Annotated in this window: 58 protein-coding genes (2 of these 58 only partly in view); 33 read left to right on the top strand and 25 right to left on the bottom strand. The window is 68.4% G+C overall.

Annotation, left to right across the window (positions count from 1 at the left end; all coding sequences use genetic code 11):
- From E0L93_RS01585 to E0L93_RS01570, 4 genes are all read left to right on the top strand, one after another.
- Positions 1-484 carry the 3' portion of a protein-L-isoaspartate(D-aspartate) O-methyltransferase gene (locus E0L93_RS01585; protein WP_132687543.1) on the top strand. 155 nt of this gene lie to the left of the window's left edge, so 484 of the gene's 639 nt are visible here — the last part of the coding sequence; its start codon lies off the left edge, out of view; it ends in the stop codon at positions 482-484.
- A 73-nt stretch (positions 485-557) separates the two neighbouring features.
- Positions 558-1,520 carry an LLM class F420-dependent oxidoreductase gene (locus E0L93_RS01580; RefSeq protein WP_132687540.1) on the top strand — a complete coding sequence of 321 codons (963 nt, stop codon included), beginning with the start codon at positions 558-560 and terminating at the stop codon, positions 1,518-1,520.
- An 11-nt stretch (positions 1,521-1,531) separates the two neighbouring features.
- Positions 1,532-1,792 (top strand): hypothetical protein, encoded by a 261-nt coding sequence (locus E0L93_RS01575; RefSeq protein WP_132687538.1) that lies wholly within the window; start codon positions 1,532-1,534, stop codon positions 1,790-1,792.
- Between the two features lie 228 nt (positions 1,793-2,020).
- Complete coding sequence (locus E0L93_RS01570; protein ID WP_132687536.1) at positions 2,021-2,215, top strand: hypothetical protein; 195 nt, start codon at positions 2,021-2,023, stop codon at positions 2,213-2,215.
- A 6-nt stretch (positions 2,216-2,221) separates the two neighbouring features.
- Here E0L93_RS01570 and E0L93_RS01565 read toward each other — a convergent pair whose 3' ends face one another.
- Positions 2,222-3,712: a carboxypeptidase M32 gene (locus E0L93_RS01565; RefSeq protein ID WP_132687534.1), complete on the bottom strand. Its 1,491-nt coding sequence runs from the start codon at positions 3,710-3,712 to the stop codon at positions 2,222-2,224.
- 55 nt (positions 3,713-3,767) lie between these two features.
- Positions 3,768-4,130, bottom strand: coding sequence for a hypothetical protein (locus tag E0L93_RS01560; RefSeq protein ID WP_132687531.1), 363 nt, complete (start codon positions 4,128-4,130; stop codon positions 3,768-3,770).
- Positions 4,131-4,532: 402 nt separating this feature from the next.
- Between E0L93_RS01560 and E0L93_RS01555 the strand changes: the two genes are divergently transcribed.
- Positions 4,533-4,844 carry a DUF6788 family protein gene (locus E0L93_RS01555; RefSeq protein WP_132687529.1) on the top strand — a complete coding sequence of 104 codons (312 nt, stop codon included), beginning with the start codon at positions 4,533-4,535 and terminating at the stop codon, positions 4,842-4,844.
- Between the two features lie 38 nt (positions 4,845-4,882).
- The gene (locus E0L93_RS01550) at positions 4,883-5,449 is read left to right on the top strand and encodes a Uma2 family endonuclease (RefSeq protein ID WP_132687526.1); all 567 of its coding nucleotides are present in this window, start codon (positions 4,883-4,885) and stop codon (positions 5,447-5,449) included.
- 86 nt (positions 5,450-5,535) lie between these two features.
- Here the strand turns inward: E0L93_RS01550 and E0L93_RS01545 are convergent, their stop codons facing one another.
- Positions 5,536-6,042: a pyridoxamine 5'-phosphate oxidase family protein gene (locus tag E0L93_RS01545; RefSeq protein ID WP_132687524.1), complete on the bottom strand. Its 507-nt coding sequence runs from the start codon at positions 6,040-6,042 to the stop codon at positions 5,536-5,538.
- Complete coding sequence (locus E0L93_RS01540; RefSeq protein ID WP_243638060.1) at positions 6,039-6,524, bottom strand: YbaK/EbsC family protein; 486 nt, start codon at positions 6,522-6,524, stop codon at positions 6,039-6,041. Before E0L93_RS01540 ends, E0L93_RS01545 begins: the two co-directional genes overlap by 4 nt.
- Positions 6,525-6,672: 148 nt before the next feature.
- Here E0L93_RS01540 and E0L93_RS01535 point away from each other — a divergent pair, with 148 nt between their 5' ends.
- From E0L93_RS01535 to trxB, 3 genes are all read left to right on the top strand, one after another.
- On the top strand, positions 6,673-7,848 hold the full coding sequence (locus tag E0L93_RS01535) for a GNAT family N-acetyltransferase (RefSeq protein ID WP_132687519.1): 1,176 nt from the start codon (positions 6,673-6,675) through the stop codon (positions 7,846-7,848).
- Positions 7,849-7,917: 69 nt separating this feature from the next.
- The gene (locus E0L93_RS01530; protein ID WP_243638059.1) at positions 7,918-8,613 is read left to right on the top strand and encodes a TerC family protein; all 696 of its coding nucleotides are present in this window, start codon (positions 7,918-7,920) and stop codon (positions 8,611-8,613) included.
- A 61-nt stretch (positions 8,614-8,674) separates the two neighbouring features.
- Positions 8,675-9,691: a thioredoxin-disulfide reductase gene (trxB, locus tag E0L93_RS01525; protein ID WP_132687517.1), complete on the top strand. Its 1,017-nt coding sequence runs from the start codon at positions 8,675-8,677 to the stop codon at positions 9,689-9,691.
- A gap of 1 nt (position 9,692) precedes the next feature.
- Here trxB and polX read toward each other — a convergent pair whose 3' ends face one another.
- Complete coding sequence (polX, locus tag E0L93_RS01520; protein ID WP_132687514.1) at positions 9,693-11,402, bottom strand: DNA polymerase/3'-5' exonuclease PolX; 1,710 nt, start codon at positions 11,400-11,402, stop codon at positions 9,693-9,695.
- Between the two features lie 184 nt (positions 11,403-11,586).
- Between polX and E0L93_RS01515 the strand changes: the two genes are divergently transcribed.
- From E0L93_RS01515 to lepB, 5 genes are all read left to right on the top strand, one after another.
- Positions 11,587-12,378 (top strand): undecaprenyl-diphosphate phosphatase, encoded by a 792-nt coding sequence (locus E0L93_RS01515; protein ID WP_132687512.1) that lies wholly within the window; start codon positions 11,587-11,589, stop codon positions 12,376-12,378.
- 9 nt (positions 12,379-12,387) lie between these two features.
- Positions 12,388-12,549, top strand: a complete 162-nt coding sequence (locus E0L93_RS01510; protein ID WP_132687509.1) for a TSUP family transporter — start codon at positions 12,388-12,390, stop codon at positions 12,547-12,549.
- Positions 12,549-12,761, top strand: coding sequence for a hypothetical protein (locus E0L93_RS15650; RefSeq protein WP_165874095.1), 213 nt, complete (start codon positions 12,549-12,551; stop codon positions 12,759-12,761). The genes E0L93_RS01510 and E0L93_RS15650 overlap by 1 nt, the downstream gene beginning before the upstream one ends.
- Before the next feature lie 68 nt (positions 12,762-12,829).
- Entirely contained in the window at positions 12,830-13,714 is an 885-nt protein-coding gene (locus tag E0L93_RS01505) for a cation diffusion facilitator family transporter (RefSeq protein WP_165874094.1), read from the top strand.
- A 42-nt stretch (positions 13,715-13,756) separates the two neighbouring features.
- Positions 13,757-14,335: a signal peptidase I gene (lepB, locus tag E0L93_RS01500; RefSeq protein ID WP_132687504.1), complete on the top strand. Its 579-nt coding sequence runs from the start codon at positions 13,757-13,759 to the stop codon at positions 14,333-14,335.
- A 7-nt stretch (positions 14,336-14,342) separates the two neighbouring features.
- Here the strand turns inward: lepB and malQ are convergent, their stop codons facing one another.
- Positions 14,343-15,797 (bottom strand): 4-alpha-glucanotransferase, encoded by a 1,455-nt coding sequence (gene malQ, locus E0L93_RS01495; RefSeq protein ID WP_132687612.1) that lies wholly within the window; start codon positions 15,795-15,797, stop codon positions 14,343-14,345.
- Positions 15,798-15,971: 174 nt separating this feature from the next.
- Here malQ and hpt point away from each other — a divergent pair, with 174 nt between their 5' ends.
- Entirely contained in the window at positions 15,972-16,520 is a 549-nt protein-coding gene (hpt, locus tag E0L93_RS01490) for a hypoxanthine phosphoribosyltransferase (protein ID WP_132687502.1), read from the top strand.
- Positions 16,520-16,768: a hypothetical protein gene (locus tag E0L93_RS01485; RefSeq protein WP_132687499.1), complete on the top strand. Its 249-nt coding sequence runs from the start codon at positions 16,520-16,522 to the stop codon at positions 16,766-16,768. Before hpt ends, E0L93_RS01485 begins: the two co-directional genes overlap by 1 nt.
- A gap of 2 nt (positions 16,769-16,770) precedes the next feature.
- On the opposite strand, the gene E0L93_RS01480 is transcribed toward E0L93_RS01485, so the two are convergent.
- Together E0L93_RS01480 and E0L93_RS01475 are read right to left on the bottom strand one after the other, a co-directional pair.
- The gene (locus E0L93_RS01480) at positions 16,771-17,526 is read right to left on the bottom strand and encodes a CDP-alcohol phosphatidyltransferase family protein (RefSeq protein ID WP_132687497.1); all 756 of its coding nucleotides are present in this window, start codon (positions 17,524-17,526) and stop codon (positions 16,771-16,773) included.
- Between the two features lie 199 nt (positions 17,527-17,725).
- A complete protein-coding gene (locus tag E0L93_RS01475; RefSeq protein WP_132687494.1) occupies positions 17,726-19,411 on the bottom strand; it encodes an ABC-ATPase domain-containing protein in 1,686 nt (561 codons plus the stop codon).
- A gap of 132 nt (positions 19,412-19,543) precedes the next feature.
- On the opposite strand from E0L93_RS01475, the gene E0L93_RS01470 reads away from it, so the two are divergent.
- Positions 19,544-19,774: a ribbon-helix-helix protein, CopG family gene (locus E0L93_RS01470; RefSeq protein ID WP_207890261.1), complete on the top strand. Its 231-nt coding sequence runs from the start codon at positions 19,544-19,546 to the stop codon at positions 19,772-19,774.
- A gap of 99 nt (positions 19,775-19,873) precedes the next feature.
- On the opposite strand, the gene E0L93_RS01465 is transcribed toward E0L93_RS01470, so the two are convergent.
- The 4 genes from E0L93_RS01465 to purE form a co-directional block, all read right to left on the bottom strand.
- Positions 19,874-20,077, bottom strand: a complete 204-nt coding sequence (locus E0L93_RS01465; RefSeq protein WP_132687492.1) for a hypothetical protein — start codon at positions 20,075-20,077, stop codon at positions 19,874-19,876.
- Between the two features lies 1 nt (position 20,078).
- Positions 20,079-21,074 carry a tryptophan--tRNA ligase gene (trpS, locus tag E0L93_RS01460; protein ID WP_132687491.1) on the bottom strand — a complete coding sequence of 332 codons (996 nt, stop codon included), beginning with the start codon at positions 21,072-21,074 and terminating at the stop codon, positions 20,079-20,081.
- A 298-nt stretch (positions 21,075-21,372) separates the two neighbouring features.
- Positions 21,373-22,539 (bottom strand): 5-(carboxyamino)imidazole ribonucleotide synthase, encoded by a 1,167-nt coding sequence (gene purK, locus E0L93_RS01455; RefSeq protein WP_132687489.1) that lies wholly within the window; start codon positions 22,537-22,539, stop codon positions 21,373-21,375.
- Entirely contained in the window at positions 22,536-23,021 is a 486-nt protein-coding gene (gene purE, locus E0L93_RS01450; protein WP_132687487.1) for a 5-(carboxyamino)imidazole ribonucleotide mutase, read from the bottom strand. Before purE ends, purK begins: the two co-directional genes overlap by 4 nt.
- A gap of 134 nt (positions 23,022-23,155) precedes the next feature.
- On the opposite strand from purE, the gene E0L93_RS01445 reads away from it, so the two are divergent.
- Positions 23,156-23,884, top strand: coding sequence for a heparan-alpha-glucosaminide N-acetyltransferase (locus E0L93_RS01445; protein ID WP_132687485.1), 729 nt, complete (start codon positions 23,156-23,158; stop codon positions 23,882-23,884).
- Here E0L93_RS01445 and E0L93_RS01440 read toward each other — a convergent pair.
- Entirely contained in the window at positions 23,881-24,609 is a 729-nt protein-coding gene (locus E0L93_RS01440) for an IclR family transcriptional regulator (protein WP_132687484.1), read from the bottom strand. The two genes, E0L93_RS01445 and E0L93_RS01440, sit on opposite strands and share 4 nt — an antisense overlap.
- Positions 24,610-24,670: 61 nt before the next feature.
- Between E0L93_RS01440 and E0L93_RS01435 the strand changes: the two genes are divergently transcribed.
- From E0L93_RS01435 to E0L93_RS01420, 4 genes are all read left to right on the top strand, one after another.
- Positions 24,671-25,486: a class I SAM-dependent methyltransferase gene (locus tag E0L93_RS01435; protein WP_132687482.1), complete on the top strand. Its 816-nt coding sequence runs from the start codon at positions 24,671-24,673 to the stop codon at positions 25,484-25,486.
- A 1-nt stretch (position 25,487) separates the two neighbouring features.
- Complete coding sequence (leuC, locus tag E0L93_RS01430) at positions 25,488-26,891, top strand: 3-isopropylmalate dehydratase large subunit (RefSeq protein WP_132687480.1); 1,404 nt, start codon at positions 25,488-25,490, stop codon at positions 26,889-26,891.
- Entirely contained in the window at positions 26,892-27,479 is a 588-nt protein-coding gene (gene leuD / locus E0L93_RS01425) for a 3-isopropylmalate dehydratase small subunit (protein ID WP_132687478.1), read from the top strand. It abuts the gene before it with no gap.
- A 66-nt stretch (positions 27,480-27,545) separates the two neighbouring features.
- The gene (locus E0L93_RS01420) at positions 27,546-28,706 is read left to right on the top strand and encodes a GNAT family N-acetyltransferase (protein WP_132687476.1); all 1,161 of its coding nucleotides are present in this window, start codon (positions 27,546-27,548) and stop codon (positions 28,704-28,706) included.
- Between the two features lie 13 nt (positions 28,707-28,719).
- On the opposite strand, the gene E0L93_RS01415 is transcribed toward E0L93_RS01420, so the two are convergent.
- The 3 genes from E0L93_RS01415 to E0L93_RS16520 form a co-directional block, all read right to left on the bottom strand.
- Positions 28,720-29,589: an RNA polymerase sigma-70 factor gene (locus E0L93_RS01415; protein ID WP_132687475.1), complete on the bottom strand. Its 870-nt coding sequence runs from the start codon at positions 29,587-29,589 to the stop codon at positions 28,720-28,722.
- A complete protein-coding gene (locus E0L93_RS01410) occupies positions 29,586-30,185 on the bottom strand; it encodes a carboxymuconolactone decarboxylase family protein (protein WP_132687473.1) in 600 nt (199 codons plus the stop codon). The genes E0L93_RS01415 and E0L93_RS01410 overlap by 4 nt, the downstream gene beginning before the upstream one ends.
- 194 nt (positions 30,186-30,379) lie before the next feature.
- Positions 30,380-30,643, bottom strand: coding sequence for a winged helix-turn-helix domain-containing protein (locus tag E0L93_RS16520; protein ID WP_424511415.1), 264 nt, complete (start codon positions 30,641-30,643; stop codon positions 30,380-30,382).
- A 104-nt stretch (positions 30,644-30,747) separates the two neighbouring features.
- On the opposite strand from E0L93_RS16520, the gene E0L93_RS01400 reads away from it, so the two are divergent.
- Complete coding sequence (locus E0L93_RS01400; RefSeq protein WP_132687469.1) at positions 30,748-31,653, top strand: TIGR03560 family F420-dependent LLM class oxidoreductase; 906 nt, start codon at positions 30,748-30,750, stop codon at positions 31,651-31,653.
- Positions 31,654-31,662: 9 nt separating this feature from the next.
- On the opposite strand, the gene E0L93_RS01395 is transcribed toward E0L93_RS01400, so the two are convergent.
- From E0L93_RS01395 to E0L93_RS01385, 3 genes are read right to left on the bottom strand one after another with little or no spacing between them, the layout of a single operon-like run.
- On the bottom strand, positions 31,663-32,490 hold the full coding sequence (locus E0L93_RS01395) for a DUF427 domain-containing protein (RefSeq protein WP_132687467.1): 828 nt from the start codon (positions 32,488-32,490) through the stop codon (positions 31,663-31,665).
- A 58-nt stretch (positions 32,491-32,548) separates the two neighbouring features.
- Positions 32,549-33,955, bottom strand: coding sequence for an ABC1 kinase family protein (locus E0L93_RS01390; RefSeq protein ID WP_132687466.1), 1,407 nt, complete (start codon positions 33,953-33,955; stop codon positions 32,549-32,551).
- Between the two features lie 60 nt (positions 33,956-34,015).
- A complete protein-coding gene (locus tag E0L93_RS01385; RefSeq protein WP_132687464.1) occupies positions 34,016-34,882 on the bottom strand; it encodes a class I SAM-dependent methyltransferase in 867 nt (288 codons plus the stop codon).
- Positions 34,883-35,003: 121 nt separating this feature from the next.
- Here E0L93_RS01385 and E0L93_RS01380 point away from each other — a divergent pair, with 121 nt between their 5' ends.
- Both E0L93_RS01380 and mutS read left to right on the top strand, forming a co-directional pair.
- The gene (locus E0L93_RS01380) at positions 35,004-35,528 is read left to right on the top strand and encodes a hypothetical protein (protein WP_132687462.1); all 525 of its coding nucleotides are present in this window, start codon (positions 35,004-35,006) and stop codon (positions 35,526-35,528) included.
- A gap of 88 nt (positions 35,529-35,616) precedes the next feature.
- Positions 35,617-37,971, top strand: a complete 2,355-nt coding sequence (mutS, locus tag E0L93_RS01375) for a DNA mismatch repair protein MutS (protein ID WP_132687461.1) — start codon at positions 35,617-35,619, stop codon at positions 37,969-37,971.
- An 11-nt stretch (positions 37,972-37,982) separates the two neighbouring features.
- Here mutS and E0L93_RS16675 read toward each other — a convergent pair whose 3' ends face one another.
- Positions 37,983-38,249 carry a hypothetical protein gene (locus tag E0L93_RS16675; protein WP_481404381.1) on the bottom strand — a complete coding sequence of 89 codons (267 nt, stop codon included), beginning with the start codon at positions 38,247-38,249 and terminating at the stop codon, positions 37,983-37,985.
- A gap of 310 nt (positions 38,250-38,559) precedes the next feature.
- Here E0L93_RS16675 and mutL point away from each other — a divergent pair, with 310 nt between their 5' ends.
- Positions 38,560-40,101: a DNA mismatch repair endonuclease MutL gene (mutL, locus tag E0L93_RS01365; RefSeq protein ID WP_165874092.1), complete on the top strand. Its 1,542-nt coding sequence runs from the start codon at positions 38,560-38,562 to the stop codon at positions 40,099-40,101.
- 20 nt (positions 40,102-40,121) lie between these two features.
- On the opposite strand, the gene E0L93_RS15640 is transcribed toward mutL, so the two are convergent.
- The gene (locus E0L93_RS15640) at positions 40,122-40,274 is read right to left on the bottom strand and encodes a hypothetical protein (RefSeq protein ID WP_165874091.1); all 153 of its coding nucleotides are present in this window, start codon (positions 40,272-40,274) and stop codon (positions 40,122-40,124) included.
- Between the two features lie 120 nt (positions 40,275-40,394).
- On the opposite strand from E0L93_RS15640, the gene ggt reads away from it, so the two are divergent.
- On the top strand, positions 40,395-41,993 hold the full coding sequence (ggt, locus tag E0L93_RS01360) for a gamma-glutamyltransferase (protein ID WP_207890259.1): 1,599 nt from the start codon (positions 40,395-40,397) through the stop codon (positions 41,991-41,993).
- Positions 41,994-41,995: 2 nt separating this feature from the next.
- Here ggt and E0L93_RS01355 read toward each other — a convergent pair whose 3' ends face one another.
- Together E0L93_RS01355 and E0L93_RS01350 are read right to left on the bottom strand one after the other, a co-directional pair.
- Entirely contained in the window at positions 41,996-42,895 is a 900-nt protein-coding gene (locus E0L93_RS01355; protein ID WP_132687456.1) for a PhzF family phenazine biosynthesis protein, read from the bottom strand.
- Between the two features lie 9 nt (positions 42,896-42,904).
- Positions 42,905-43,558 carry a PRC-barrel domain-containing protein gene (locus E0L93_RS01350; RefSeq protein ID WP_132687454.1) on the bottom strand — a complete coding sequence of 218 codons (654 nt, stop codon included), beginning with the start codon at positions 43,556-43,558 and terminating at the stop codon, positions 42,905-42,907.
- Positions 43,559-43,705: 147 nt separating this feature from the next.
- Here E0L93_RS01350 and E0L93_RS01345 point away from each other — a divergent pair, with 147 nt between their 5' ends.
- Together E0L93_RS01345 and E0L93_RS15635 are read left to right on the top strand one after the other, a co-directional pair.
- Complete coding sequence (locus E0L93_RS01345) at positions 43,706-46,381, top strand: ATP-dependent Clp protease ATP-binding subunit (protein WP_243638057.1); 2,676 nt, start codon at positions 43,706-43,708, stop codon at positions 46,379-46,381.
- Between the two features lie 65 nt (positions 46,382-46,446).
- Entirely contained in the window at positions 46,447-46,584 is a 138-nt protein-coding gene (locus E0L93_RS15635) for a hypothetical protein (protein WP_165874090.1), read from the top strand.
- A 3-nt stretch (positions 46,585-46,587) separates the two neighbouring features.
- On the opposite strand, the gene glgP is transcribed toward E0L93_RS15635, so the two are convergent.
- Positions 46,588-48,690, bottom strand: coding sequence for an alpha-glucan family phosphorylase (gene glgP, locus E0L93_RS01340; RefSeq protein ID WP_165874089.1), 2,103 nt, complete (start codon positions 48,688-48,690; stop codon positions 46,588-46,590).
- Positions 48,691-48,871: 181 nt separating this feature from the next.
- Between glgP and E0L93_RS01335 the strand changes: the two genes are divergently transcribed.
- Both E0L93_RS01335 and E0L93_RS01330 read left to right on the top strand, forming a co-directional pair.
- On the top strand, positions 48,872-49,795 hold the full coding sequence (locus E0L93_RS01335) for a sugar phosphate isomerase/epimerase family protein (protein WP_132687451.1): 924 nt from the start codon (positions 48,872-48,874) through the stop codon (positions 49,793-49,795).
- A gap of 88 nt (positions 49,796-49,883) precedes the next feature.
- Positions 49,884-51,308: a DHA2 family efflux MFS transporter permease subunit gene (locus E0L93_RS01330; RefSeq protein ID WP_132687449.1), complete on the top strand. Its 1,425-nt coding sequence runs from the start codon at positions 49,884-49,886 to the stop codon at positions 51,306-51,308.
- On the opposite strand, the gene E0L93_RS01325 is transcribed toward E0L93_RS01330, so the two are convergent.
- A complete protein-coding gene (locus E0L93_RS01325) occupies positions 51,301-52,263 on the bottom strand; it encodes an alpha/beta fold hydrolase (protein WP_165874088.1) in 963 nt (320 codons plus the stop codon). The two genes, E0L93_RS01330 and E0L93_RS01325, sit on opposite strands and share 8 nt — an antisense overlap.
- Positions 52,264-52,412: 149 nt before the next feature.
- Here E0L93_RS01325 and E0L93_RS01320 point away from each other — a divergent pair, with 149 nt between their 5' ends.
- Both E0L93_RS01320 and E0L93_RS01315 read left to right on the top strand, forming a co-directional pair.
- On the top strand, positions 52,413-52,868 hold the full coding sequence (locus E0L93_RS01320) for a MarR family winged helix-turn-helix transcriptional regulator (RefSeq protein ID WP_132687445.1): 456 nt from the start codon (positions 52,413-52,415) through the stop codon (positions 52,866-52,868).
- Positions 52,869-52,875: 7 nt separating this feature from the next.
- On the top strand, positions 52,876-54,316 hold the start of the coding sequence (locus E0L93_RS01315) for an efflux RND transporter permease subunit (protein ID WP_132687444.1). 1,847 nt of this gene lie beyond the right edge of the window; only the first 1,441 of its 3,288 coding nucleotides appear in the window; its start codon is at positions 52,876-52,878; its stop codon lies off the right edge, out of view.

Raw genomic sequence — 54,316 nt, 5'->3', positions numbered from 1 at the left:
CGACCAGGTGACCACCCAGCCCTCGCTCTCGGCGAAGATGGTCGAGGCCCTCGGGTTGCGCGGTTCCGAGCGCGTCCTGGAGGTCGGGGCGGGCTACGGATTCCAGACGGCGCTGCTCGCCCGCCTCGCCGGTTTTGTCTGGAGCGTGGAGCGCTGGCCGGACATCGCCGCTGCGGCCCGGGAGAACCTGGAGCGGTACGGCGTCGAGAACGCCCGGGTGGTGGTCGGCGACGGCACGGAGGGGCTGCCCGAGCACGCCCCCTACGACGCGATCCTGGTAGCGGCGGCGTTCCCCGAGGTCCCGCCGCCGCTCGTAGAGCAGCTGGCTCCCGGCGGGCGGCTCGTCCAGCCGGTAGGTCCGGGCGGGAACGAGGTGGTGACCCTCTTCGAGAAGGAGACCGGCGGAAGCCTGGTGCGCCGCCGCAACATTACCGGAGCCTACTTCGTCCGGCTCTACGGCCGGCACGGGTACGCTGAGGAGTAGAGGGCCGGGGTTAAGGAGGCGGCCCGGCGGGTAGCATCTCCGTGATGTGCCGGCGGACTCTGGAGGTGTGTGGATGGTTGAGATCGGATACACGATGATGTGCGAGCAGCGCTCGCCGGGAGACCTGGTCCGGGATGCGGTCCACGCCGAGCGGGCCGGCTTCGACTTCGCCGTGATAAGCGACCACTACCACCCCTGGCTGGAGGCTCAGGGGCACTCTCCCTACGCCTGGTCGGTGCTCGGGGCGGTCGCCCAGGCGACGGAGCGCATCCCGTTGATGACCTACGTAACCTGTCCGACGATCCGCTACCACCCGGCGGTCGTGGCCCAGAAAGCCGCCACCGTCTCGCTGCTCTCCGGCGGGCGCTTCTCTCTAGGACTTGGGGCCGGAGAGAACCTGAACGAGCACGTGGTAGGCGCGGGCTGGCCGCCCGTGGACGTGCGGCACGAGATGCTGGCCGAGGCGGTCGAGATCATCCGGGACCTCTTCGGCGGGGGGTACGTCACCTACCGCGGCGCCCACTACGCCGTGGAGGACGCCCGGCTGTTCGACCCACCGGAGGAGCCGCTCGAAGTGGGGATAGCCGCGAGCGGCCGGGAGTCCTGCAACCTGGCCGGAGAGTACGGGGATTTCCTGATCGCGGTCGAGCCCGAGAGGGAGCTCGTGCAGATGTACCGCGAGGCCGGAGGGGATGGCGGGAAGGCCGTGGCCCAGCTGCCCGTCAGCTGGGGTCCGGACGAGGCCGAGCGCCGCAGGATAGCTCACGAGCAGTTCTCCTGGCTGGCTGCCGGCTGGAAGGTGATGGCCGAGCTGCCTAACCCCGTAAACTTCGAGGCCTACACGCAGTTCGTGCGGGAAGACGATGTCGCAGAGCTCGTCCCGTGCGGTCCGGAGGTCGAGGGGATCGTGGAGGGCGTCAAACGGTTCGCAGACGCCGGCTTTACTCACGTCGCGCTCGTGCAGATCGGCGACGCCCAGCAGGAGTTCTGCGAGTTTTACCGGAGCAAGCTCGGGCCGGCTCTGAAGGAACTCTAAGAGAGGTGCCTGTGGAGGAGCAGCAGGTAGAGGCCGGGGGCAGGATCAAGCGGCGGGAGGAGCCGGAGTTTCTGCGGCAGTTTGGTACGCCCTTCGCCCTGGTGGACGAGATCGGGGGGGAGGTCTCATACGCGCTCAAGAGCGACACCGAGGAGCTGGAGGAGTACGCCGGGCGGTCCGTCCGGGTGCGCGGCTTCCTGGTGGAGGGCTTCCCGGTCGAGCCGGGAGCACCCGGCTACATCAGCGTCACGGAGGTCGTTGGGGAGGGGTGAGCCTGGAGTGCGAGGTGGAGATCCCGGCCGGGGAGCGACCCTGAGGGGGAACCTGGCAGTGCCGGAGAGGTAGCGGGCTTGGCCGGCGGGCCCCGGTCGAGCTCGGCGCGGAAGAGAAGGAGCTTGAGGTAGTCCCCGGGGCCTCGCACCTCTTCGAGGAGCCCGGCGGGCGGCCGGTTTAGCTCCCTTCCCGCACCGGGTATCCCCTTTAGGGAGGAGGTGGATAGCATGAGCAGCCGTTCGAGGAAGAGATCCAGAGAACCCCTGAGCCCGGAGCCGGAGGCGACGCCGCACGTGCCCGGGGAGGGCAAAGGGAGCCCTTCCTCCCGCCAGGAAGAGTCCCGCGAACCCTCCGAGGACGAGGAGAAGCGCCGGGTGGCCCGCAGGCTCAGAGATCGGGAGGCCGGCGATCAGGAATCGTAGCCGGCCTCAGCCGGAGAGGTAGCGCGCCTTGAGGTGGCGCTTGAAGACCTCCGAGTCGAGCGGACGGCCGGTAGCTTCGGAGATCAGCTCGTCCGGGCTCCGGAGCGCACCCTTCTCGTGCACGTTCTTCCGCAGCCAGTCCAGCAGCGGCGCGAAGTCTCCCCGCTCGATGCCGGACATGATCTCCGGTTCCTCCCGCCGGGCGGCGTCGAAGAGTTGTGCGGCGCTCATCGCTCCCAGAGTGTAGGTCGGGAAGTAGGCGAAGAGCCCCTCGTACCAGTGGATGTCCTGAAGGCATCCGTCGCGGTCGTCCGGCGGGACGACCCCGATGAGCTCCCGCATCCCCTCGTTCCAGGCCCCGGGCAGGTCTTTTACCTCCAGGCCGCCCTCGACCATGGCCTTCTCCAGCCGGTAGCGCAGGATGACGTGCGCCGGGTAGGTCACCTCGTCGGCGTCTATGCGGATCAGGCTCCGCTCCACGCGCGTGCAGCGGCGGTAGAGGTTCTCCGGCTCCCACGCCGCTCCGCTGCTGCCGAAGATCTCGCGCATCACCGGAGCCGCGAACCGGAAGAACTCCGGACTGTGTCCGGCCTGCTTCTCCACCAGCAGCGACTGGCTCTCGTGCAGGCTCGTACTGCACGACTGGCCGACCGGCTGCAGACGCCACCTCCGCGGGAGCCCCTGCTCGTAGAGAGCGTGTCCGGTCTCGTGCAGCACGGTCAGAAGCGACTTCATGGGGTCGTTCTCGTCGTAGCGGGTGGTGACGCGCACGTCCTGCGGCATCCCCATGCAGAAGGCGTGGAGGCTGGTATCGAGCCGGCCGTGGTCGAAGTCGAAGCCGAGGGTCTCCATCATCTTGAGGGCTATCTGCCGCTGGCTGCTCTCGTCGAACGGCCCTCCGAGCGGCGGTATCTCCGGCTCCCGCTCCTGCCTGGCGAGCACCTCTTCCAGGAAGTCCGGCAGGAAGGCGGCGAAGTCGTCGAAGAGGCGGTCTATCTTCTCCGAACTGCCCCCCGGCTCGTACTCGTCGAGCAGCGCGTCATACGGCGGGATGCCCAGCTTCTCCGCTTTGGCCCGGCCCGCTTCCCGCACGAGCTCCAGCACGCGCTCCAGACCGGGCCGCACGGCGGCGAAGTCGTTCGCGGGGCGCGCCTCGCGCCAGACCATCTCGCATGCGGATCTCGCCCGCGAGAACTCGGAGATGAGCTCTGCATCCAGGGCGCCCGCGTGGACCCAGGACCGCCGCATCTCCCGCAGGTTGGCGGCCTGCCACTCATTGAGGCCGCCCTCGCGCTCCGCCTCATCCAGCAGCTTCTCTACTTCTGGGTCGGTGAGCAGCTCATGGCAGACCACGCTGAGCGCCGCCAGCTGCTCCCCGCGCGCTCCGGCGCCCCCCCGCGGCATCATGGTCTGTGTGTCCCAGTGCAGCAGGCTCAGGGCACCGTACAGGTTCCCCAGCCGCTCGAAACGCTTCTCCAGCCGCTCGTAAGCTCGCATTCGCACCTCTCTAGCAAGAAATCCGGGCCACGGGCGACTATATCACGTTCCCGGCCTACCCGAAGAGGCCGACCAGGGCGCAGGGAGCGCCGAGCAGGAAAGAGAGCGCGAAGGCGAGGGTGAAGAAGACGTTCTCCTCCGAGACGTAAGTGTAGAGGCGGCTGTAGTGGAGGACGAACAGGATGGAGGTTGCCGAGATCCCGCCCATCAGGACCGCCGTCACGCGCAGGGTCTCCAGCAGCCCCAGGTACCCTACTACGGTGTCGGCGTGTAGGAGCAGCAGCCCGAACCACGTGAGCGCGCCGAGCGTGCTGAAGGCGAAGACCGCGCCCAGACCGCAGAGCACCGGCCGGGAGAAGAGCGGCCCCCGGACGTAGGCATGCAGCTCATCTTCCCTCTTGGCGGGCCTGGGAATCACCGCCCTTAATATATCCCGTCTCGCGCCAGACCTCCAAGCGGCCGCGCAGGTCCCCGGTGTGCAACTCCAACTCCGTGCCATCCGGGTCGAGGAAGTTGACCGTCATGCCGCCACCGCGCTCGACTGGGTTGCGGACCCGGAGCGGTGGCCTCGGGACCCGGTCCAAAAGGGCTCCTCTTCGTACCCACATACGGCTTCAGCCTATGGTATATTTCGTGTACGCGCACACATACACAACATTTGCGACAGTCCGGCGTTTGCGGCGCGGCCCAAAGAGGGCAATCATTTTGAGAGTATCGGATATACCGCTTCTCGAAGTCGGCTGGCTTTGCGGGGGAGGGGGCTGACGCTCGAGAGCTACCGGGTTTTAGGGGGATAGAGGGTAGTATAGAAAGGAGCAAAGTGGAACTCAGGGCGATTCTCGAGGCTCTGCCGGGGTTGGAGGATGACGAGCTGCAGAGGCTGGATCGAGCTCTGCACCAGAGGATGGAGGCTCAGACGGGGCGTCCGGCCTCCGAGGTGGTGGAGTACCGGCCTTACAGCGACGGCGTTCTCCAGTCGGAGATCCGTTACTACACCCGGAGAGACGGGAGCCGACGTCCTCGGGGGCCGTACTGGTACTTCCGCTACCATGAGGGCGGCAAGCAGAAGAAGCTCTACCTCGGGAAGACCGACGACCCGGAGGGGGCGCTGGTGGAGAAGCGAGGGGGCTGATATGGAGAATATGGAGATCAGCGAGGGAGGAGCGTGAGATGCTACCGGCGGAGGTCACCAAGCACCGTTTCACGGTCGAGGAGTACCACAAGATGGGCGAGGCCGGCGTCTTCGGCGAGGACGACCGGGTCGAACTCGTCGACGGGGAGATCGTGGAGATGACCCCCATAGGCTGGCGCCACGTCGAGGCTGTGGACCGGATCGCGCGCTTGCTGTGGGGCTGGGGCGAGGATCGCCACCGCGTGAGCGTGCAGAACCCCCTGGTGCTTCACGAGTACGGTGAGCATCAGCCGGACCTGATGCTGTTTTCGGAGGGATTCTCCCGCCTTTCTCGCTTGCCCGAGGCCTCCGACGTGCTCCTGGTGGTCGAGGTAGCCGACAGTTCACTCTCCTACGACCGGGCCGTCAAGCTGCCACGCTACGCCGCAGCGGGGATCCCGGAGGTGTGGATCGTGGACCTCACGGGCTCCGAAGGCGCGCTGGAGCTCTACGCACACCCCCAGGCCGGACGCTACCTCGTCTCTCGCCGGTACGGACCCGGCGATCCGGTCGTCTCCGTGACCGTGGAAGGTCTGTCGCTCCCCGTGGACGAGGTCCTGCCGTGAGGGGACGCCGGGAGGTCTACGGGTGAGCCGCCCCGGGAGACTCGTGTGTGTTTCGGGCCTTTCGAAGCCCTTGCACTAGCACACCTTCATCCCGGAAATCGATCCGGATACAGAGCAAAGGTATAGAGCACGTCCGGGTCTATTCGCAGGTATACGGCCTCGCCCCACGCGCGGATGTCCTGGCCGCCGCTAGATATGTACAGCTCGTTCAGCGCCTCGAACTCCGGCTCGCCGGCCGGGATCAGGGCTGCCCGGCCGTGGGCGATGATCGCAAGCGCGCTCCCCTCGTAGTACGTGAGGCTGACGGCCGGACGCCGGGCGACGTGCCGGGCGCGGGCAGCCGCTGCCACCGTCGGGATGTGGAAGGCCCCCCGGTAGAAGAGGGCGCCCGTGGGCGCGACGCGCGGCTCGCCCCGCTGCGTGACCGTCGCCAGGGCCACGTTTCTTATCCCCCGCAGGTGGTTGGCGAGTTGCTCCGCCGAGAGCGAGTGCTCCGGCATCCGGAACGAGCTGCGCAAAAACTCCCCGGCCCGCCCGATGCTGCGCTCCAGCAGCTCCTGCAGCCGCCGCAGGTCCTCCGGAGTCTCTCTCACTTCGTGACCGCCACCTTGCCGCCGGTCATATCCGCAAGCTCGTTTGGGGCGAGCCGGAAGACGTGGTTCGGCGTCCCGCCCGCGGCCCAGACCTCGCCGTACCGCATCAGGTCCTCGTCTATGTAGGTCTGCAGCCGCTCCGGGTGGCCGACCGGCGGCACACCCCCGATGGCGAAGCCCGTGTGCTCCCGGACGAATTTCGCGTCGGGCTTCTCGACGGGTTCACCGGCGAGCTTGCCGATCTTCGCCACGTCCACCCGGTTCGCGCCGCTGGCGAGGATAAGGATCGGCCGCCCGGAGTCCCGGCCCCGGAAGACGAGGGATTTTACGATCTGGCCCACCCCGCACCCGACGGCTCGCGCTGCTTCTTCGGCGCTGCGGGTGGTCTCTTCGGTCTCCACAACGCGGTGCGGATAGCCGCGGCTCTTGAGCTCTTCCTGCACCCTCTGCGCGCTCGGGGGCAGCCTCTCGGGTATGCGCAACGCTTCCTCACCTGCCTTCACTAGCCGGCCGCAAACCTGCGCCAGCAACCCTACCACAATTCCCTGGGCGGGTGGACGCGCCGCGTTCCGCCGGTTACGCTGCCGTTGTGCGGCGCTGAAGCGCCGCGGAAGATAGAGAGGGAGCTCCTTGAGAGTACGCACTTTCGAAGAGAGAGACATAAAACCGCTCGGGAAGCTCTTGTCGCTGGCCTTCGGCGGCGCTCCCGGCGAGAGCGAGGAGTACTACGACCCGGAGAGGAACCCCCGGCTGGACCCGGATCTGGTCTACGTCGCGGAGCTGGATGGCGGGGTCCGGGCGACCGCCACGGTGCTGCCGCTGGAGGTGTTCGTGGACGGCGGGCCCGCTCCGATGGGCGGCGTCGCGGCGGTCGCGACCCACCCGGCCTACCGCCGGCGCAGGCTCGCCGGGGAGCTCATGCGGGCGGTCCTCGGCGGGATGCGGGAGCGGGGGCTGCATCTCTCCATGCTGGACCCCTTCGAGCACTCCTTCTACCGGGCCTACGGTTGGGAGCTCGCGGGCGACGCCGTGCTGTACACGCTCGAGCCCGGCCGGCTCGCCCGCAGCCCGGAGCAGAAGCACCTCCGGGCGTACCGGGGCGGGGATCTTGCGCGCATGAGAGAGCTCTATGAGCGGCAGGGGCAGCGGCACCAGCTCTGCGTGCGGCGGGGGGAGGGGAGCTGGAGGAAGATCCTCTCCGGCGAGGAGCTGGAGGCGGCCGTCTATGCGCCCGGCGGTGAGGTGGAGGGGTACATCATCTACCGGCACAAGAGGTGGCCGGAAGGCAGGAGGCCCGCGCGCACGCTCGTGGCGGAGGAGCTGGTCTGGGGCACGCCGCGGTCCCTGAGCGCGCTGCTCTCCTTTCTCGGTTCCTACGACTCCAAGGAATTCGACATCCGGCACTACACCTCTCCCGCGGAGCGCCTGCACCCTCATCTGGAGAGCGCGCACGTAAAGATGGAGCTGGAGCCGGACAACATGCTCCGGCTGGTGAGCGTGGAGGGAGCGCTGCGGCTGCTGGAGCGGTCCGCTGCGGAGCCGCTGGTGCTGGAGGTCTCAGACGAGGTGCTGGCGGAGAACGCCGGGGAGTACACGCTCGGGGGCGGGGAGGCTGTCCGCGGAGCGGAGGTGGCGGAGAGGGTCGCGCTGGACGTACGGCGGCTGGCGCAGCTCTACGCCGGGTATCTCTCCGGGGAGCAGCTCGTCCGGCACGGGCTTGTGCGGGGGACGGAGCGGGGGCTTGAGCTGCTGCAAGAGCTCTTCCCGGACGCCGACCCCTGGCTGTTTCCGCTCGATCACTTCTAGATCGGGGCGATCGGGGGTACAATTAGCGGATTCCTGCAGGAAAAGGGGACATAACGGGAGGCAGCGGTCTTGCTGGAGTTCATAAACCTGGACACGCTTTGGCGCTTCGCCGGCATCCTCCTCATCGACCTCATCCTCTCCGGGGACAACGCGGTCGTCATCGCGCTCGCCGTGCGCAGCCTGCAGGGGCCTGCGCGGCGGCGGGCGATCCTGCTCGGCGTTGCGGGCGCCATCCTCCTGCGCATCTTCTTCGCGCTCATCATCAGCTACCTGCTGGCCATCCCCTTCCTGCAGGTAGCCGGCGGCCTGCTCCTGCTCTGGATAGCCTGGAGGCTCGTGTTCCAGGAGCACGACGGACACGAAGAGGTGCGGGAGGCGCGGAGCCTCTGGGACGCGGTCAAGATCATCATCCTGGCCGACGTGGTCATGTCGCTGGACAACGTCGTGGCGCTAGTCGGCGTGGCCGGCGGCAACGTGTGGCTCGTCGCCATCGGCATCGCGCTCACCATCCCGCTCGTAATCTTCGGGAGCACCATCCTGGCGGCCCTCATGGACCGGTTCCCGTGGATCGCCTACGCCGGGGCCGCTCTGCTCGTCTGGGTCTCGGTGGAGATGATCTTCCACGACCGCGCCACGAAGGACATTGCCGAGTTCATGGGCGTCTTCGCCGTCCGCGCGGTGGGGGTTGTGGCCGTACTCGCCTTCCTGGCCCTCGTCCTCCATTTCCGGCGGGTGCGGCGGAAGAAGAGCGAGGGGGCGGCTTGACGGTGATGGTAAAGTCTTGCAGAGAGAGGCTGTAGAGCTGGCATAGCGAGAGGAGCGCAGATTGTCGGATAGCAAGGTCCGCGACGTGGTTATCATCGGTTCCGGTCCGGCCGGATACACGGCCGCCCTGTACGCCGCGCGTGCCAACCTGGACACCGTTGTCTACCAGGGGATCGAGGTGGGCGGACAGCTCATGCTCACCACCGAGGTGGAGAACTACCCCGGCTACCCGGAGGGGGTTACGGGGCCGGAGATGATGGAGGATTTCGAGAAGCAGGCGGCGCGTTTCGGGGCCGAGATGCGCCCGGACAACATAGCGCGGGTGGACTTCTCCGGGCGGCCGTTCGGGCTGTGGCCCGAGGGGACGGAGGAGCCGGTACTGGCGCGGGCCGTGATCATCGCCACGGGCGCGAAGGCCAAGTGGCTCGGCCTCCCGGGCGAGCAGCGCCTGATGGGCCGGGGCGTGAGCAGCTGCGCCACCTGCGACGGCTTCTTCTTCCGGGACAAGCGCGTGGCGGTCGTCGGCGGCGGCGACACCGCGATGGAGGAGGCCCTCTTCCTCACCAACCACGCCGAGAAGGTCACCATCATCCACCGGCGCGACGAGTTCCGGGCTTCCAAGATCATGCTTGAGCGCGCCCGCCGGAACGAGAAGATCGACTTCATCGTCAACACCGTGGTCGAGGACGTGCTCGGCGAGGAGAAGGTGGAGGGGCTCCGGCTCCGCAATGTCAGGACCGGTGAGGAGAGCGAGCTTGCGGTGGACGGCTTCTTCGTCGCCATCGGTCACAAGCCCGCGACGGAGATCTTCCAGGGGCAGGTGGAGATGGACAAGGGCGGCTACATCCTCCAGAAGGAGCACACGATGACCAGCGTGCCCGGCGTCTTCGCCGCCGGAGACGTCTCGGACAGGCGCTACCGGCAGGCCGTGACCGCCGCCGGAGACGGCTGCCGGGCGGCCATAGACGCCGAGCGCTGGCTGGAGGAGCAGGGCGAGGCCGAAGACGCCGAGGACCCCGCCAGATGGGGTCTCGACAAGGAGCCCGGGAAGGCTCCGGCCAGACCCCGCAGCAGGTAGCCTACTTACCGGCCGCCAGCCACCGCTCGAACTCCGGGAGCGGCAGGCAGTTTATTACACTCTCCCTGCTGACCCAGGCCCGGCGGGCCTGCGAGACGCCGAACTTCATGTACCCCAGCGCCCGCTCGTCGTGGGCGTCGGTGTCTATGGTTATCCGGACGCCGGCCTCCACGGCCTCGCGGACGTAGGGAACGGCGAGGTCCAGGCGGTCCGGATAGGCGTTCAGCTCCAGCGCGGTGTTCGTCTCCCGGGCCTCCCGGATCAGGCGCGATACGTCCACCGCGTAGGGGTCGCGGTGGTTCAGGATGCGCCCGGTCGGGTGCCCGATGGTACGCACATAGGGGTTGTGCATGGCGCGCACGATGCGCTCCGTCATCTCCTCTTCGGGCATCCCGAACGCCGTGTGCACGCTGGCGACCACGAAGTCCAGCTCGGCGAGCAGCGCGTCCTCGTAGTCCAGCGTGCCGTCCCGGAGGATATCCACCTCGGCACCGCAGAGGAGCCTTATCTCGCCGTAGCGCTCGTCCGCCCGGCGGACGGCCGCCAGCTTCTCGAGCAGCCGCTCCGGAGGCAGGCCCCTGGCGACGCGCAGGCTCTGGGAGTGGTCGCAGAAGGCCAGGTACTCGTAGCCGAGCCCGATCGCGGCTTCGGCCATGCTCTCTAGGGTGCCCTGGCCGTCGGAATAGTTGGTGTGGACGTGCAGATCGCCCCGGATGTCTGAGAGCTGGATCAGCTCGGGCAGTTCGCCCCTCTCGGCGGCCTCTATCTCGCCCCGGTCCTCGCGCAGCTCCGGCGGGATGTACGGCAGGCCAAGCCGCTCGTAGATCTCCTCCTCGGTCGCTGCGGGCTCGTACTCGCCGTCCTCCCCGATGCGCCGCAGGCCGTACTCGGAGATGTTGAAGCCCATCTTCACCGCCCGCTCGCGCAGGGCCACGTTATGGGCCTTGCCGCCGGTGAAGTGGTGCAGCAGCGAGCCGAAGGCCTCGGGCCGCACTATGCGCAGGTCTATCTCCACCCCGGCGCACTTCACGAAGACCTTCGCCGGGCCGTGCGCCAGCACCTCCCCCACGAACGGCGCGCCGGCGAACGCGTCGGCGAGCGCCTGCGGGTCCCGGCTTGAGGCTACGAGGTCCAGATCGCCGATCGTCTCCTTCTGCCGCCGCAGGGACCCGGCCACCTCGGCCCTGTCTGTGGCCGGGTGCCCGCGCAGAAACTCCAGCATGCGATCCGCGAGCACGGTAGCCTCATCCAGCAGCATCCGCCGCTCCTGCGCGTCGTACTTGCGGGCGGCCTGAAGGATCTTCTCCTCGCTCTTCCTGCCGAAGCCCTTGAGCCCGGCGATGCTGCCCTCTTTCAGCGCCGCCAGCTCCTCCACGCTCGTTATGCCCAGCTCGCGCCAGAGCCGCCCGGCGGTGCGCGGCCCGACGCCGGGCAGGCGCGTCACCTCGACCAGACCGGGCGGTATCCGCTCCTGGAGCTCGGCCAGAATCTGCGGGGTGCGGTCTTCGGCCAGCTCCCGGATCGCCTCCGCCGTCGTCGGCCCGACGTGGGGCAGCTCCCGCAGATCCCCCACCTCGCTCACCGGATGCCCCAGAGCGCTCACCGCTTCGGCTGCCCGCTGGTAGGCCAGCACCCGGTAGTGCTCCTCGCCGTCGATCTCCATCAGGGTGGCGATGGTCTCCAGCGCCCGGCGGATCTCCTCGTTCTGCACGCGGCGGCCTCCGTTTCAGCTTCTCGGCGGTCTGTGACGTCTCAGACCGGATTATACGGGGAGGCGCTGGAAATTCCCGGTGCGGGCGTGTATGGTTCGTGCGGCAACGTAGTCTCGGGAAACCGCAGAGCGATGAGGGGGAATCTGATCTCTCGGGCCTCATCCCCGGAGTGGTAGCTGCCGGATGAACGTTCTGGAAGCCTTCGTGCTGGGGGCTCTGCAGGGGCTGACCGACGTGCTGCCGGTCAGCGCTTCCGGACACCGGGCGTTCGTGGGGCAGGCCTTCTTCGGAGAGGAGAGCTACAGCCCGGACCTCCTCGGCGCGCTGAACCTGGCGACCGCTCTGGCCGTGCTGCTGGCCCTGCGGGGCGAGGTGGTAGAGATCCTCCGCTCGCTGCGCTCCGGCCGGGGACCGGGGCGCCGGGTGAGCTTGCTGGTCGCGGCGGCGGTGACGCCCGCGGCCGTGATCCTCTACACCTTCCGCGAGGCCGCCTCCGGGGTCTACGACAACCTCTTCGCCGTCGGGGTGCTGCTGCTGGTCTCGGGACTGCTCCTGTACATCGGGGAGGAGCTCGGCAAGCGCACCCGGCCGCTGGAGTCCCTGAGCCCGCCGGGCGCGATACTCGTCGGGCTCCTGCAGACGCTGGCCGTGCTGCCGGGTATCAGCCGCCCGGGGGCCGCCATCTGCGGCGCGATGCTGGCCGGGATCACGCGCGAGGGTGCCGCCCGCTTCGCGCTCCTGCTCTCGGTGCCCCTCCTGAGCGCCACCGGGCTGTGGCGCCTCTTCTATCTGGAGTCGGTCGAATCCCCGGATGCCAAGGCCCTCATCCTGAGCTGCCTTACCGCCCTTGTCTGCGGGTATGCAGCCGCCCGGCTGCTGCTCGTCCTGGCCCGCGAGTTCTCGATGATGATCTATGCCTACTACTTGTGGACCGCCGGGGTCGCAGTGATCCTCTACGCCGCGATGTTCGGCTAGAATACCTCCGTGGACGCACTGCAGCTCCTGATACTCGCCCTTCTGGGCTTCTTCGGAGGAGCCCTCTCGGGTCTGGCCGGTGTGGGCGGCGGCGTGCTGATGGTCCCCCTGATGGTGCTCGGCCTCGGACTGCGCCCGAAGGTGGCCATAGAGCTACCAGCCTCGCCGTAGTGCTCTTCGTCGGCGTCGTAGGCGCCGCCGGATACTTCGCCACCGGCTTCGACCGCTTCGCAGCACTCGTGCCCCTGGTCGCCGGATGCGTCGCCGGAGCGTGGCTCGGAGTACGCGACCTCACCCCGGATGCCTACCTGCGCGGCGGATTCGCCCTCTTCATGGTCGCGGTCGCCATCCGGCTCTTCGCCGACGCTGCGAACATCGTTTAGCATGCTCTAAACATTTTCTTTTCATTTGCAGGAATTTTATGCTTCCGGAACGTGGTATAGTTGCGATTATGGGGCGCAAGGTCCGCACGGAGCTCATAGCCATTTTCTCGAACGCTGCGATCCTGACCTTCAAGCTACTGGCCGGGATCGTAACGGGTTCGGTAAGCATCGTTTCGGAGGCGGTGCATTCGGCTTCGGATCTGGTGACCTCTTGTGTGGCGCTCATTGCCGTCTGGAGGTCTGAGGAGCCGCCGGACAGGAATCACCACTACGGGCACGGGCGGATCGAGAACCTGGGCGGGGTAGTTGTGGGGTTCATGCTCTTCGGGGCCGGGGTGTGGGTGATCTCCGCTGCCGTCCGGCGGATTCTGCATGGGGGGGAGATAGCGTACGTGGGGGCCGGCATCGGGGTCATGGCTGCTTCTGCGGTCATAAACCTCTTCGTGGCGCGGTGGTTGTTGAAGGTGGGTCGGGAGACCGACTCGCGGGCCATAGAGGCGGACGGGTACCATCTGCTCACCGACGTGTGGTCGGCTGCGGGTGTGGCGCTGGGGTTAGTTGCGGTATGGCTTACGGGCTGGACCGTGCTCGACCCGATAATCGCGGCGGCCATAGGGCTTCTGATCCTGTGGACGGCGCTCCGGCTGATGAGTCAGGGGTTCAGGGTGCTCCTGGACGAGAGCTTGCCGGAGCGGGAGATGGACCTGCTGGGACGGATCATCGAGGAGCAGAGCCGGTTGGAGCCGCGCATCCGGGGCTTCCACAAGCTGCGGGCCCGCAAGAGCGGTCCGCACCGCCACATAGACTTCCACCTGCAGCTGGAGCCGGAGACGCCGGTGCGGGAGGCGCATCTCATCTCCGATACGCTGGAGGAGAAGATCCGGGAGAACCTCCCCAACTCGGACGTGCTCATACATCTGGAGGACGACCGGAGTCTGAGGCGGACCCGGTGACGGTGAAGCATCCGGGGCCCGGGTGCGGTATGCTTACCCCTCATGGAGCGCTTCAAGGACACCTCAAGCCAGCCCAGCCGCCGCGAGATTCGGGAGGCCCGGCGCCGCAAGGGTGGCGGGGCGCTGGAGTTCCTGCTCATACTTGCCATCTCGTTCGCGCTGGTCTTCGGGGTTGTGCGTCCGTTCATCGTGGAGGCCTTCTACATCCCCTCGGAGAGCATGGAGCCCACCCTGCAGGTGAACGACCGGGTGCTGGCGGCGAAGTTCGTCTACTACTTCACCACGCCCGAGCGGGGGGATATCGTGGTCTTCCGGAGCGTCGAGAATCCGGATGAGGATCTGATCAAGCGCGTCATCGGGCTGCCGGGAGATACGGTGGCGATCCAGGGCGGCACGCTCTTCGTCAACGGTCAGCCCCGGCAGGAGCCCTACGTGGCCCGCGGCGTTGGCGGCTTTGCGACCTTCGGCCCGGTAACCGTGCCTGAGGGGCACTACTTCATGATGGGGGACAACCGCTCCAACTCCCAGGACTCCCGGGTCTTTGGACCGGTGCCGGAGGAGAACCTGATCGGGGACGCCTTCCTGCGTTTCTGGCCGCCGGGCCGAATAGGACTCATCTAGAGAACCGCTACCTGTTGTAGAGGCGGGACAGCTCGCGCAGCCGCTGCGCCAGCTGCGGAGCAGCTGCGTCCGGCCGCATCCGCCACTGCCAGTTACCGGCCGGGGTGCCGGGCGTGTTCATGCGGGCCTCGCTTCCGAGCTCCAGGAGGTCTTGCATGGGGATGACGGCCACGTCCGCCACGGACGAGAGCGCGAGTCGCACGAAGTCCCAGACGGAGGGCTCCTCGCGGCCGAGGTAGCGCCGGGCGAAGCTCCGTTCCTCCTCCGTAGCCGAGGCCCACCAGCCCGGGGTGGTGTCGTTGTCGTGGGTGCCGGTGTAGACGACGAAGTTGGGGTCGGTGTAGTTGTGCGGCAGGTATTCGTTCTCCGGGTCCGTGAAGGCGAACTGGAGCACCTTCATACCCGGCAGTTCGTAGCGCCGCCGCAGCCTCTCGACCTCCGGAGTGATGGTCCCCAGGTTCTCCGCAACCACCGGGAGCTCCCCCAGTTCGGCCCGCAGGGTCTCGAAGAGCCTCGCCCCCGGTCCCTCTACCCACCGGCCGTTCCTGGCCGTGGGCTCCCCGGCCGGGATCTCCCAGTATGCCTCGAAGCCCCGGAAGTGGTCTACGCGCACGATATCGCAGAGGGAGAGCGCCATGCGCAGGCGGCTCTTCCACCAGCCGTAACCCTCGCGTTCCATCGCGCTCCAGTCGTACAGCGGGTTGCCCCAGAGCTGGCCGGTCTCCGAGAAGTAGTCCGGGGGCACCCCGGCGACCACGCTCGGGTCTCCTCCGGAGTCCAGGTGGAAGAGGTGCTGGTTGGCCCAGACATCGGCGCTGTCGTGGGCGACAAAGATGGGGATGTCGCCGAAGATCCTCACCCCGCGCCCGTTCGCTGCCCGCCGCAGATCCCAGAAGTGCCGGAAGAACAGGTACTGCGCGAAGCGCTGGAATTCGAGCTCGTCCGCGAGCTCGCGCCGGGCCTCCTCCAGCGCTGCCGGATCGCGCGTCCGCAGCTCCCGGCCCCACTCGTTCCAGGCCCGTCCCCCGTGCGCGCGCTTGAGCGCCGTGAAGAGGGCGTAGTCCTCCAGCCACCAGCCGTTGGCCCGGCAGAACTTCCGGAACCCCGGCGGGGGAACGAAGCGTAAGTGAGCCCGCCGCAGGAGCTCCCGCTTGAGCTTTCCGGCGGTCGTGTGGTCCACTGCGTCCCCCGGCGCATCCGGTGGCGCCTCGTCCAGCAGCCCGTCCCGCACCAGCCGCTCGGTGCTTATGAGCAGCGGGTTTCCGGCGAAGGCCGAGTAGGACCGGTAGGGGGAGCCGTCGGGCCCGACCGGCCCCAGGGGGAGCATCTGCCAGATCCGCTGCCCGCCTGCGTGCAGGAAGTCCAGAAACCGGTACGCCTCCGGACCCAGCTCGCCGATCCCGCACCCTCCCGGCAGGGAGGTCGGGTGCAGCAAGACACCGCCCGAGCGTGCGAACCTCATCTGGCGGTTGTCAGGCCACTTGCGTACACGGAGCCTCATTATAGAGAAGGACGACTCTCCGGCGGGAGACGGGCCGCTGCGACTCCAATCCTCTCCGAACCTCGAGGGTGGGGGCACGCTACAATATCCGCTGCAAGGGCGTGTGAAGGCTGCACCGGGGGTTTTGCGGACCGGATGTCGGAACCGAAGCTCGATGTCAGGGAAGTGCTGCTCTCCGCGGAGGAGATCCGGGAGAAGGTGGACGAGCTGGCGGGAAGGATAACGCGGGACTACCGGGGAGAGAAGCCGCTCCTGGTCGGCATCCTGCGCAGCGCGTTCGTCTTCCTGGCCGATCTGATGCGCCGGATGGACCTGCAGTGCGAGGTGGACTTCATGGAGGTGAGCTCCTACGGCACCGGGACCGCCTCAAGCGGCGTGGTGCGCATCCTCAAGGACCTGCAAGAGGACATAACCGGCCGCCACGTCATCCTGGTTGAGGACATAGTGGACTCGGGGCTCACCCTCTCGTACATCCTGCGCACGCTGCGGCAGCGGGACCCGGCCAGCCTGGAGGTCTGCGCCCTGCTGACCAAGCCCTCCCGCCGGGAGATAGAGGTTCCCGTCAGGTATCTGGGATTTGAGGTGCCGGACGAGTTCGTGGTCGGCTACGGCATAGACTACGCCGGCTCCTACCGCAACCTGCCCGAGATCTGCGTCCTCAAGCCCGAAGCCTACGGAGGGTGATGCCGGACGGGGAAAGAGAGCGCTTCGGCCCCGTGCCGCCCGCCACAGGCTTCGAGCTCTACCGGTACCGGAGCGCCGGACGCATGCGGACCCGCGGCTGGAGCGGGCTCTACTGGGCCCGGAGGACCCCGGCCGGAGACTACGAGCTGATGAGCGTCGCCACGAACGAGGGCGAGCGCCCGGTGCGGGTCGGCACCTTCCCCAGGGAGAGCTTCGAGCGGCTCTACGAGAGGGTCGAGTGGGACTGACCCTACTCCCCGGCCGGAACGGGCTCGGTCTCCGGCTCCGGGCGGCGGACGGTGAGGTAGAGGCTCAGGGCCACGTAGTAGACGAGGTAGAGCAGGGAGAGCAGGACCGGCAGCGGGGCGGGTTCGGGCATCTGGAGCAGGATCGCAGCATAGCAGAGCACCCACAGCCCGGTCAGGCTCAGCGTCAGCCTGCGGAACGCGCGGGTGCGCGAGGGGTAGACGTAGCGGATCGGGATGAAGACCAAGAGCGAGCAGACGAGCAGGATGAACCCCACGGTGTTGGGAGCGAGGTCGAGAACGATGGCGTAGAAGGCCACCACGTTCCAGTAGCTCGGGAAGCCCAGGAAGAAGTGGTCTTCGGTCTTGGCGTCCACCCGGCAGAACTGGTAGCTGGAGGCCAGGAGCGGCAGCGCCGCCAGCGCGACCCCGAACATCCCTGCCGGCAGGTACCCGCTCATCCACAGCAGTACCACCGGGGCCAGCACGTAGGTCATGTAGTCCACGATGTCGTCCAGGCGCCGGCCGTCGAAGCCGGGCAGGGCTTCGCTCACCCGCAGACGGCGCGCCAGCGTGCCGTCGGTGCTGTCTATGAGGAGCGCGATAAGAAGCAGCCACAGCGCCTGCGTTACGTTGCCGTCGAAGGCCGCAAGCAAGATTAGCATGGCAAGCACGGCACCGCTCGCCGTGTACAGATGCACGGCGTACGCCCCGGCCCGGCGCTTCCGGGAGGGTTTGTGATGCGCACCCGGATCCTCCATTCCCACTATCATAGCAGGCGGAGAGAGATCGCATATCAGGAGGCTGAGCTTGGAGCAACGGTTCAGACCGGCGGACGAGGAGTTCGAGGCCAGGGTGCGCGCTGGCCGGCGGGGAGGAGAAGCCGGTCGCCGCGATGCTCGCAACCATGATGTGCCTGCACGGACGGCCCGACGAGGCGGCGTTCTCTAAGCCGGGCTCTCAGCCCGTGGTCGCCTGGAGCGACCGGATGCGGTTGATGGCGCCCGCGATCTCCTGCGGGCGCGGCAGGCTAAGCTCTCCGGGATGTCCCCGGAAGTTCCCGAGCGAGTCCAGCCCGTTCTTCTCTATGGAACGCACCGCCGAGTCCACCACCTCCGCGACCGCCCGGCTTCTGCCCCCAGCGGCGAACTCCCCGATGATGCGGCCGATGGCCTCCGTCTGGCCCGGTTCGGCGAGCTGCTCCAGGTAGGTGAGATCCACGCGCTCCCGGCCCAGCTCGACCGTAGCGAGACCTTTGCCGCGGGCCACCTCCTTGCGCCCGCGCGAGAGGTCTATGGAGGCCGCCCGCACCCTCCGGTTCATGGGCGGCCGCACCTCCCCCTCCTCGTGCGAGGTGCGGCTCGGGTAACGCTCGCGCACCTCGCGGGCGCGGCGCGTCGCGTCGCAGGGCCGGTAGTTCTCCAGTAGGATCACGCGGTCCGCCACGTCCAGGTAGTCCCCGACGCCGCCCACGACCACGATGGTCGAGACCCCCAGGTCCCGGTGCAGCGGCCGCACCGCGTCTATGAACGGCGAGATCGGCTCCAGCTGCACCAGCTCGCGCATGCGCTCGTCCCGGATCATGAAGTTCGTCGCGCTGGTGTCCTCATCCACCAGCAAGAGCGAGGTCCCGATCTCCAGCGCCTCGGCTATGTTCGCCGCCTGCGAGGTGGAGCCCGAGGCGTTCGGGGTCGAGAAGTCCGCCGTGGACTGCCCGCCGGGCAGGTCCCGGATGAAGCTGGAGATGTCCACTCCCGCCACGCTCCGGCCGTCTTCGGCCCTTATCTTCACCGCGTCCTCCCTCGTGACGACCAGCTCCCGGCCGTCGCCCGGCACGTGGTCGTAGACGCTCCAGGCCAGGGCGGAGAGCAGCGTGCTCTTGCCGTGGAAGCCGCCCCCGGCGATGAGCGTCACGCCCTCCGGGATACCCATGCCGGAGATCTCGCCCCGGTTCGGCAGCTCCACCGCGACGCGGAACTCCTCCGGGCTCTCGAACGGCACGGCGCCCTTCCCGAGCGGCCGGTCGCTAGCTCCGCTCTCGCGCGGCAGGATGGCCCCGTCGGCCACGAACGCCACAAGCCCGAGCTCGGGGAGCCGGTTCCGCAGGTGGCTTGCGTCCTCGACCGTCTCTACGTGCTCCCGCGCCGCTCCTTCATCTACTCCGGCGGGAGTGAGCGCGGTCTGCACAACCTCCGGCAGCTCGTCCAGGAGCATCGCCCGGGCGGCCCGGGCGTCCACCGTTCGGCCCCGGGCCGGGAGGCCGACCGCCATGCGGGCCTCGACATAGCCGCTTTCGACCACGATCGAGGAGCGGGGGAGGACGACCTGGGAGGTGCGCTGGATCTCGACCCGTCCGCTCTTGCCCGAGCCTCGGTTGCCTCTGACCGTCCGGCGCACCGCCTGCTCAACCGCCCGGTTCAGGAAGTCCTCGAAGGCGGTGCGGCGCACGGGGTTGCGGAAGAGCTCCGGGGCGAAGCGGTTCTCTTTCGTCCGCACCCGCACCAGAGAGGGCGGCGCGAACGGGTCGCGCTGCACCTTATCTACGAACAGGGTGAACTGCCCGAAGTCGTAGGAGCCCTGCAGGTCCTTGTACGCCCCGTAGCCCTTGCGGTCTATGCGGCTGAGAATCGCTTTCAGGCGGTTCATTCTCGCTCTCCTCCGTCTGTGAGCTTCCCGTTCTGGCTTGCACACCCACACTCTAGGCCCTGCCGAACCGGATGACCACCCCGGCCGTTGAAGTCGGCAAACACATGTAATATATGGTGCGTTTTAGCTGCGATGATGGAGAAGACCACGCTCTACCTGCCTGCGGAGCTGCACCGGTCCCTCAGGGAGGTCGCCCGCCGGGAGAAGAGATCTCAATCGGAGATCATAAGGGCTGCCATTGAGGAGTATCTGGCCGGGAAGCGGCGTCCGGTGCTCAGATCCATCGGGATAGGGGAGGATGGGGAGCTGGCCGCCCGGGATTCCGAGGACTGGCTCCGTGCAGAGTGGGGGCGGCGTCTCTGATCTCCCTGGACACCTCCGGCATACTCGCTTTGCTGAACCGCCGTGATCCGGACCATGAGTCGGTGAGGGGTGCGCTGCTGGCGGACTCTGGGCGGATCTCTATTCTTCCCTGAGCCGGTAGAGCGGCTTGTCGGGGCGGCCGCTCTTTTGGATCTCTATCCGGCCCTCGTCTTCCAGCTCCCTGAGTGCGTTGCGGATCTTTCGCTTGTCCTCTTTCAGGATGCGGTGCCAGTCGGTGGTGGAGTAGAGCACGCCCTTCGGCACCGTCCGCAGGATCTTCAGGATCCTCTCCTTAACCTCCACGCTAGTCCAGCCCCATTCTGGCCCACGCAGTGTGCAGGTTCGGCCTCGCCGCCTCCCGGGCCCGCCCGGCCCCGCTCTCCAGCAGCTCGTCCAGCTCGGCCGGGTTCTCCAGCAGCTCCAGCGCCCGCTCCCGGACCGGAGCGAGGCCCTCGACCACGATCTCGGCCAGATCCTTCTTGAAGTCCCCGTAGCCTCTGCCTGCGTACTCCGCCTCGATATCCGGGATCTTACGCTCCGTCATGGCGGCGTAGATCTGGAGCAGGTTAGTTATGGCGGGCTTCTCCGGCGCGGCCACGATCTCGGTGCCGGAGTCGGTCACGGCGCGCCGGATCTTCCTCCGGATCACATCCGGCTCATCCAGGATGGCGACGTAGCTCGCGGGGCGCGGCGAGCTCTTGCTCATCTTCTCCTCCGGTTCGTCCAGCGCCATCACGCGCGCGCCGGTCTCCAGGATCATGATCTCCGGCACCACGAAGGTCTCGCCGTAGAGGTGGTTGAACCTGCGGGCCAGCGTGCGGGTGAGCTCCAGGTGCTGGCGCTGGTCCTCGCCGACCGGCACCAGGTGCGCGTTGTAGAGCAGGATATCCGCCGCCTGCAGCACCGGGTAGTCAAAGAGCCCGACGCTCGCCGACTCCGCGCCCTCCTTGCGGGACTTGTCCTTAAACTGCGTCATGCGCGAGAGCTCGCCGAAGCGGGCTATGCAGTTCAGCAGCCACGCCAGCTCGGTGTGCTCCGAGACCCGGCTCTGGCGGAAGATGGTGCAGTGTTCCGGGTCGAGCCCCACGGCCAGGTAGATGGCGGCGACCTCCCGGATCTTCTCCCGCAGCACCTTCGGGTCCTGCGGGACGGTGAGGGCGTGCAGGTCCACGATGCAGAAGTAGTTCTCGTAGTCCTCCTGAATGGCCACCCAGTTCTTCAGAGCCCCCAGGTAGTTGCCCAGATGCAGATTGCCGCTCGGCTGAATGCCGGAAAAGACACGCTTTCTCTCGTCTGCCATAAGCTCCTCTTCGACTTCCTCGGCGGAACAAGCCGCTCTAGTCTTGCCTGACTCCGGAATTATCGTACGGTGGGGTGCGGGGCCGCTACGGGAGCGGCCACCACCGGCGGGCGGTGCGGAACGGGATCGTGTGACCTTGATCCATCATCTAAACCTCAGTATAGCGCCGATCGTGCGGGCTGTCATATGTAGGTCGGGCAACCTGCCGGAACTGCGGGAAACGGGGCTTGAAGCGCGTCCAAGCGTCATTGAGCGGGGTCCTTCAGTCGCATCGAACATCCGGCAGAAACCGCCGCCCTTACGTCTGGGCGGCTTCTCTCTGAGAGGCCCAGAGCCCGGTCCTCTCGACCCACCGGAGGGCCGCTTCGGTGTCGGGGGCGAGGAGGGTTATGTGGCCCATCTTGCGTTTGGGCTTCGCGCTGGCCTTGCCGTAGATGTGGACCTTCGGCACCACGCTGCCGCCGGGGGCTATCTTCCCCTGGGAGAGAAGCCGGATCACCGGCTCCAGGTGCTCGCCGAGTATGTTGACCATGACCGCCGGGGTGAGGAGGGTGGTCGGGGCGAGCGGGAGGTTGCATACGGCCCGGAGGTGCTGCTCGAACTGCGAGGTGAGGCAGGCTTCTATGGTGTAGTGGCCGGAGTTGTGGGGCCGGGGGGCGAGCTCGTTGACGTAGATCTCGTCCCCGCCGGCCCAGAACATCTCCACCACGACGAGGCCCACCACGCCGAGCGCCTCGGCGATGCGCACCGCGATCCGGCGGGCCTGATCCTGCACCTCCTGCGGGATGCGGGCGGGGACGATGGAGAGATGGAGGATGTTGTCGGCATGGACGTTCTCGGCAGGGGGGAAGGTCTCTACCTCCCCCTGCGGGGTGCGGGCCGCGATGACAGAGAGCTCTTTCCGGAAGGGGATAAACCGCTCAAGCACCAGCTCGGTCCCGGAGAGCTCGGAGAAGGCCTCCGGGGCCTCCGCCTCCGAGCGGATGACGCGCTGGCCCTTGCCGTCGTAGCCGCCTGTTGCGGTCTTGAGCACGCAGGGGGTGCCAAGCCGCCCGAGAGCTTTCCGGAGGTCCTCCTCGCTGCGCACCGGCTCGTAGGGGGCGACCGGGGCCCCTGCCTCCTCCACGGCCCGCTTCTCGCGCAGCCGGTGCTGGGTGGTGTGGAGCAGAGCGCTCCCCTGCGGGACGTAGGCCTCCTGCTCCAGCATCCGCGCCACCCCGGCGTCCACGTTCTCGAACTCGTAGGTGATCACGTCCGAGGCTGTAGCCAGCTTGCTTGCGGCCTCGCGGTCGCTGTAGGGGGCCACGATCTGGCCGCTTGAGACCTGCCCGGCCGGGGCGTCGGGGGCCGGGTCGAGCACCAGAAACCGGTAGCCCATGTGCCCCCCGGCGAGCGCCAGCATGCGCCCGAGCTGGCCCCCGCCCAGCACGCCTACCGTGCTCCCGGGGAGGATGGTGCGGTTCACGAGAGATCACCCCCCTCCAGCACCTCCCGGCGCACCCGCTCCCGGCGCTCCTCGAGGCTGTGCCGGATCTCCGGGTCTCGGACGGCGAGGATCTGGGCTGCCAGCAGGCCGGCGTTGGTAGCCCCCGCCCGGCCGATGGCCACGGTGGCCACCGGGACCCCGCCCGGCATCTGGACGATGGAGAGCAGCGAGTCCAGCCCGTTCAGGCTCGAAGACCTGACCGGCACCCCGATCACCGGCAGCACCGTCTTGGAGGCGACCATCCCGGGAAGGTGCGCCGCCCCTCCGGCCCCGGCGATGATCACCTCGAGCCCCCGCCGGGCGGCGCCGGCGGCGTACTCGAACATGAGGTCCGGCGTCCGGTGGGCCGAGACCACGCGCTTCTCGTATGGGATGCCGAGCTCCTCCAGCACCTCGCAGGCGTGCCTCATCGTCTCCCAGTCCGATGCGCTGCCCATGATCACGCCTACCCTGGCGGCCACGACACCTCCTCCCGCACTCTCCATCGCCGGAAAAGCAGTGTAGCAGACCGCCGGTGGCGGCGGGAGTTCCGGCGTTAAGACCCGCAACTTCACACCGGTTGGGCGGGTCTTAACGCCGGGTGTAAGATAGCTTCATGCACCGCCGGTTGTGGGAGGTAGACGCTCTGCGCGGGGTGGCCCTGATCGCGATGGTCCTCTACCACCTCTCGTACGACATCGCCATGTTCGGGCACTTCGACCCGGACTTCTTCCGGTCGGGGATCGGGTTGTGGACCGGCCGTACGATAGGGAGCACCTTCATCTTCCTGGCCGGGGTCTCGCTCACGCTCAGCTACCGGCGGGCGAGCGCTGCCGGGGAGGCGGGCTGGCGGAAGTACGCGCTGCGGGGCCTCAGAATCTTCTGCTACGGGATGCTCATAACGCTCGTCACCCTGCTCGTGATCCCCGACGAGCCGATAATCTTCGGCATCTTGCACCTGATCGGAGCCTCGATCCTGCTCTCTTATCCTCTCCTGCGCTTCAAATTGCTGAACGTGGCGCTCGCCCTGGCGTTCGTCACAGCGGGGGTCGCGGTCTACGGAACGCCCGGAGACTCCGTCTGGCTCGCGCCTTTGGGCCTCCCGCCGTTCTCGATGGTGGACTACTGGCCGCTCTTTCCCTGGTTCGGGATCGCACTGCTGGGCATCGCGGCCGGAAACGCCTTCTACGGTGAACGACACCCGGAGGCCGCAAAACCCGCCCCCCCGCTCGCGGGTGGCCTGGCCTTCCTGGGCCGCCACTCGCTCTTTATCTACCTCGTCCACCAGCCGCTCCTGATCGCGGCCCTGATCCTGCTCGGCGCCGGCAGCCTGGAAGCGTTCTAAGATCCGCGGCCCATAAGAAGGCCCTCGATCTTGCGCGCCGCCGCCACGACCGGACCCGCTAGCCGCCCGCCGGGCCGCTCCCCGAGCCGGGCGATGGGACCACTGACACTCACGACCGCAACCACGCCCCCCACAGCACCGAAGACCGGCGCGCTCACACTGGCGACCCCCTCCTCCCGCTCGGCGACGCTCTCGGCCCAGCCCCGCTCCCGGATCTCCGCCAGGTCCGCCTCGTCCAAACCATGCCGCCCCCGGTCCCCGGCCCAGGCCAGGATCACCTTCCCCGCCGATCCCCGCTCTAGCGGCAGCACCGCCCCCACCGGAACCGTGTCCCGCAACCCGCTGACCCGCTCGACCGCCGCCACACAGACCCGCGTGTCTCTCTCGCGCACATATAGCTGCGTACTCTCCCCCGTGACGTCCCGCAGCTCCTCCAGTACCGGCCGCGCCGCAGAGATCACGCCCGCACCCCCCAAAGCTCGCTCGCCCCACCCCAGAAGCCGCAGCCCGAGCGAGTACCGCCCATCCTCCCTTACCACCAGCCGGTGCGCCTCCAACGCCGAGAGCAGCCGGTAGACCGTCGCCCGCGAGTACCCCGTCCCCCCGACCACCTCCGCTAAAGTAGCCGGCCCAGACGCAGCAAGAAACGCCAGAATCGCCACCGCCTTGTCCAGCACCCCGACACCGCTCTTGCTTCCCGCCGCCCCTTGTTCTAAACTGCTCATATATTGGACAAGATATCTCAGAATATGAGACGAATCAACGGCTGGGAGGGGGTCTCCGGCGTTGGCGCTTGAGTGGGATGCCGTCTCTTATGAGGCGCTGGCGGACCCAATGACCCGCTGGGGTGCGGCCTTTCTGGAGCGTCTGGAGCTGCGGGGGGATGAGTGTGTGCTGGACGCCGGGTGCGGCACCGGGCGCGTCACGGAGTTGCTTCTGGAGCGTCTGCCGGGCGGGAGGGTACTGGCGGTGGACGCTTCGGAGGCGATGGTGAGGGCGGCGCGGGAGCGGTTCGCCGGTGAGGGGCGGGTGCGGGTGGAGCGTCGCGACCTGCTGGAGCTGGAGGTTGGGGAGCCGGTGGACGTGGTCTTCTCGACCGCTACTTTTCACTGGATCCCGGACCACGCGAGGCTCTTCCGGCGGCTCGCCGCGGCTCTGAGGCCCGGCGGGCTGCTCGCTGCGCAGTGCGGGGGTGAGGGGAACATACTGCGGGTGCGCGAGGCGACGGAGAGGGTGATGCGCGGCGAGAGGTTCCGGGGCTTCTTTGAGGGCTGGGAGGAGAACAAGGAATATGCGGGTGTGGAGGTGACGAAGGCCCGGCTGGAGGCGGCGGGCTTCGAGCGCGTGCGGTGCTGGCTGCACGAGGAGCCGACGCGGTTCGATTCGGTCGGTAAGCTGGCCGGTTATCTGAGAACGATAATTCTGAGGGGGCATGTGGAAGCGCTGCCGGAGGAGGAGAGAGATCCCTTCGCGGTCGCTGTGGCGAGAGAGATGGCGGCGATGGATGGTCCGCTGCTAGCCGATTACGTGCGGCTGAACATGCTGGCGCGGAAGCCGGAGAGGGAGACTGCCACTACAGGCGTTTCGGTACAGGAGGGATGAGATGAGCAGGCCCAGAACGCTCGCGGAGAAGATATGGGAGCGGCACGTGGTGCGGCGGGCCGAAGGGGAGCCCGATCTGCTCTACGTGGACCTGCACATGGTGCACGAGGTGACGAGCCCGCAGGCCTTCGAGGCCTTGCGGCTCGCCGGGCGGAAGGTGCGCCGCCCCGACCTCACCGTGGCCACGATGGACCACAACGTGCCGACCACCGACGTGGGGCTTGGGGTCAGGGATAAGGTCTCCGCCAGGCAGATGGAGGCGCTGCGCCGCAACTGCGAGGAGTTCGGGATACAGCTGCACGAGTGGGGATCGCTTGGGCAGGGGATCGTGCACGTTATCGGCCCTGAGATGGGGCTCACCCAGCCCGGGATGGTCATCGTCTGCGGCGACAGCCACACCTCCACCCACGGGGCATTCGGGGCTCTGGCCTTCGGCATCGGCACGAGCGAGGTCGAGCACGTGCTCGCCACCCAGACCATACCGCAGAGGCGGCCCAAGACGATGGCCATAACCGTTGAGGGTGAGGCGCCGCCGGACGTGACCGCCAAGGACATCATGCTCGGCATCCTGAACAGGATCGGCACCGGCGGCGGGGTGGGGCACGTCATCGAGTACCGGGGCGAGGCGATCCGCAACCTCTCCATGGAGGGGCGGATGACGATCTGCAACATGACCATCGAGGGCGGCGGGCGCGCCGGGATGGTCGCCCCCGACGAGAAGACCTACTCGTACATCGAGGGCCGGCCGCACGCCCCCAAGGGCCGGGCCTGGGAGGAGGCGCTCGAGTACTGGCGGACGCTGCCCACCGACGAGGGGGCCACCTTCGATAAGGAGGTCTTCATAGACGCGCGGGAGCTCGTCCCCTACGTCTCCTGGGGCACCACCCCGGCCCAGACCGTCCCGCTCGACGGGGAGGTCCCCGAGCCCGAGAACGAGGGGCACGAGCGGGCCCTCAGGTACATGGGCCTCAAGCCCGGCACCCCCATAAGAGAGATAGAGGTGGACACCGTGTTCATCGGGTCGTGCACCAACGCCCGCATAGAGGATCTGCGGGCGGCGGCCCGCGTGCTGGAGGGCCACAAGGTCAAGGAGGGCATCCGGGCGATGGTCGTCCCCGGCTCGATGCGCGTGAAGAGGCAGGCCGAGGAGGAGGGGCTCGACAGGATCTTTATCGAGGCGGGCTTCGAGTGGCGCAACGCCGGCTGCTCGATGTGCCTCGGGATGAACCCGGATATCCTCTCCCCCGGCGAGCGCTGCGCCTCCACCTCCAACCGCAACTTCGAGGGGCGGCAGGGCAAGGGCGGCAGGACGCACCTCGTGAGCCCGGTCGTCGCGGCGGCGACGGCGGTGATGGGCCGCTTCGCCTCTCCCAGCGAGCTCGGCGTCCCCGTGGAGGTGAGCTAGATGGAGCCCGTAAAGAAGGTCGAGGGCAAGGCGCTGCCGCTCGGTTACTCGGACGTTGACACCGACCAGATCGTACCCTCCGACGCCCTCAAGCGCATCGAGCGCACCGGATTTGGGCAGTTCCTCTTCTCCGAGTGGCGCGAGGATGAGGACTTCGTCCTCAACAGGCCCGAGCACGAGGGCGCGGTCGTCCTCATCGCGGGCGAGAACTTCGGGTGCGGCTCCAGCCGCGAGCACGCCGTCTGGGCGGTGCAGGACTACGGCTTTGGGGCCGTGATCGCGCCCTCCTTCGCCGACATCTTCAAGAACAACTGCACAAAGAACGGTGTGCTCACCGTCGAGCTGCCGGAGGAGACGGTGCGGAAGCTGCTCGACGCCGTGCGCGAGGACCCGGAGGCCGAGATCACGGTAGACCTGGAGTCTCGCACCGTAAAGGGCCCGGGCGTGGAGACTGAGTTCGAGGTCGACGACTTCACCCGCTACCGGCTCTTAAACGGACTCGATGACGTCGGGCTTACGCTGCGGCACGAGGAGGAGATCGAGCACTTCGAGCGCTCGCGCCCGGGGTACCTGCCGAGCGTGCGCTGACATGGAGGCGTGAGCGGGGGATAGAATGTTCACGGCTCATGTTTTTTACGGGAGTCTTCGACACGAATGCGGGGCGCTGAGGCCGTGCGGGTCCGGCCTCTCGCCAGCATCGAGCAGGTAGAGCCGTCCGCGTGGCGTGCTCTGGAGCCGCCGGACTTCCCGTTCTTCGACCACGAGTTTTTGCGCGCGCTGGAGCGCTCGGGCAGCGTCGGCAAGGGGAGCGGCTGGTCGCCGGTCTACCTCGTCTGCACCGGTGGCGGGCAACTTCTGGGCGCGCTGCCGCTGTACGTAAAGACGGACAGCTTCGGGGAGTACATCTTCGACTGGGACTGGGCGCACGCCTACCATCAGCACGGGCTGTCCTACTACCCGAAGCTGGTCGCGGCCGTGCCGTTCACGCCCGCCACGGGTCCGAAGCTCCTCGTGCGTCCCGGCGCCGACCGCGCGGCGGTGGCGGACGCCCTGCTCGGTGAGGCCCGGAGGCTAGGGGAGGAGGTGGGGGTGAGCTCCTCGCACGCGCTCTTTCTGCCGGAGGGAGAGGTCCCCGAGTTCACGGGTCGCGGCTTCGCCCTCCGGCACTCGATGCAGTTTCATTGGCGCAACCGGGGCTACGGCTCTTTTCAGGACTATCTGAGCGCGCTAAAGGGCAAGCGGCGGGGCCAGATCCGGCGCGAGCGCCGCCAGCTTGATGGGGATCTCGCCATAGAATCCCTCACCGGAGAGGCGCTGTATCCCGGGCACGCCGCGGCGATGTACGAGTTCTACATCAGCACCTCGGAGAAGAAGTGGGGCAGCCCCTACCTCACGCGCGCTTTCTTCGAGGAGGTCTTCCGGACGATGCGCGACCGCATCCTGTTCGTCGTGGCGCGCGCCGGGGGGCGGCCGGTCGCGGGCGCCCTCAGCTTCTTCAAGGGAGACTCGCTCTACGGCCGCTACTGGGGGGCTACCGTAGAGCGGCGGAACCTGCACTTCGAGCTCTGCTACTACCGCCCGGTAGAGTTCGCCATCGAGCGGCGTCTCGGGCTCTTTGAGGCCGGGGCGCAGGGTGAGCACAAGCTCGCCCGCGGCTTCCTGCCCACTTTAACTTACAGCGCGCACGAGATCCGCCACCCCCTCTTCCGGCGCGCCATCGAGCAGTACATCGAGGAGGAGAAAGAGATCGTGGCCGAAAACCTGGCCTTCTACAGCCGTCACAGCCCGTACAAAGACGGTAAGAGCGTGGCTTGACGAGAGTGCGCGGTCAGCGGCTGAGCTCGGCCTCCTCCTCGAGCCGGGCCAGCTTGTGCGGGTTGCGGATCGCGTAGATGTGGGTGATCCGGCCGCCCTCAACCACGAAGGTGACCGCCGTGTCGAGCTCGCCGTCGAGGTCGATCCGCGCGGCCGGGGCGCCGTTGAGCCATACGGTGCCGACCACCGCATCCGGCGCGAGCGTCCTGAAGCGGGAGAGGAGGGCCGCCACCCGGTCGCGGCCCGCCACCGGACGCCGGACGGCGGCCACCTCGCCGCCGCCGTCGGCTACCAGCACCACGTCGGGCGCGAGCACGTCGAGCAGCGCCTGGAGATCGCCGGTCTGCACCGCGGCCAAAAACCGGTCGACCACCTCCTGCTGCTCGGCGCGATCTACCCGTATCCGCGGCCGCCGCGCGATCACGCGCTCCCTGGCGCGGTGAGCGATCTGCCGGACCGCGGCCGGCGTCTTATCGAGGGCTGCGGCGATGTCGGCGTAGGGCACATCGAAGACCTCGCGCAGGACGAAGACCGCCCGTTCGGCGGGCGCGAGGGTCTCCAGCACGGTCAGCATCGCGATCGAGACGCTCTCGGCGAGCTCGGCGTCCTCGGCCACGTCGGGACCGGTGAGCAGCGGCTCGGGCAGCCACTCCCCGACGTACTCCTCGCGCCGCCGCGCCAGCGTCCGCAGCCGGTTGAGCGCCTGGCGGGTGACGGCCCGGATCAGGTAGGCCCGCGGGTTCCGCACCTCGGTGCGGTCGGCGTCGGCCCACCGCAGCCAGGTCTCCTGCACGACGTCCTCGGCGTCGGCGGCGGAGCCGAGCATCTCGTAGGCGACGGTGAAGAGCAGGCTGCGGTGGGTGACGAAGGGGTCGTCGCTCATGAGGCGGGCGTTACCCCCGGCCGTCCGGTCGGCTCGGCCAGCGGCTTCAGGTTACAGGCGGCCGAGAAGCCCTGAGACTCAAGGCCCAGCGCGACGTTGTTGCGGGTCATGAAGTTCGCCAGCGCGATAAACGCGGTAAGCTCCACCATCGCAGCCGGGCCAAGCGCCTCCAACAGCCTCTTCGATAGCTCGTCGGTCACCGTCGGCGGGGTCTGGCTCATCGCCTCGGCGTACTCCATGACGTCACGCTCCAGCGGCGTGAATACGTCCGATTCGCGCCAGCGCGGCACCTCGCGCGCCTTCTCCAGGTCGAGCCCTTTGTTGTGCGCCTGCCAGTAGCCGAAGTCCAGGCAGAAGCTGCAGCCGACCAGGCTGGCTACCGCCATGTGGGCGAACGACTTCAGGTTCTCGTCACACGCATCCCACTTCTGTATCTTGCGACTGAGGCCGAAGCTGAAGTTCAGCACCTTCCGGTTGTGCCATACGACCCCGACCGCGTCGGGTACATCGCCGAGCATCTTGCGGGACATCAGTTTGATCAACGCGCCGTAGATGCCGGTGATCTCGGCCGGCGGGATCCTGGTGTTGCTGGCCATTTATCCTCCTTGCCGGTGGTTTTAACACAGAGACACCGGCCGGAGCCGATCTGTGACAGCACGGCAGAGATCCTCGTCGCCCGGGGCCGCTGCTGAGCGCCGGTACTCCGACCCTCCTCGCGGTCGATCACCACCGGGTGAAGTCTCCTGAAAGTGGCTCGTCGGGAATGGCCGGCTCGTCACGCTCGACCCGCTCAAGAGCTTCGATCTTTACCCGGCAAGGATAAGCCGCGCTCTGTGATTCTCAGATAGCCGCGCCTTGGGCGTTCGATCAAGCGAGCTTTAGATAGGTGCGTGGTAGCCCACCCTACACGATTTGCAAATTCCGGCGCCTTGCCGCTCGGGAGCAGTTCAAGGCGTTCTTCTTCGCTCAGCTCGAAGTGTTGGGCTAAGGTTTCTACCACGTCGCGGAACCTATATTCTTTGCCATCTGATACCAGGGTCAGCAATGGGAGCATGACGGCTTGAAAGTCTGGCATAGCCATAGATCCATTGTATTCAAAGCTGCACCTACAGGCTAGAATCGCTCTTGTCGTCCCAGAAGAGCAAGGGGGGAGCGCAAGTGATCGAAGTCGCGATCATGATCGAGGGGCAGGACGGGATCGGCTGGCCGCGCTGGAAGCGGCTGGTGCGGACCGTGGAGGACTGCGGGTACGCCGGACTCTACCGCTCGGACCACTTCACCAACCCGGAGGGTCCGGTCAAGGACGCGCTGGAGCTGTGGTCGTCGCTCACCTGGCTCGCGGAGAACACCGAAAGGATAGAGTTCGGCCCGCTGGTCTCGCCGGTCTCCTTCCGGCATCCCGTAATAACGGCCTGGCAGGCGAGCGCGGTGGACGCTTTAGCCGAAGGACGCCTCCGGCTAGGCCTGGGAGCTGGCTGGCAGGAGCGGGAGCACGAGGCTTTCGGCTTCGACCTGCTGGACATAGACCGCCGGTTCGCCCGCTTCGAAGAGGCTCTGGAGGTCGTAACCCGCCTTCTGCGCAGCGAGAAGCCCGTCTCCTACTCCGGCGAGTTTTACCGGCTGCGCGAGGCGGTGCTGAAGCCGCGCTCGCCGCGGCCGGGCGGCCCTCCCATAGTCATCGGGGGCAACGGTCCGAGGAGGACGCTGCCGCTGGCCGCCCGCTACGCCGACGAGTGGAACGCCGTCTTCATCCCGGCCGGACGGTTCGCCGAGCTGAGCGCCCGCCTGGACGGGATGCTGGCGGAGGCCGGCCGGAGACCGGAGGAGGTGCGCCGCACCCTGATGACGCGCGTCATCTTCGGCCGCGAGCCTGCCGCCCCCGAGCGGGAGCGGTTAGAGGCTCAGGGTGTCATCGCCGGCGCCGCGCCGGAGGTCGCCGAACGGCTCGGCCGCCTGGCGGAGGCCGGGGTGCAGCGGGTCATGCTGCAGTGGTTGGAGATCGACGATATCGAGGGTTTGGAAGCCATGGCGTCCTCGGTTTTGCCGCAGCTTTCGGGGAGATGAGGGCCGGATCTACTCCGACCACTGCGTTTTCGGGCGCTCCTGCTTCTCGCCGTCCACCTCCAGGTCCACGCGTTCGTTGAAGAAGCAGAGCAGGCCCTCGACCTTCTGGGCGTCGCGGCGGGCTTCCGGGTAGCTCCAGACCAGGTCCTTTGCCGTCTCGCCGCCGGCCTCAACCGACCAGTATGAGGCCACGCCCTTGTAGGGGCACTCGGAGGAAGAGTCGCTCGGCACCAGCAGCTCTCGCCGCACGTCCTCGGGCGGGATGTAGTAGCGGGGCGGAAGGGAGGTCTCGAAGAGGATCTTCGGCCGCCGGGTCTCGGCGACGAGCTCGCCGTTTACGGAGATTCGCACGTGCCGGGAGCTGTCCAGGACGTCTATCCTGTGGTAGGGGTCGCGGGGGTGGACGGTTACCTCCTCGTCCTCCTCGTACCAGGCGTCCATCTTGTCCCAGTAGAAGGCGATGTAGCCGGCGAGCGGCGGAGCGTCTTCCAGCGGCTCCGGGTAGCTCCAGGCGGCGTTCTCGGCTATCCGGTCCCCGGCCCGCACCGACCAGTAGGAGGCGTCGCCTTTGAAGGGACAGCGGGTGGTGTGGTCGGTGGGCTCCAGGAGCTCGGCGCGGACGTCTGCTTCGGGGAAGTAGTAGACGGGCAGAAGCCCTGTCTCGTGCAGCAGCTTCATGCGGCGGCTGTCGGCTACCGTCTCGCCGTTGAAGACGACCCGCACCCTTTTCGGAGAGTCTTCGAAGTACAGGGTGTGGGGCTTGAGCACCGAGGTGTCGAAGTTGAAGGTTCCTCCGCTCTTCCCGCTGAACGGGCCGGTCCCGAGGGTTAGCGACATGATGTGGCCCCTCCTTTCAGATGACTTTCACCCTCATGATACCCGCCCGGGGCGGGGTTCAGGTGTACCGCGCCGCGATCTCCAGGGCGTCTAGCTCCGGAGCTAGCTGGCGGGTGATGCCGTCGAGCAAGCCGATGGCGCGGCCCGCGAGCAGGAGGTCCGGCGGGATGTCGCCGATGCTCGCGCCCAGGTTCCGGCCGAAGCGGGAGAGGTCTGCGGCCGCCCCGTCCGGCTCGCTGCCGAGCAGCACCCCGGCGAGCTGCAGCAGGGTGTCCAGGTCCGTCTGCTCTGCGTCCACCGGCATCCCGGCGCGGTTCAGCGCCGCGGAGAGGGCGCCGAGGTCTCCCGCCGTAAGGGCCCGCACCGCCGCGCCGAGCTCGCCCGCCAGCCCGCGCTCCAGCGGCACGGTGAGGCCGTGGTCCAGGAGCACCAGCCGCGGGCCGGGCTGCACGTAGAGGTTGCCGGGGTGCGGGTCGGCGTGCAGGACGTTGCGCCGGAAGATCTGGTCCGCGTAGAGGTCGTTCAGCAGTTCGGCTGCAGCGCGGGGCTCGATGCCGGCCCGCTGCAGCGCTCTCCGGTCCGTGATCTTGACGCCCTCGACGTACTCCATTACGAGCAGGCCCCCGGTCACGAGCTCTTCGGCGGGCTCGGGGATAACCGCGTCCTCCCTGCCGGCCAGCGCCTCCCGCAGCTTGCGCATCGCCTGAGCCTCCCGGCGGAGGTCCAGCTCCAGCGGGAGCGTCCGGCGCAGGTAGTCCGTGATGGGCCGCAGCCGGAGAGAGGGCTCCAGCGCCGCGACGGCGTCGAAGGTGAACTGCAGGGCTTCGAGATCGGCGTGCATGATCTCCGCTACGCCCGGGTGCCGGACCTTCACGGCTACTTCCCGGCCGTCTTTCAGGCGGCCGCGGTGCACCTGGGCGATGGAGGCGGCGGAGACCGGCTCGGGGTCTATCTCCGCGAAGACGGAGGCGAGCGGGCGCCCGAGCTGGTTCTCTATGGCGTCTCCGATCACCGGCCAGGGCTGCGGCGGGAGGCGGTCCTGGAGCTCCGAGAGCCGCTCGATGTACGGGAGCGGGAGCAGGTCGGGACGGGTGGAGGCGAACTGCCCGGCCTTGATGAGCGCTCCGCCCAGCGAGCGGGCCGCGTTCAGCAGGTGGTCGGCGCCGCGCCGGTGCTGCGCCTCCCGGTCTGATGGGCTCACCGCTCCGGGCCACCACCGGGCGCGCTCCTGCAGCGTCTTGTACCCGAGGTATATGTCCCACGCCACCGTCCAGATCACGGCCGCGCGCCGCTGCGCCGCACCGGCCGGAAGCCAGCGCCCCAGACGCTCCTGAGCTGCGAGGAACGTCTCGAACCGGAGGAAGGTCTGGCTGCGGGCGAGGTCTAATGCGCGGAGCGCCTTGAGCGATGCCTCCGCCCACTCCCGGTGCAGATCTAGCGGCGTAAGGGGCAGTGTTCTGCGCATACTCCCGGAGTATACAGGCTGCGCCTCCCGGCCCTGTGAAGGGTATCTCCCGTCCTGAGCCTACAGCGCCGGGGCTCTCCTCCTGCCCGCGCCCAGGACCGCCTCGCCCTCCAGCTCGACCGGCCCGTCCGGGAATATCTCCCCGAGCGTCGCCAGGGCGTCCTCCCGGATCCGGCGGCGCTGCTCCCCGGTCAGCGAGTCCAGGATCGAGGCTATAGGGGCGGCGACCGTGGAGACCCCGCGCCAGAACGTCTCCGCGTCCCGGGCCCGCACGGCCGGGGTGCGGAGGACCTCGACCTCCACCTCCTCGAAGCCGGCGGCTCTGAGCACAGCCTCCAGGTGCTCCGGAGTTGGGAGGGCGAAGAGCCCGGGGGTCATCGGGCCCTGCGGCGGCAGCCCGGCGTGCCGGCCGATAATCTCCAGCGGGATGGAGAAGTTGGGGTTGCGCTCCGGGCGGCCCCAGGTGCTCACCGCCACCCTCGCTCCGGGCCTGAGCGCGCGGTGCAGCTCCCGCAGCGCCGCCGCGGGGTCCGGCATGAACATCAGGCCCAGCCGGCAGGTCGCGGCGTCGAAACTCCCGGCCGGCACGCCGGGCTCGAGCTCGCTCCGGATGGCACGAAACCCGGCGTTGGTGATGTTCTGCCGGCGAGCTTCGGCTCTGGCGGCGCGGACCATCTCCTGCGAGAGGTCCAGCCCCAGCACGTATCCCCCGGAGCCGACGATCTGCGCGATGGTGAGGGCCGGGTCGCCGGCGCCGCAGGCCAGGTCCAGGACCCGGAAGCCCGGCCGGATGCCGGCCAGCTCCACCATACGTTCGGTGATCCGGCCCGTAGGAGCGCCCAGCTTCTCCCGGAACCGCTGCCAGCCGGGAGCCACGGCGCTCCACTCGGTGCGCTGCCGCTGCCGGACTCTCTCGGGGTCGCTCATGTCCCGGAAGTTTAGCAGGGCCTCCCTTTACGGGTTCTAATCTTTCTTAACGTTTGGTAAATCGCCCCGTAACCCGCGCGGGGTATAAATGCCGGAGACCACGCGCAGGAGGTGGACAGACGTGAGGCTGAGAGTCCTGATCCTCTTCGCGACCGCCCTACTGGCCCTTGCGGCCTGCGGCGGCGAACCGGCGAGCCCGGAAGGGACCAAGAACGAGCAACCGGCGGAGCGGAACGCCACTGCTGAAGAGGAGCCGGCCGGCGACGGGCGGGCCCGCGCCGACGGCGTGGTGCTGAGGGTCGGAGGCACGGAGGGGGCCCGGTTCGCCGGCACGTGCAGCACCGGCGGTCAGGAGCGCGAGATCCGGGGGCAGGTCCCCGAGCGGTTTACCTTCCCCGCGAGCGGCAAGCTGGAGTGCCAGATCCGCAAGCAGGATCGGAACGACGACCGGCTGCGCGTAGTCCTGACCCACGGAGACGAAGCGCGCTTCGTCCACCAGACGAACGCCCGCGGCGGGCAGATAAAGTTCACCTACCAGGATAACAGCTTCCAGGCCTCCTCCACGGGCGGCAGCGGCGTCCAGGAGGAGTCGACCACCCGGTTCGGCGACCAGCGGAGCGTCCAGTCTCAGAGCGGCGGCAACTGAGGCTCTCACGCCCCGGAGAATACGCCTCCCGGCTGAGCCCGGTATTTAAGGGCTGACGCGCGGGGTATATGTCCGTAGAATATTCCCCATGTTGCAGCGGTACGCCGAGCTCAAGGCCCGGCTCCCGGCCGGCACCATACTCTTCTACCAGGTCGGGAGCTTCTACGAGACCTTCGAGGAAGACGCGAAGACGATCTCGCGCGAGCTCTCCATCCGCCTGACCTCGCGCGAGGCGGCCGGAGAGGGGCGGGTGCCGCTCGCCGGGGTCCCGCACCACGCGCTGAGCGAGCATCTGGCTGCGCTCCTGAGGAAGGGGTACTCGGTCGCCATCGCCGAGCAGAGGCCGCATCCGGCCAAGCCGAAGCAATTCACGCGCGAGATCTCCCAAATCCTCACCCCCGGGACCGTCATCGAAGAGGGCGTGCTCGCCGCCGGGGAGTCCAACTATCTGGCGGCTGTGGTGGTGAGGGGCGGGGTCGCGGGCATAGCCGTCGTCGAGGCCTCCACGGGCGAGTTCACGGGGACGGAGATCCCCGAGGGCGAGCTCGACGCCGAGCTGGAGCGCTGGTCGCCGCGGGAGCTCGTCGTGCCGGAGCGCACGGCCGTGGAGAGCCTGCCGGTCGTGCGGGCCAAGATCAGTCCGGCCCCCCGCTGGACGTTCGAGCCCGCCGCCGGGGAGCAGACGCTCAAGCGGCACTTCGGCGTGGCCGGTCTCAAGGGCTTCGGGCTGGACGGGAAGGCGGCGCTCACCGGGGCCGCCGGAGCGCTCATCCAGTACATGACGGACCTGCGCGGCGGCAACCCGCCGGAGCAGGTGGTGAGCTTCCGGCCCTACCACCCATCCTCCCGGATGCTGCTGGACGAGGCTACCCGGCGCAACCTGGGGCTGGACGAGCTCGTGGGTACGGTGGACAGGACGAAGACCCCGATGGGGCGGCGGGCCTTGCGGCGCTGGCTGGAGCGCCCCCTGCTCTCAGCGGAGAAGATAGAACGGCGCCTCGCGGCGGTGGACGCTTTCTACGGCGACTACATGCTGCGCGAGGAGGCGCGGGAGCTCCTGAGCCGCGTGCCGGATATCGAGCGGATCGCCACCCGCATAGTGCGCCTCTCCGCTTCGCCGAACGACCTGCTCGCGCTCAAGGGCGCGCTGGAGACCGTGGGGCCGCTGAAGGCGGCGCTGGATGCGGCGGCCGAAAGGAGCGAGCTGCTGAGCCAGGCGCTGGATGCGGCCGGGGAGCTGCCGGAGGTGCAGGAGCTTATCGGGGCTGCCATCTCCGAGGAGGAGGGCGAGATCATCCGCCCCGGATACTCCGCGGAGCTGGACGAGGCCCGCAGCTTCCGGGACAGCGCGCACGAGTGGCTCTCGCGCTTCGAAGCCGAGGAGCGGCTGAAGACCGGCCTGAAGACGCTGAAGGTCGGCTACCGGGACGGCGAAGGGTACTTTATCGAGGTGGGGGGCAGGGAGGCGCACGCGGTCCCGGACCACTACGTGCACCGCAAGGCGCTCAAGCACAACGCCCGCTATGTGACCGCAGAGCTCAAAGAGCACGAGTCGAGGATGCTCACCGCCCGCGACGAGGTAGAGCGGCTGGAGCGCCGGATCCTCTCGGAGATCCGGGCCGCCGTGAAGGAGAACGTCCCCACCCTGCAACTCACCGCCCGGGCCATCGCCGCCATAGACGTGCTGGCCGCGTTCGCCGCAGCCGCAGCCGAGCTGCGCTACTGCCGCCCGGAGGTGACGGAGGAACGCGGAATAAAGATAGAGTCCGGACGCCACCCCGTGGTCGAACACGCTCTGGAGACCCCCTTCGTCCCCAACGACGCGGAACTGGACCAGGACGCGCGGCTCCAGATCATCACCGGCCCCAACATGGCCGGTAAATCCGTCTTCCTGCGGCAGGTCGCGCTCATAACCCTGCTGGCACAGGCCGGCTCCTACGTCCCGGCGGACGCAGCGAGAATAGGGATCGTAGACCGCATCTTCACCCGGGTCGGGGCCGAGGACCGGCTGGCGACCGGCGAATCCACGTTCATGGTCGAGATGACCGAGGCGGCGGGCATCCTGAACAGCGCCACGGAGCGCAGCCTCGTGATCCTGGACGAGGTCGGGCGCGGAACCTCGACCTACGACGGCATGAGCATAGCCTGGGCTATCGCCGAGTACCTGCACGACGAGGTGCAGGCGCTCACGCTCTTCGCCACCCACTACCACGAACTTACCCAGCTCGCCGACGTACTGCCCGGCTGCCGCAACCTGAAGGCGGCCGTGGAGGAGGTCGGAGAAGAGGTGGTCTTCCTTCACCGTATCGAACCCGGCGCCGAATCCTCCTCCTACGGAGTCCACGTCGCACGGCTCGCCGGACTGCCCCGGCAGGTCACCGACCGGGCGAGCGAGCTGCTCGCCCGGCTGGAGTCCGAAGGCGTGCAGAGCTTTGCCGACTGACCTCGCGCCAATTACTGATATTCTATTATCATTAAGTTCTGAAGGGAGGGGGGAGCAGGCGCCCTCTCCGTTCTGTTGCAGGGAAGGCTCTGGAAGGGAGGCAGCTTTTGAAGCGGATGCTCTTTCTGGCGCTGGTGGCGATGATGTCTCTGGCGCTCTTTGCTCCGGCGGCGCTGGCCAACGGTCACGGCCACGACCACGCTCACGAGGAGGCCCACGAGCACGCCGGCCACGATCACGGTGCTCACGAAGGGCACGAGCACGCCGGCCACGATCATGGTGCCCACGATCATGGCTACGAGGCCTTGCCTGATTCCGGCGGCCCTTCGCCGCTGGTTCTCGCCGCCGCTCTGATGGCTGCCGGGTTTGGCGGTCTGTCGGTTCTCGCGGCCCTCCGGCGGCGCGTCTAGACTCTACTGGAGCTGAGCGCGGGGGTGGAGCCTGCCCGCCCCTGCGCCGGCGTTTTTGAAGGTAGCGGGAAGCCTGTCCGCCGGGGAAAATAAAGGGATGGAGTCTACAGGTGCTGGTGGGCCGGCCACTATCTTTCCCTGGCTTCTGGCCGAGGGGGTTGGGGAGTACGGGAGGCGGGTGCGCGTTCTTCCGCCGGAGGTGGCGCACCGCATCGCGGCCGGGGAGGTGATAGAGCGCCCGGCGTCTGCCGTCAAGGAGCTGGTCGAGAACGCTCTAGATGCCGGGGCCTCCCGCGTGGAGGTCGAGATAGAGGGTGGGGGAGTGGATCTTATCCGGGTCCGGGACGACGGATGCGGGATGTCGCCCGGGGATGCCGAGCGCTCCGTCCTGCGGCACGCGACGAGCAAGATCTCCACCGCGGAAGACCTGGCCTGCGTGGACTCTTTGGGCTTCCGGGGTGAGGCGCTGTATGCGATAGGGGCGGTCTCCGAGCTGGCGCTGGCGACCCGCGAGCGGGGCCGCAGGCTCGCCACCCGCGTTCACGTCCTGGCCGGGAGGCCGGCTGGAGTTACGCGGGAGGCGCGCGAGCCCGGAACCACGGTCGAGGTGCGCAACCTCTTCTTCAACCTGCCGGTGCGGCGGGGGTTTCTGGGTACCGCCCGGTCGGAGGCGAACGCGGTGGTATCCGCGGTGCAGGCCCTCGCCCTGAGCTGCCCGGGGGCAGGGTTCTTCCTGAAGGTGGACGGCCGGGGGGCGCTGGCGATCCCCGCTGCCGGCGGCTTGCGGGAGCGCATCGCCCAGGTACACGGGCTGGAACTGGCGCGGGCGCTCATCCCGGTCCGGGGCGGGACCGTCTGGGGCTACGTCAGTCCCGTCGAGGTTGGGTTCCCGACCCGCCGCTATCTGCACGTCGCCGTGAACGGGCGGGTGGTGGAGCCGGACTCGTTCGCGCCGGCGGTGACGAAAGCCTACGCGGACCTCTTGCCCAGAGGCCGGCATCCGGCGGCCTTCCTGCGGCTGGAGCTCGGGGCGGGCGAGGTGGACGTGAACGTGCACCCGGCCAAGAGCGCCGTGCGGCTGCGGGGCGGCCGGTCGGCCTACCCGCTGGTGGTGGGCGCGATCCGCGCGGCGCTGGAGCTGGACCGGGAGGAGAAGAGCCGGGGCGGCGCTCCGGAGGAGGAAGACCCCGGGCTTGAGCCCATCGGGCAGTTCGCGGGGCGGCTGATCCTGGCGCAGCGCGGCGAGGAGCTCCTCATCCTGGACCAGCACGGGGCGCACGAGCGCATCCTCTACGAGCGCCTCTCGCGGCGGCCGGCCGGCGAGCCCCGGACGCTCCCCGAGCCGGTGGTCGTCCGGCTGCTCTCTGGGGATCTGACCTCCGAGGTATGGGAGCTGGAGGGTGAGCTGGAGCGGCTGGGGTTCCGGTTCGAGGCGTTCGGGGCGGACGCGGTGCGCGTTCTAGCCGCGCCGGAGGAGGTCGGGGAGCCGGGTTCGGCGTTCACGGCCGCCCTGGAAGCGCTGGCCGGCGGGGAGGATCTGGCCAAAGCCCTCGCCTGCCGGGGCTCGGTCCGGTTCGGGGCCGCGCTCTCGCCGGAGGAGATGGCTTCCCTGCTGCGGTCCTGGAGCGCGTGCAGCTTCCCGGAGGTCTGTCCGCACGGGCGGCCGATCGTTAAACGCCTGCGCCTCGCGGACATCCTGCGCGAGTTTGGGCGGGGATAGACTGGAAGAGGTGCGGCGTCTCAGTCCTCCTCGCTCAGGGCGCGGCCCAGCTCCATGATGGTCGGGGCCCACAGCCCGACGAAGATGCCCTCGTTGCGGCGGCCGCTGGTAAAGAGCAGCAGCGATACGATTATTGAGATCAGGGTCCCGGCTATGTAGATCTCGCGGCTCAAACGATGGTACCTCCTGCTCGTGTGGACCGGCACGTTACCTATGAAACATCAATTAACCTGCTGGTAAGATCATGCACTGTAATATCTGACACAGGTTTTCAGCGTAGAGGGAGGAGAGGCTTGAGAGACTATCTGCGGCCGGACTCCGGCGGGCGCTCGACGGTCTTCGGGACCCGGGGAGCCGTGGCCTGCGAGCATCCGCAGGCGGCTCTGGCGGGGATCCGGGTGCTGGATGCGGGCGGCAACGCCGCCGACGCCTGCGTCGCGATGGCCGCGGCGATGGCCGTGCTCGGCCCGATGAAGACCGGCATGGGCGGGGACGCGTTCCTGCTCTACTACGACGCCGCGACCGGCGGCATCCGGGGGCTTAACGGTTCGGGCGGAGCTCCCCGCGGCCTGACGCTCAAGAACCTCCGGGAGCGAGGGCTCTCCGGGATGCCCGAGCGCGGCGGCCTGACCGTGACGGTGCCCGGCGCGGTGCGCATGTGGGAGGACGCGAACCGTGAGCTCGGGCGCCTGCCGCTCGCCGATCTGCTGGAGCCGGCATACGGCTTCGCCGAGGAGGGGTTCCCGGTCTCCGAGGTGGTAGCCCGGTACTGGAAGGGGGCGGAGGGGCTGCTGCGGAAGAACGCGGCCGCCGCCCGCACGTTCCTGCCGGGGGGACGCGCGCCGGAGCCGGGGGAGCTCTTCCGCCAGCCGGACCTCGCGCGTACCATAGCCGCCGTGATGGAGGAGGGGGCCGGCGCCTTCTACGGGGGAGAGGTGGGCCGCAGCATCGCCCGATCGGTGCGGGAGGCCGGCGGTTACCTGAGCGAGGAGGACCTCGCCGCCCACCGGTCGCTGTGGGTGGAACCCGTCTCCACCAGCTACCGGGGTATCACGGTGCATGAGATACCGCCCCCGGGACAGGGTGTGGCCGCGCTGGAGATGCTGAACATCCTGGAGGGCTTCGACCTCTCGGATCTGGACGCTCTGAGTGCCGACCGCATCCACCTCGAAGCCGAGGCCAAAAAGCTGGCCTTCGACGACCTGCACGCGAAGGTCGGAGACCCGGACTTCGGGGAGATCCCGACCGCCGAGCTCCTGAGCAAGGAGTACGCGGCGAAGCTGCGCAGCCGCATCTCGCTCTTCCGGGCCGCCGAGGCCGCCGAGCCCGCTCTGGGCAGCGACACGACCTACCTCTGCGCCGTGGACGCTGAAGGAAACGGCTGCTCGTTTATCAACAGCCTGTACATGGGCTTCGGCAGCGGCGTCGTGGCGGAGGGCACGGGCGTCTGCCTCCAGAACCGGGGCAGCTCCTTCCGGATCATCGAGGGGCACCCTAACGCGCCGGAGCCCGGCAAGCGCCCCCTGCACACCATAATCCCGGGGCTCGCCACGGAGGAGAACGGCGCCCTCTGGGCCGTCTTCGGCGTGATGGGCGGCCCGATGCAGCCCCAGGGACATGCCCAGCTACTCGTCAACCTCATAGACTACGGCATGAACCCGCAGCAGGCCGTGGACCATCCCCGGCACTTCCATCACGAGGGAACGCTGCTCCTCGAAGGCCGTGTCCCGGAGCGCGAGGCCGACCGGCTGCGGGATATGGGCCACCGGGTGGAGGTCGGAGCGGACTACGCGATCCCTACCGGCGGGGCGCAGCTGATCCGGGTGAAGGAAGACGGCGTGCGGGCCTGCGGCAGCGACCCCCGCAAGGACGGCTGCGCGCTGGCGCAGTAGAGCTAGTCCGGGACCTCCATCGTGCCCTCGCTCACCAGCACCGAGGAGCCGCCGACCCGGACCTCCGCAACCTCACCGGCCCGCCTGTCCGCCTCGACGTGCAGGATGCTGGGGCGGCCCAGCTCGAAGCCCTGCTCCACGACCCAGCGCAGCGTGCCGTCCCGGGCTCCATCCCGCGCGCCGAGGTAGCCGCCCAGCGCCGCAGCGGCGGAGCCGGTGGCCGGGTCCTCCTCCACGCCCAGCGCCGGGGCGAACATGCGGGCGTGCAGGTCGGAGCCGGCGCGCTCGGTCTCGCGGGCGAAGACGAAGATGCCCCTCGCCCAGTAGCCCGCCAGCAGCTCCTCCCACAGAGCCCGGTCTACCCGGGCCCGCCGCACGGCGTCCAGACCACGCGCCGGCACGAAGAGGAACGGCACGCCGCAGGAGACCGCCTGTGCGCCGTCAAGCAGGTCTCCCTCTCCGAGCGAGAGCACCGCCGCCAGACCGTCCGGGGGTGGCGGCCCGAACTCCGGCGGCTGCGGCGCCCGGAGCCGGCAGAAGACGGGCCTGCCGCCTCTGGCCCGGATCTCCACCCGCACCGGACCGGCACCCTCCTCGAAGACGACCTCCGTTCCCTCGCCCGAGAGCTCCAGCTCGCCGGTCTCCGCCAGCACGTGAGCCGCGCCGAGGGTGGGGTGCCCGGCGAAGGGCAGCTCGGTGCCGGGGGTAAAGATCCTGAGCCGCCGCGCGTGCCGCGCCTCCCGCGGCGGGAAGACGAAGACCGTCTCCGAGTAGCCGAACTCCGCCGCTACGCCCTGCATCTGCTCCACGCTCAGCCCTCTCGCGTCCGGCAGAACGGCGAGCTGGTTGCCGCCGAAGATGCGGTCGGTGAACACGTCCGCCGTGTAGAAACGGTATCGCATGGCTCCCTTTCAACCTCTGCTCACGTCCGTGGTGTCCACCTCCCGCACGCCGGAGAGAGCCCGGATCTCATCCACCAACTCCCGCAGATCCTCCCCGGAGCCGACCGAGCCCGAGAGCTCCACGACACCGTCCCGCACGCTCCGGACCTCAACGCCCGTGCCGTCCACCAGGAGAGAGATCTCGTCCTCCAGATCCTCGACCTCGCGCATGTGAGGGGCCACCTCCTCCTCGCCGGTCTCGGGGTCTATGTAAGCGTCGTTCCTGGGATAGCCGGACTCCGGCGGGGTGTGGGTCTCGTCCTCCCAGTCCTCGCGCACCAGATCCTCCGGAGCCTGGGCCTCGGCAGGAGATGCCGGCTCGCCGGCGAACTGCCCCTCGTGCCGGCGGCCGCCCGCCGCCTCACCGGCGCGATCCTCAGGCTCCACACCCGGGCGGTCGGGGTGGAAGGTGACGAAGTCCACCTCCGGCTCCAGCGTGATGGCGGTGACCGGAATCTCGAACCGCTCCTCACCCCGCTCCACCAGCACGTGCGTTACGGCACCGGACGCCTCGTCCGTGAGCACGTCGGAGATCCGGCCGACGACATCCCCCTCCACCGTCCTCACCTCAAGACCCGTGAATCCGCGCTCGCTCATGTCCCAATCCTCCTTCGTCTCGCCCATACACACTTATACCCTACCCCGCCTCTCTTGATATGTACGCTTAGGGTAATAAAATATGAGCGTGACATGCTCAACATTGACGGTATGGGACGAGCGTATCTCTTCCCTGGAGTGGGAAGGATCTTTTTTCGGGAGGTTATCTTTCAGATGATATGCGAGCGTTGTCAGCAGCGGCCGGCGAGCGTGCAGTTTCTGCAGCGCCAGGGCGATCAGCGGCGGGAGAGCTATCTCTGCACGCAGTGTGCGGCCGAGCTGGGTTTGATCGGGGGGCACGGCGGGGCCGTGGATCCGTTTGAGATGTTGCAGAATCTGCTCATACAGCAGGCTCAGGGGCCGCAGGGTTTCTTTGAGGCGCTGACCGGGGAGGCGCAGCGGGCTGTGATGCGGGCCCGGGAGGCGGCTGCCGGGACGTCCGGGGCCAATACCATAGGGACCGACCACCTGCTGGCCGGGGTTGTGTCCGGGCAGAACGTTGCGACGGAGGCTCTGCAGCGCGTCGGGGCCGACGTCGAGGGGCTGCGCCGGAGGTTTCAGGAGATGAAGGGCGATCCTGGGGATCGGGTGTACACCTTCACGCCGAGCGCCAAGCGGGCGCTTCAGCTCGCCTTCTCGCAGGCCCGCAGGATGGGTTCGGCGCAGGTAGGTGTTGAGCATCTGCTGCTGGGCATGATCGCCGAGGGCGACGGGAACGCCTACCAGCTCCTCTCGCAGCACGGCGCGGGCGACCGGGATGCGATCATGCGCGAGATCATGCGCCTCTTGCAGCAGCGCGGCGGTGGGGCGCAGATGGGGATGCCGGGAGCTGCTGCCGGCGCGGGCGGTCCGGGGATGCCCGGAGGTCCGCAGGGGCCTTCTCAGAGCCGGACGCCGGTCCTGGATCAGGTCAGCCGCGACCTCACGCAGCTGGCGCGCGATGGCGAGCTCGATCCGGTCATCGGCCGGGCCGAGGAGATCGCGCGCGTCGTGCGCATCCTCAGCCGCCGCACCAAGAACAATCCGGTGCTCATCGGAGAGGCCGGTGTGGGCAAGACCGCCATCGCCGAGGGGCTCGCCCAGCGGATAGTCTCCGAGGACGTGCCGGAGATTCTCAAGGGCAAGCGCGTGCTGGCGCTGGACGTCGGCGGGCTGGTTGCGGGCACCCGCTTCCGCGGGGACTTCGAGGAGCGCATGAAGCAGATGCTCCAGGAGCTGCAGCAGGAGGAGAAGAACATCATCCTGTTCATCGACGAGCTGCACACCATCGTGGGCGCCGGCGGGGCCGAGGGGGCGGTGAACGCCTCCAACATGCTCAAGCCCGCGCTTGCCAGAGGCGAGCTTCAGGTCGTCGGGGCGACCACGCTCGACGAGTACCGCAAGCACATAGAGAAGGATGCCGCTCTGGAGCGCCGCTTCCAGCCGGTGCTGGTGGAGGAGCCGAGTGTGGGCGACACCGTCCAGATCCTGTTCGGTCTCAGGGACCGCTACGAAGCGCACCACCGGGTCAGGATCTCGGACGAGGCCATAATCGCGGCCGCCGAGCTCTCCGAGCGGTACATAACCGACCGGTTCCTCCCCGACAAGGCCATAGACCTGCTGGACGAGGCCGCCGCCGAGGTGCGGCTGCGCTCCCAGGTGCCGCCGGTGGACTTCAAGCGCATCGAGGAGCAGATAGCCGCCGCCGAGCGCGAGAAGGAGGAGGCCGTACGGCAGGAGGACTACCAGCGGGCGGCCGAGCTCAAGCAGCGCATAGAGCAGCTCAAAACCGAGCGCGAGCGTCAGCGCCAGGGCTGGGCCGGCAGCCGGGAAGCCAACGCCCCGGTCGTCCGGGAGGAGGACATAGCGCGCATCCTGGAGGAGTGGACCGGGATCCCGGCCACCAGGATCGTCGAGGAGGAGGCCCGGAAGCTGCTGCGCCTGGAAGAGGTGCTGCACGAGCGGGTCGTCGGCCAGGAGCGGGCCGTGAAGGCCGTCTCGGAGGCCATAAGGCGCGCGCGGGCCGGCATCAAGGACCCGAAGCGGCCGGTGGGCAGCTTCATCTTCCTCGGGCCGACCGGCGTGGGCAAGACCGAGCTGGCCCGCACCCTGGCCGAGTACCTCTTCGGTTCTGAGGACGCCATGATCCGCATAGACATGAGCGAGTACCAGGAGCGGCACACCGTCAGCCGGCTGGTGGGCGCGCCTCCGGGCTACGTCGGCTACGAGGAGGCCGGCCAGCTCACCGAGCAGGTCCGGCGCAAGCCCTACAGCGTGGTGCTCTTCGACGAGATCGAGAAGGCCCACCCGGACGTCTTCAACACGCTGCTGCAGGTGCTCGACGACGGACGGCTCACCGACGCGCAGGGACGCACGGTGAACTTCCAGAACACCATCATAATCATGACGTCGAACGTCGGCAGCCAGCACCTGGTGAGCGACCGGCAGTTCGGGTTCACCGCCCGGGACGGGGTGGACTTCCGGGAGACCGAGCGGCGGGCGCTGGATGCTCTGCACCGTGCCTTCCGGCCGGAGTTCATCAACCGGGTGGACGAGATCATAGTCTTCCAGCCGCTTGCGAAGGAGGACGTGATCCGGATCGTAGAGATCATGCTCGCCCGGCTGAACCGGAACCTCAAGGCGCAGCAGGTGCAGGTTGAGGTCACGCAGGAGGCCAAGGAGTTCCTGGTCGAGGAGGGCTACGACCCCAAGTTCGGGGCCCGGCCGCTCTCCCGCGCCATCCGGCGCCACCTGGAGAACCCGCTCTCCAGCCGCATTATCGAGGGCGAGTTTGAATCCGGCGACACGGTCATCGTGGACCGTGCCGAAGACGGCCTCTCCTTCACCGTTGGGGAGAGGGTGCCCTCCTGAGATGTGGGGGATCGAGGGGCTCCCCGGCTACGTCCGGGGAGCCTTTGCCTTATGATGGAGCTACTGTGGACACCTGTCTGGTGAACGAGGTCGAGCGGCTGTGGCGGCAGGGGCTCTCCCCGGAGGAGATAGCCGCCGGCATGGGCGTAGACGAGGAGTGGGTGCGGGAGGTCGTGGCGCTGCTGGAGGAGGAAGCGCTTTAGCCCTCACCCTTCCCGGCGGGATCTTCCCGGACTCGTCCCGGCGCGCGGGAAGTAGAGGCGTTCGGCGTACTCCCGGACCATCCGCTGGGTGGAGAAGGCAGGCGCCACGGTCTTCACGGCTCGCTTCATGACCGCTACCCAGCCCTCCGGCACCCCCGAGCCCTCCCTCCGGTAGTAGAGGGGGACTATCTCCTCCTCCAGCGTCCGGTAGAGCGAGTCGGCATCCGCAGCGTCCTGCTCCTCCGGCGAGGCGTACTTCCGTTCCTCTCCGATGGCCCAGCCGTTCTCGCCGTCATAAGCTTCGCACCACCAGCCGTCGAGCACGGAGAAGTTGGGCGCGCCGTTGAGCGCGGCCTTCTGGCCCGAGGTTCCGCTGGCCTCCAGCGGGCGGCGGGGGTTGTTGAGCCAGACGTCCGAGCCCTGCACCAGGTGGCGGGCGATATTCATGTCGTAGTCTTCCAGAATGACGAAGCGGCCGGCGAGCCCCTCCTCTTCGGATGCCCGGTAGAGGGCCCGGATGAACTCCTTGCCCGGTTCGTCGGCCGGGTGGGCCTTGCCGGCGAAGACGAACTGCACGGGCCGGCCGGGCCCGTGCACGATCCGCTTCAGCCGCTCGATGTCGGAGAGGATCAGGGTCGCCCGCTTGTAGGTGGCGAAGCGGCGTGCGAAGCCCAGAGTGAGGGCCTCTGGGTCGAACGCGGGCAGCGGCGGGAGGCCGGCCCGCTCGCGCTGTGCTCGCAGCCGCTCCTCTACGAAGCGGAGCATCCGCTCTTTTAGCTTCAGGTGCACCCGCCACAGCTCCCCGGCGGGGATCTCGCGCACGAATTCCCAGACTGCCGGATCTTCTACCCGCTCCCGCCAGGCCGGCCCGGCGTATTCGTCGAAGAGCTCGCCCAGCTCGCCCGCGAGCCAGCTCCAGGTGTGGACGCCGTTGGTGATGTGGGTGATGGTGCTCCCGTTGCCGGAGAAGAGGTTGCCCCACATCCCGCGCGTGACCTCGCCGTGCAGCTCGGAGACGGCGTTGCGGGCGCGGGAGAGCCGGAGGGCCAGCACGGTCATGTTGAAGGTCGGCCCCCACTCCTCTTCCCTGTGCCCCAGGTTCCAGAGCCCCTCCCGGTCCGTTCCCAGAGCCCGCGGCCAGCCGCCCATGAACTCCCAGAACAGCTCGGGGGAGAACCGGTCGTGCCCGGCGGGGACGGGCGTGTGGGTGGTGAAGACCGAGCTCTCCGCGACGAGCTCGCGCGCCTCTTCGAAGGAGCGCCCCCCGGCCACGAGCTCGCGTATCCGCTCCAGCCCCAGAAAGGCGGCGTGTCCCTCGTTCATGTGGTAGACGTCCGGGTGCAACCCGGCGGCCCGGAGCGCCCGCACACCTCCGACGCCCAGGATCAGCTCCTGCGCGAGGCGTACCCTCTCGCCTCCGCCGTAGAGCCGGGCGGTGAGGCGGCGGTCCTCTTCCCGGTTCTCCGGAATGTCCGCATCCAGCAGCAGCAGCCGCACCCGGCCCACCCGGACCTCCCAGACCTTGAGCCTCAGCTCCCGGCCCGGCAGCTCCACGCTGACCCGGATCTCCTCCCCCGCTCCGTTGCGGACCAGCCGGAGAGGACGCAGCCCCGGCTCGAAGGACTCGTAGGCTTCCTCCTGCCGGCCTTCGGCGTTCAGGCGCTGGCGGAAGTACCCCTGCGCGTAGAGCACCCCGACCCCTACCAGGGGTACGCCGAGATCCGAGGCGCTCTTGAGGTGGTCACCGGCCAGAACCCCGAGACCGCCGGAGTAGATGGGGAGCGACTCGTGCAATCCGAACTCCATCGAGAAGTACGCTACCGGATCACGAGAACCGTCCTCCCGGAAGGGGCGCTCCCCTCCCTCGAGGTAGGCGCCGAAGTCCCGCATCACGCGCTCGTAGAGCGCTGCGAATCCGGGATCTGATGCGGCCGCCCGCAGGCGATCTGTCTGAGCCAGGAGCCGGATCGGGTTGTGATCCGTACTCTCCCAGAGCCCGGGGTCCAGGCGGCGGAAGAGCTCCTGAGCCTCAGGACTCCAGGTCCACCACAGATTGTACGCCAGCTCCGGTAGCCGGGACAGTTCTCCGGGGATGTCATGCCGCATAACGGTTACCGCCTCTCCTCGACTCTCACGGACGGGAGGAATTTTAGGTGGTTCGTCCGCCATTGCCAGCGATCCACGCTTTTAACGGGTTTTTATCACGGATTTGACGGGGGTTTAACCCGAACGTCTCCTCTCCGGGTTAACGTGGTGTCCGGCTGAACCACCCGAGAGGAAGGATGCAATGGAGTTTCAGAGCGTCGGCATCAATCTGAACGGAACCCATCTGGGCGACGTGTCGGAGCTCGCCGCGGACCTCGAAGCGCTCCGGCGCGCAGGCCCGGACTTCGTGGAGGTCTGCCCGCACGGTCTGGGGGTGATCCTCGGCGGGCGGCTGGATGAGCGCCGGACGCAGGAGGTGGCCGGGGTGCTGGCCGACGCGGGACCGGCCTACACAGTGCACGCGCCACACCGCCTGAACCTGATGGACCCGGCCTCCTTCGAGCTGCACCGGGGGGCTCTGGAGGCCAGCGTGCGCTTCGCGGCGATGATCGGGGCGGACGTCGTGGTCTGTCACGCCGGGCAGCGGGTAAACACCCGCGATGCGCGCCACAGCCTGCGAGAGCAGCTCGCCGCCGAACGGGAGGCGCTGCGGCGGATAGGAGAGCTGGCGGGCAAACTCGGCGTGACGCTGGCCGTGGAGAACTCCTACCCGGAGCGACCCATACTGCGGGGAGAGGTCTACGCCTACGCCGCCTGGCCCTCGGAGCTGGCCGAGCAGGTGGCCGCCGTGGATCACCCGGCGGTCGGGATCTGCCTCGATGTGGGCCACGCGGCCGTCGCCGCGAGCTTCTTCGGCTTCGACTATCTGGCCGAGTGCGCCGCCGCCGCGCCGCTCGTCCGCCACGTTCACCTCCACGACAACCTGGGACGGCCCGAACCGGCGGAGGACGGAGCCGCTTTCGGGCTCGCCGAGCGCTCCGCCTACGGCTTCGGCGACCTGCACCTGCCGCCGGGGCGCGGGAGCCTCCCGCTGGAGCAGCTCCCGATCCTCCACCGCCCGAGCTGCTGCGTGGAGCTGCGAGCCGACCTGGGTCACCTGGCCGCCGAAGCCCTGGAGGCCGCCCGGCACCTCGGAGCACCGGAGGTGACCCGAGCCCCGGCCTGATCCCCGACTCCGGCGAACGCCTCCCGCCCCGAATCTGGGCGGGCTCTTTGCCGCCGCAACGTTCCGGGTGTATATACTAGACTCTGTTTTGAGCGAGGCGGCCGAGCATAGCGATCCCCGGCGGGTTTCCACCCGGCTGCTGCTGCTGGTTATAGTATCGGCGGTCTTCGTCTCGGTCCTGAACAACACGATGGTCAATGTTTCGCTGCCGGCGATCCAGGCCGGGTTCGGGGCTTCTGAGGGAGCTCTGGGGTGGGTGATCACGGGCTACATGCTGGCGTTCGCGGTCGGGATCCCGATCTACGGCCGTCTCTCGGACTTCTATAGCGCGCGTAAGATCTTCTGTATGGGGCTGCTTTTGCTTGCGGCGGGCTCGCTCCTGTGCGCGGTGGCCCCGAACCTGGTGTCGCTGGTGGCGGGACGCATCGTTCAGGGGGCCGGGTCCGCCGCGATGCCGGCGCTCTCCAGTGCGACGGTCGTGCGCGTACTGCCGCCGGGGGAGCGCGGCTCGGCGCTCGGCCTCATCGTCTCCAGCGTCGGGGTCGGGGCGGCGGTCGGGCCGGTCGTCGGAGGCGTGGTGACCCAGTTTCTGGGCTGGCCGTTCCTCTTCTACGGGACGCTCGGGCTCTCGGCCGTCCTGATCGCCGGCATCTGGAACCTGTTGCCGGACGTGGCGGGGGCAGCGGGCGGGCGGCGGGGGTTCGACCTGGTCGGGGGTCTGCTGCTGGCCTCCGCGGCGGGCCTGGCTCTCTTCGGCGTGACCGAGGGTCAGGCCGGCGGGTTCGCGTCCCCCGCCTCCTGGGGGAGCTTCGCCGCCGCCGCGGTCGCCGCTCTCCTCTTCGTGTGGCGCATCCGGAGCGCTCCGGAGCCGTTCGTCTCGCCCCGGCTCTTCCGCGCACCGGCGTACGTGGCCGCCTCGGTCGTGGGGTTCTTCACCATGCTGGCGAACCTCTCGTGCGTCGTGCTGGTGCCGCTCTTATTGGCCCAGGTCAACGGGCTCTCCCCCGGAGCGGTGGGGCTGGCGATGGTCCCGGCGGCAGTGGTGGTGGCCGGGCTCTCGCCGTATGCGGGCCGGATCTCGGACCGCCTGGGCTTCCGGCCGCCCATCGTCTTCGGGCTGCTCGCGCTCCTCATCTCCGTGCTCGCCATCTCCACCTTCGGAGCCGGGGCCCCGGCCTGGGTGGTGGCGCTGCTGCTGTGCGGTGTCGGCGTGGGATTCGCCTCCGTCAACTCACCCTCGATCAATGCCGCCGCAGCCGCCCTGCCGCCCCCGGAGGTGGGGGTAGGGCTGGGCATCTTCCAGATGCTCTTCTTCCTGGGCGGCGGGTTCGGACCGGCCATTCTGGGCGCGTTCCTGGCCTTCCGCCGCGAGGCCGGTGCCGACGCCCTCAACCCGCTCTACGTCCTCGATGCCGTACCCTACAGCGACGCCTTCCTGGCTATGAGCCCGGCGCTCATCCTCGCCCTCGCGGCCACGCTCTGGCTCCGGCGGCCCAAGGACGCCCTCAGGTAGCCCGGCGGCCGGCGTGTCCCGGCGAGCCGGAGCGCAGGAAGCGGCGGGAGATCTCGTTGAACTTCCCGGCCCGTTCGTCGTGGGGCAGCAGGGCGGCGTCGCGGAAGATCCTGAGGTTCGACCGCGGGTTGCCGTAGAGGAAAGCCTCCGCCTGACCGACGGGCGTCGTGCGGGCCTCGTTGCCCCAGACGATGAGGCTCTGGTGCGGAATCCGCGGGTACAGCCCCCGTACGTCCAGATTGAGCATCCCAGAGATGAAGGCCGCAGGCAGATACTTGGCGCCGGGCTGGTGGCTCGTCCGGTAGTATTGCTCCAGTACCCCCTCCGAGACCGCCTCCGGCCGGTGGTAGGCCATGTTCCGCAGGTAGTAGCGGAGGCTCGGGCGCGAGACTAGCGCATAGTAGAAGGGGTCGCCGAGGGGCCCGTAGAGCAGGCCGTAGAGAGCCCGGTTCAACCTCCCCGGCCTCCGGTTGAGACTCTGAAGACCGGTGGGGCAGATGAAGATGAGACGCCTGAAGAGCCGGGGACTGCGCACCGCAGCCGGCATGAAGAGCGCCGCCCCGAGCGAACTGGCGATCACGTGCGCAGCCTCCCCCACCTCCTCCCGTACAAAGTCCTCTAGCTGGTCAGTTATGTCTGCCGGCACGTATCTCCGGCGCGGCCGGTCAGATAGCCCGCAACCCAGAAGATCTACCGCGTAAACCCGGAAGCTGCGGGAGAGCTCACCGAAGTTGCGCCGGAACTCATGCGAAGAGGCCCCGGCGTAGATGCCGTGTACCAGCAGCACCGGCTCCCCCTCGCCCGCGACCGTGTAGGCAATCTTGCCCCCCCGCCACCGGTAGTAGCGGGTCACCTCCCCGAACGGGTTCTCCAGCAGCTCCCGCCCCCGGGCTAAACGCCGCACGTAGAGCGCCCCGGCCACCCCACCAGCCCCCGCCAGCAACTTCCACTTCATTCTCTGCACGTACCTCCAGCTCCTCGACGCAACCCGCAACATTCTAAACGCCCCCCGTTGACAGTTCCGGCCCCGCATGATATTTGTTTAACCCGCTTAATTAAGTAACTTAACTATTGTGAAAGCTATCACGGGGAGTGTGGGGCGGGATGGGGCGGCAAGAGATAGTGGACGAGATCCTCATGTTGCTGCCGGTACTGGGCCGGGAGCTGGGGCGGCCGAGTGCGGGGGAGCTGGAGGAGATCGTCCGGTGCGGGTTGCCGGTGGATGTGCAGCTCTCCACGGGGCACATTCAGGCTCTGATCGCGCTCAGCCGGGGCCCCCGTTCGGTGGGGGAGCTCGCGGAGGCGGTGGGGGTTTCGCGGCCGGCGATGACTCAGATTTTGGACCGGCTGGAGGGGCATGGGATGGTGCGCCGGCGGCCTCATCCTGGGGACCGGCGGGTGGTGCTGGTGGAGTACGTGCCGGTGATGCGGGAGGTTGCGGCCCGGCTCGTGAACCGTCGTCGGGCTTGGATCTCTCGGGTGGTAGATCGCATGAGTGAGGAGGAGGCCCGGGCCTTCCTGAAGGGGCTCAAGATGCTGGTGGCCGCTTCCGAGGAGTAGGGGTTCTATGCGCGCAATCGTCGGCTGGTGTCTGAAGAACCGTTCCGTGGTCGCGCTGGCGACGGTGCTGCTGGTGGCCGGTGGCACCTACGCGGCCGCGCAGCTCAATCAGGAGCTGTTGCCGGACATCGAGTTCCCGCTGGTCGTCGTCTCCACGCCGGTTCCCGGGGCCGGTCCCGACGTGGTGGACGAGCAGGTCACGCAGCCCATCGAGCAGGCCGTGGGTTCGGTAGAGGGGGTCGAGAGCGTTCAGACCACCTCGGCTCAGGGCTTCTCGGCGGTGGTGCTGGAGCTTTCGCTGGAGGCGGATGTTGGGGAGGCTTCGGACGAGATCCGGGCCGCGCTGGAAGGCGTAGAGCTGCCCGCGCAGGCGCAGCGGCCGGAGGTGCAGGAGCTCTCCGCTGCCGAGTTTCCGGTGATGAACGTCTCGCTCGCGGCCGGGGATGAGGATCTGGTAGCGCTCACGCGGTACGCCGAAGAGGAGGCAATCCCGCTTCTGGAAAGCGTCGAGGGCGTGGCGAGCGTGGATCTTCTCGGCGGAGCGGAGAGCGTGGCGCGGGTCGAGCTCTTGCCGGAGGAGCTGGAGGAGCGGGGCGTTTCGGCGGCGCAGGTGCTCGAGGCCATTCGGGGTGCGGAGGTCAACGCGCCGGTCGGAGACGTTCCGGTGGACGGCTTCTCTACCCCGGTGCGCGTCGTTGTGGAGGCCGGGGATCTGGAGGCCCTGAGGGACCTGCCCGTTGGGAGTGGGATACCCGCAGAGGCCGGGGGAGGTCCGGCAGGGGCTCCCGGAGGGGTGGTGGGCGGCTTCCCCGGCGGCGCTCCCGAGCCGGTACTGCTCGGGGATGTGGCGGAGGTGCGGGAGGTCGAGACCGATCTGGCGGGCATCTCGCGCACCGATGGGGAGCCCAGTCTGGGCCTCAGCGTCAGCAAGGAGCCCGAGGCCAACACGGTGGAGGTCTCGCGCCAGGTGGAGGCGGCGCTGGATGAAGTCCAGGGCGAGCTGGGTGAGGAGCAGGTCAAGGTCCTCTTCACCTCCGCAACGGCGGTCGAAAACTCGGTGAGCGGGCTCGTCGAGAAGGCCGTTCTCGGGGCGGTGCTGGCGCTGCTCGTGATCTTCCTCTTCCTCGGCACGCTGCGGGCCACGCTCGTCACGGCGGTCTCGCTGCCCACCTCGGTGCTGGCGGCGCTGCTCTTCTCGTGGGTGCAGGATCTGACGCTCAACATAATCACGCTGGCCGGGCTGACCATCGCCATCGGGCGGGTGGTGGACGACGCCATCGTGGTGCTGGAGAACTCCTACCGTTACATTCAGCGGGGCTACGGTCCGGATGAGGCGGCGCTCAGGGGCACCACGGAGGTCGCCAGCGCCATAACCAGCTCCACCCTCGTGGCGATAGCCGTCTTCCTGCCGCTGGGGCTGGTCGGCGGGATCGTGAGCAAGTTCTTCC

The sequence above is a fragment of the Rubrobacter taiwanensis genome (assembly GCF_004337705.1).
Classification (GTDB): domain Bacteria; phylum Actinomycetota; class Rubrobacteria; order Rubrobacterales; family Rubrobacteraceae; genus Rubrobacter_C; species Rubrobacter_C taiwanensis.
The sequence above is the reverse complement of the archived record's forward strand: the minus strand, read 5'-3'. Positions and strand labels throughout refer to the sequence as shown.

Bases quoted from the DNA above. Each gene is read 5' to 3' on its own strand.
- E0L93_RS01580 (WP_132687540.1), top strand. From the start codon at position 558: ATGGTTGAGATCGGATACACGATGATGTGCGAGCAGCGCTCGCCGGGA.
- E0L93_RS01570 (WP_132687536.1), top strand. From the start codon at position 2,021: ATGAGCAGCCGTTCGAGGAAGAGATCCAGAGAACCCCTGAGCCCGGAG.
- E0L93_RS01565 (WP_132687534.1), bottom strand. From the start codon at position 3,712: ATGCGAGCTTACGAGCGGCTGGAGAAGCGTTTCGAGCGGCTGGGGAAC.
- E0L93_RS01550 (WP_132687526.1), top strand. From the start codon at position 4,883: ATGCTACCGGCGGAGGTCACCAAGCACCGTTTCACGGTCGAGGAGTAC.
- E0L93_RS01515 (WP_132687512.1), top strand. From the start codon at position 11,587: ATGAACGTTCTGGAAGCCTTCGTGCTGGGGGCTCTGCAGGGGCTGACC.
- E0L93_RS01505 (WP_165874094.1), top strand. From the start codon at position 12,830: ATGGGGCGCAAGGTCCGCACGGAGCTCATAGCCATTTTCTCGAACGCT.
- lepB (WP_132687504.1), top strand. From the start codon at position 13,757: ATGGAGCGCTTCAAGGACACCTCAAGCCAGCCCAGCCGCCGCGAGATT.
- malQ (WP_132687612.1), bottom strand. From the start codon at position 15,797: ATGAGGTTCGCACGCTCGGGCGGTGTCTTGCTGCACCCGACCTCCCTG.
- hpt (WP_132687502.1), top strand. From the start codon at position 15,972: ATGTCGGAACCGAAGCTCGATGTCAGGGAAGTGCTGCTCTCCGCGGAG.
- E0L93_RS01485 (WP_132687499.1), top strand. From the start codon at position 16,520: ATGCCGGACGGGGAAAGAGAGCGCTTCGGCCCCGTGCCGCCCGCCACA.
- E0L93_RS01480 (WP_132687497.1), bottom strand. From the start codon at position 17,526: ATGGAGGATCCGGGTGCGCATCACAAACCCTCCCGGAAGCGCCGGGCC.
- E0L93_RS01475 (WP_132687494.1), bottom strand. From the start codon at position 19,411: ATGAACCGCCTGAAAGCGATTCTCAGCCGCATAGACCGCAAGGGCTAC.
- E0L93_RS01470 (WP_207890261.1), top strand. From the start codon at position 19,544: ATGATGGAGAAGACCACGCTCTACCTGCCTGCGGAGCTGCACCGGTCC.
- trpS (WP_132687491.1), bottom strand. From the start codon at position 21,074: ATGGCAGACGAGAGAAAGCGTGTCTTTTCCGGCATTCAGCCGAGCGGC.
- E0L93_RS01445 (WP_132687485.1), top strand. From the start codon at position 23,156: ATGCACCGCCGGTTGTGGGAGGTAGACGCTCTGCGCGGGGTGGCCCTG.
- E0L93_RS01440 (WP_132687484.1), bottom strand. From the start codon at position 24,609: ATGAGCAGTTTAGAACAAGGGGCGGCGGGAAGCAAGAGCGGTGTCGGG.
- leuC (WP_132687480.1), top strand. From the start codon at position 25,488: ATGAGCAGGCCCAGAACGCTCGCGGAGAAGATATGGGAGCGGCACGTG.
- leuD (WP_132687478.1), top strand. From the start codon at position 26,892: ATGGAGCCCGTAAAGAAGGTCGAGGGCAAGGCGCTGCCGCTCGGTTAC.
- E0L93_RS01420 (WP_132687476.1), top strand. From the start codon at position 27,546: ATGCGGGGCGCTGAGGCCGTGCGGGTCCGGCCTCTCGCCAGCATCGAG.
- E0L93_RS01415 (WP_132687475.1), bottom strand. From the start codon at position 29,589: ATGAGCGACGACCCCTTCGTCACCCACCGCAGCCTGCTCTTCACCGTC.
- E0L93_RS01410 (WP_132687473.1), bottom strand. From the start codon at position 30,185: ATGGCCAGCAACACCAGGATCCCGCCGGCCGAGATCACCGGCATCTAC.
- E0L93_RS16520 (WP_424511415.1), bottom strand. From the start codon at position 30,643: ATGCTCCCATTGCTGACCCTGGTATCAGATGGCAAAGAATATAGGTTC.
- E0L93_RS01395 (WP_132687467.1), bottom strand. From the start codon at position 32,490: ATGTCGCTAACCCTCGGGACCGGCCCGTTCAGCGGGAAGAGCGGAGGA.
- E0L93_RS01390 (WP_132687466.1), bottom strand. From the start codon at position 33,955: ATGCGCAGAACACTGCCCCTTACGCCGCTAGATCTGCACCGGGAGTGG.
- E0L93_RS01385 (WP_132687464.1), bottom strand. From the start codon at position 34,882: ATGAGCGACCCCGAGAGAGTCCGGCAGCGGCAGCGCACCGAGTGGAGC.
- mutS (WP_132687461.1), top strand. From the start codon at position 35,617: ATGTTGCAGCGGTACGCCGAGCTCAAGGCCCGGCTCCCGGCCGGCACC.
- E0L93_RS16675 (WP_481404381.1), bottom strand. From the start codon at position 38,249: ATGATCGTGGCCGGCGTGCTCGTGCCCTTCGTGAGCACCGTGATCGTG.
- E0L93_RS01355 (WP_132687456.1), bottom strand. From the start codon at position 42,895: ATGCGATACCGTTTCTACACGGCGGACGTGTTCACCGACCGCATCTTC.
- E0L93_RS01350 (WP_132687454.1), bottom strand. From the start codon at position 43,558: ATGGGCGAGACGAAGGAGGATTGGGACATGAGCGAGCGCGGATTCACG.
- E0L93_RS01345 (WP_243638057.1), top strand. From the start codon at position 43,706: ATGATATGCGAGCGTTGTCAGCAGCGGCCGGCGAGCGTGCAGTTTCTG.
- glgP (WP_165874089.1), bottom strand. From the start codon at position 48,690: ATGCGGCATGACATCCCCGGAGAACTGTCCCGGCTACCGGAGCTGGCG.
- E0L93_RS01335 (WP_132687451.1), top strand. From the start codon at position 48,872: ATGGAGTTTCAGAGCGTCGGCATCAATCTGAACGGAACCCATCTGGGC.
- E0L93_RS01325 (WP_165874088.1), bottom strand. From the start codon at position 52,263: ATGAAGTGGAAGTTGCTGGCGGGGGCTGGTGGGGTGGCCGGGGCGCTC.
- E0L93_RS01320 (WP_132687445.1), top strand. From the start codon at position 52,413: ATGGGGCGGCAAGAGATAGTGGACGAGATCCTCATGTTGCTGCCGGTA.